The sequence below is a fragment of the Pararhizobium sp. P1_E7 genome (assembly GCF_056405855.1).
On record NZ_JBFUBH010000009.1, the window covers coordinates 1 to 56836 of the forward strand.

General features: G+C 60.1%; 55 protein-coding genes, 2 tRNA genes and 1 riboswitch (1 of these 58 cut by a window edge). Of the genes, 19 read left to right on the top strand and 38 right to left on the bottom strand.

The genetic code is table 11. The features are described from left to right. Together AC1D17_RS12200 and AC1D17_RS12205 are read left to right on the top strand one after the other, a co-directional pair. Positions 1-546: zinc-binding dehydrogenase (locus AC1D17_RS12200; protein WP_477565672.1), on the top strand; the 546-nt coding region annotated here is incomplete at its 5' end. Positions 547-1083: 537 nt separating this feature from the next. Then, positions 1084-2112, top strand: a complete 1029-nt coding sequence (locus tag AC1D17_RS12205; RefSeq protein WP_477565673.1) for a porin — start codon at positions 1084-1086, stop codon at positions 2110-2112. A gap of 530 nt (positions 2113-2642) precedes the next feature. Here the strand turns inward: AC1D17_RS12205 and AC1D17_RS12210 are convergent. The 10 genes from AC1D17_RS12210 to AC1D17_RS12255 all read right to left on the bottom strand — a co-directional run bounded on the left by AC1D17_RS12210 (position 2643) and on the right by AC1D17_RS12255 (position 9101). Then, positions 2643-2718: transfer RNA gene (locus tag AC1D17_RS12210), tRNA-Phe, on the bottom strand. A gap of 189 nt (positions 2719-2907) precedes the next feature. Then, entirely contained in the window at positions 2908-3114 is a 207-nt protein-coding gene (gene yacG / locus AC1D17_RS12215) for a DNA gyrase inhibitor YacG (protein WP_477565674.1), read from the bottom strand. Positions 3115-3118: 4 nt separating this feature from the next. After that, entirely contained in the window at positions 3119-3739 is a 621-nt protein-coding gene (locus AC1D17_RS12220; protein WP_477565675.1) for a Maf-like protein, read from the bottom strand. A 48-nt stretch (positions 3740-3787) separates the two neighbouring features. Further along, complete coding sequence (infA, locus tag AC1D17_RS12225; protein ID WP_037105236.1) at positions 3788-4006, bottom strand: translation initiation factor IF-1; 219 nt, start codon at positions 4004-4006, stop codon at positions 3788-3790. A gap of 414 nt (positions 4007-4420) precedes the next feature. Next, positions 4421-4903, bottom strand: a complete 483-nt coding sequence (locus AC1D17_RS12230; protein ID WP_477565676.1) for an arsenate-mycothiol transferase ArsC — start codon at positions 4901-4903, stop codon at positions 4421-4423. A gap of 2 nt (positions 4904-4905) precedes the next feature. After that, the gene (locus AC1D17_RS12235) at positions 4906-5376 is read right to left on the bottom strand and encodes a UPF0262 family protein (RefSeq protein WP_477565677.1); all 471 of its coding nucleotides are present in this window, start codon (positions 5374-5376) and stop codon (positions 4906-4908) included. Beyond that, positions 5373-6677: a histidinol dehydrogenase gene (gene hisD, locus AC1D17_RS12240; protein WP_477565678.1), complete on the bottom strand. Its 1305-nt coding sequence runs from the start codon at positions 6675-6677 to the stop codon at positions 5373-5375. Before hisD ends, AC1D17_RS12235 begins: the two co-directional genes overlap by 4 nt. A gap of 76 nt (positions 6678-6753) precedes the next feature. Then, positions 6754-7194 carry a DUF2948 family protein gene (locus AC1D17_RS12245; protein ID WP_477565679.1) on the bottom strand — a complete coding sequence of 147 codons (441 nt, stop codon included), beginning with the start codon at positions 7192-7194 and terminating at the stop codon, positions 6754-6756. 107 nt (positions 7195-7301) lie between these two features. After that, positions 7302-8594: a UDP-N-acetylglucosamine 1-carboxyvinyltransferase gene (murA, locus tag AC1D17_RS12250; RefSeq protein ID WP_477565680.1), complete on the bottom strand. Its 1293-nt coding sequence runs from the start codon at positions 8592-8594 to the stop codon at positions 7302-7304. Between the two features lie 279 nt (positions 8595-8873). Then, the gene (locus tag AC1D17_RS12255; protein ID WP_477565681.1) at positions 8874-9101 is read right to left on the bottom strand and encodes a hypothetical protein; all 228 of its coding nucleotides are present in this window, start codon (positions 9099-9101) and stop codon (positions 8874-8876) included. A gap of 157 nt (positions 9102-9258) precedes the next feature. On the opposite strand from AC1D17_RS12255, the gene AC1D17_RS12260 reads away from it, so the two are divergent. Next, a tRNA-Thr gene (locus AC1D17_RS12260) sits at positions 9259-9333 on the top strand. A gap of 362 nt (positions 9334-9695) precedes the next feature. Here AC1D17_RS12260 and AC1D17_RS12265 read toward each other — a convergent pair. Then, a complete protein-coding gene (locus AC1D17_RS12265; protein WP_477565682.1) occupies positions 9696-11240 on the bottom strand; it encodes an autotransporter outer membrane beta-barrel domain-containing protein in 1545 nt (514 codons plus the stop codon). Positions 11241-12136: 896 nt separating this feature from the next. On the opposite strand from AC1D17_RS12265, the gene AC1D17_RS12270 reads away from it, so the two are divergent. Continuing rightward, positions 12137-12649 (top strand): hypothetical protein, encoded by a 513-nt coding sequence (locus tag AC1D17_RS12270; RefSeq protein WP_477565683.1) that lies wholly within the window; start codon positions 12137-12139, stop codon positions 12647-12649. Between the two features lie 69 nt (positions 12650-12718). Here AC1D17_RS12270 and AC1D17_RS12275 read toward each other — a convergent pair whose 3' ends face one another. Next, the gene (locus AC1D17_RS12275; RefSeq protein WP_477565684.1) at positions 12719-13387 is read right to left on the bottom strand and encodes a ThuA domain-containing protein; all 669 of its coding nucleotides are present in this window, start codon (positions 13385-13387) and stop codon (positions 12719-12721) included. 502 nt (positions 13388-13889) lie between these two features. Between AC1D17_RS12275 and AC1D17_RS12280 the strand changes: the two genes are divergently transcribed. Next, on the top strand, positions 13890-14423 hold the full coding sequence (locus tag AC1D17_RS12280; RefSeq protein ID WP_477565685.1) for a DUF992 domain-containing protein: 534 nt from the start codon (positions 13890-13892) through the stop codon (positions 14421-14423). 78 nt (positions 14424-14501) lie between these two features. On the opposite strand, the gene AC1D17_RS12285 is transcribed toward AC1D17_RS12280, so the two are convergent. The 7 genes from AC1D17_RS12285 to thiC form a co-directional block, all read right to left on the bottom strand. Beyond that, the gene (locus tag AC1D17_RS12285) at positions 14502-16331 is read right to left on the bottom strand and encodes an ABC transporter ATP-binding protein/permease (RefSeq protein WP_477565686.1); all 1830 of its coding nucleotides are present in this window, start codon (positions 16329-16331) and stop codon (positions 14502-14504) included. A 131-nt stretch (positions 16332-16462) separates the two neighbouring features. After that, entirely contained in the window at positions 16463-17197 is a 735-nt protein-coding gene (locus AC1D17_RS12290) for a hydroxymethylpyrimidine/phosphomethylpyrimidine kinase (protein WP_477565838.1), read from the bottom strand. A 19-nt stretch (positions 17198-17216) separates the two neighbouring features. Beyond that, the gene (locus tag AC1D17_RS12295; RefSeq protein ID WP_477565687.1) at positions 17217-17822 is read right to left on the bottom strand and encodes a thiamine phosphate synthase; all 606 of its coding nucleotides are present in this window, start codon (positions 17820-17822) and stop codon (positions 17217-17219) included. Further along, positions 17819-18592, bottom strand: coding sequence for a thiazole synthase (locus AC1D17_RS12300; RefSeq protein WP_477565688.1), 774 nt, complete (start codon positions 18590-18592; stop codon positions 17819-17821). The genes AC1D17_RS12295 and AC1D17_RS12300 overlap by 4 nt, the downstream gene beginning before the upstream one ends. A gap of 2 nt (positions 18593-18594) precedes the next feature. Continuing rightward, positions 18595-18792, bottom strand: coding sequence for a sulfur carrier protein ThiS (thiS, locus tag AC1D17_RS12305; protein ID WP_477565689.1), 198 nt, complete (start codon positions 18790-18792; stop codon positions 18595-18597). Continuing rightward, a complete protein-coding gene (thiO, locus tag AC1D17_RS12310) occupies positions 18789-19847 on the bottom strand; it encodes a glycine oxidase ThiO (protein WP_477565690.1) in 1059 nt (352 codons plus the stop codon). Before thiO ends, thiS begins: the two co-directional genes overlap by 4 nt. A 2-nt stretch (positions 19848-19849) precedes the next feature. Then, positions 19850-21685, bottom strand: coding sequence for a phosphomethylpyrimidine synthase ThiC (gene thiC / locus AC1D17_RS12315; RefSeq protein ID WP_477565691.1), 1836 nt, complete (start codon positions 21683-21685; stop codon positions 19850-19852). A gap of 88 nt (positions 21686-21773) precedes the next feature. Further along, positions 21774-21912, bottom strand: a riboswitch (TPP riboswitch). Positions 21913-22064: 152 nt separating this feature from the next. Here thiC and AC1D17_RS12320 point away from each other — a divergent pair. The 8 genes from AC1D17_RS12320 (at position 22065) to AC1D17_RS12355 (ending at position 29200) form a co-directional block, all read left to right on the top strand. After that, positions 22065-22733 carry a GntR family transcriptional regulator gene (locus AC1D17_RS12320; RefSeq protein ID WP_477565692.1) on the top strand — a complete coding sequence of 223 codons (669 nt, stop codon included), beginning with the start codon at positions 22065-22067 and terminating at the stop codon, positions 22731-22733. A 177-nt stretch (positions 22734-22910) separates the two neighbouring features. Next, positions 22911-23942 (top strand): biotin synthase BioB, encoded by a 1032-nt coding sequence (bioB, locus tag AC1D17_RS12325; RefSeq protein WP_477565693.1) that lies wholly within the window; start codon positions 22911-22913, stop codon positions 23940-23942. Beyond that, positions 23942-25087: an 8-amino-7-oxononanoate synthase gene (locus AC1D17_RS12330; protein ID WP_477565839.1), complete on the top strand. Its 1146-nt coding sequence runs from the start codon at positions 23942-23944 to the stop codon at positions 25085-25087. The genes bioB and AC1D17_RS12330 overlap by 1 nt, the downstream gene beginning before the upstream one ends. Beyond that, positions 25084-25719 (top strand): dethiobiotin synthase, encoded by a 636-nt coding sequence (bioD, locus tag AC1D17_RS12335; RefSeq protein ID WP_477565694.1) that lies wholly within the window; start codon positions 25084-25086, stop codon positions 25717-25719. The genes AC1D17_RS12330 and bioD overlap by 4 nt, the downstream gene beginning before the upstream one ends. After that, positions 25716-26981 carry an adenosylmethionine--8-amino-7-oxononanoate transaminase gene (locus AC1D17_RS12340; protein WP_477565695.1) on the top strand — a complete coding sequence of 422 codons (1266 nt, stop codon included), beginning with the start codon at positions 25716-25718 and terminating at the stop codon, positions 26979-26981. The genes bioD and AC1D17_RS12340 overlap by 4 nt, the downstream gene beginning before the upstream one ends. Further along, entirely contained in the window at positions 26981-27967 is a 987-nt protein-coding gene (locus tag AC1D17_RS12345) for a beta-ketoacyl-ACP synthase III (RefSeq protein ID WP_477565696.1), read from the top strand. Before AC1D17_RS12340 ends, AC1D17_RS12345 begins: the two co-directional genes overlap by 1 nt. Before the next feature lie 117 nt (positions 27968-28084). Continuing rightward, positions 28085-28831: a 2OG-Fe(II) oxygenase gene (locus AC1D17_RS12350; protein WP_477565697.1), complete on the top strand. Its 747-nt coding sequence runs from the start codon at positions 28085-28087 to the stop codon at positions 28829-28831. A gap of 180 nt (positions 28832-29011) precedes the next feature. Next, entirely contained in the window at positions 29012-29200 is a 189-nt protein-coding gene (locus AC1D17_RS12355) for a hypothetical protein (RefSeq protein ID WP_477565698.1), read from the top strand. Positions 29201-29203: 3 nt separating this feature from the next. Here AC1D17_RS12355 and AC1D17_RS12360 read toward each other — a convergent pair whose 3' ends face one another. The 9 genes from AC1D17_RS12360 to AC1D17_RS12400 form a co-directional block, all read right to left on the bottom strand. Further along, positions 29204-31546 carry a Wzz/FepE/Etk N-terminal domain-containing protein gene (locus tag AC1D17_RS12360; RefSeq protein ID WP_477565699.1) on the bottom strand — a complete coding sequence of 781 codons (2343 nt, stop codon included), beginning with the start codon at positions 31544-31546 and terminating at the stop codon, positions 29204-29206. A 109-nt stretch (positions 31547-31655) separates the two neighbouring features. Continuing rightward, complete coding sequence (locus AC1D17_RS12365) at positions 31656-32561, bottom strand: UTP--glucose-1-phosphate uridylyltransferase (RefSeq protein WP_477565700.1); 906 nt, start codon at positions 32559-32561, stop codon at positions 31656-31658. Positions 32562-32565: 4 nt separating this feature from the next. Continuing rightward, positions 32566-33579, bottom strand: a complete 1014-nt coding sequence (locus tag AC1D17_RS12370) for a glycosyltransferase family 2 protein (protein ID WP_477565701.1) — start codon at positions 33577-33579, stop codon at positions 32566-32568. Further along, positions 33579-34502, bottom strand: a complete 924-nt coding sequence (locus AC1D17_RS12375) for a glycosyltransferase family 2 protein (protein WP_477565702.1) — start codon at positions 34500-34502, stop codon at positions 33579-33581. The genes AC1D17_RS12370 and AC1D17_RS12375 overlap by 1 nt, the downstream gene beginning before the upstream one ends. Before the next feature lie 8 nt (positions 34503-34510). Continuing rightward, positions 34511-35509, bottom strand: a complete 999-nt coding sequence (locus AC1D17_RS12380) for a glycosyltransferase family 2 protein (protein ID WP_477565703.1) — start codon at positions 35507-35509, stop codon at positions 34511-34513. After that, on the bottom strand, positions 35506-36705 hold the full coding sequence (locus AC1D17_RS12385) for a glycosyl transferase family 1 (RefSeq protein ID WP_477565704.1): 1200 nt from the start codon (positions 36703-36705) through the stop codon (positions 35506-35508). Before AC1D17_RS12385 ends, AC1D17_RS12380 begins: the two co-directional genes overlap by 4 nt. Before the next feature lie 88 nt (positions 36706-36793). After that, complete coding sequence (gene exoK, locus AC1D17_RS12390) at positions 36794-37576, bottom strand: endo-1,3-1,4-beta-glycanase ExoK (RefSeq protein ID WP_477565705.1); 783 nt, start codon at positions 37574-37576, stop codon at positions 36794-36796. Then, positions 37573-38682: an acyltransferase family protein gene (locus tag AC1D17_RS12395; RefSeq protein ID WP_477565706.1), complete on the bottom strand. Its 1110-nt coding sequence runs from the start codon at positions 38680-38682 to the stop codon at positions 37573-37575. The genes exoK and AC1D17_RS12395 overlap by 4 nt, the downstream gene beginning before the upstream one ends. Positions 38683-39148: 466 nt before the next feature. Further along, complete coding sequence (locus tag AC1D17_RS12400; RefSeq protein ID WP_477565707.1) at positions 39149-40606, bottom strand: lipopolysaccharide biosynthesis protein; 1458 nt, start codon at positions 40604-40606, stop codon at positions 39149-39151. Positions 40607-40727: 121 nt separating this feature from the next. On the opposite strand from AC1D17_RS12400, the gene AC1D17_RS12405 reads away from it, so the two are divergent. Both AC1D17_RS12405 and AC1D17_RS12410 read left to right on the top strand, forming a co-directional pair. Further along, positions 40728-41687 (top strand): glycosyltransferase family 2 protein, encoded by a 960-nt coding sequence (locus tag AC1D17_RS12405; protein ID WP_477565708.1) that lies wholly within the window; start codon positions 40728-40730, stop codon positions 41685-41687. A gap of 103 nt (positions 41688-41790) precedes the next feature. Continuing rightward, entirely contained in the window at positions 41791-42741 is a 951-nt protein-coding gene (locus AC1D17_RS12410) for a polysaccharide pyruvyl transferase family protein (protein WP_477565709.1), read from the top strand. A gap of 139 nt (positions 42742-42880) precedes the next feature. Here AC1D17_RS12410 and AC1D17_RS12415 read toward each other — a convergent pair whose 3' ends face one another. Continuing rightward, on the bottom strand, positions 42881-43894 hold the full coding sequence (locus AC1D17_RS12415; protein ID WP_477565710.1) for a glycosyltransferase family 2 protein: 1014 nt from the start codon (positions 43892-43894) through the stop codon (positions 42881-42883). A 153-nt stretch (positions 43895-44047) separates the two neighbouring features. Continuing rightward, a complete protein-coding gene (gene exoX, locus AC1D17_RS12420) occupies positions 44048-44335 on the bottom strand; it encodes an exopolysaccharide production repressor ExoX (protein ID WP_477565711.1) in 288 nt (95 codons plus the stop codon). Between the two features lie 806 nt (positions 44336-45141). On the opposite strand from exoX, the gene AC1D17_RS12425 reads away from it, so the two are divergent. The 3 genes from AC1D17_RS12425 to AC1D17_RS12435 all read left to right on the top strand — a co-directional run bounded on the left by AC1D17_RS12425 (position 45142) and on the right by AC1D17_RS12435 (position 48484). Beyond that, entirely contained in the window at positions 45142-45822 is a 681-nt protein-coding gene (locus AC1D17_RS12425; protein WP_477565712.1) for a sugar transferase, read from the top strand. Positions 45823-45897: 75 nt separating this feature from the next. Next, the gene (locus AC1D17_RS12430; protein ID WP_477565713.1) at positions 45898-47172 is read left to right on the top strand and encodes a polysaccharide biosynthesis/export family protein; all 1275 of its coding nucleotides are present in this window, start codon (positions 45898-45900) and stop codon (positions 47170-47172) included. A gap of 10 nt (positions 47173-47182) precedes the next feature. Next, positions 47183-48484, top strand: coding sequence for an O-antigen ligase family protein (locus tag AC1D17_RS12435; protein ID WP_477565714.1), 1302 nt, complete (start codon positions 47183-47185; stop codon positions 48482-48484). Positions 48485-48499: 15 nt separating this feature from the next. On the opposite strand, the gene AC1D17_RS12440 is transcribed toward AC1D17_RS12435, so the two are convergent. Next, the gene (locus AC1D17_RS12440) at positions 48500-49621 is read right to left on the bottom strand and encodes an adenylate/guanylate cyclase domain-containing protein (protein WP_477565840.1); all 1122 of its coding nucleotides are present in this window, start codon (positions 49619-49621) and stop codon (positions 48500-48502) included. A 496-nt stretch (positions 49622-50117) separates the two neighbouring features. Continuing rightward, positions 50118-51158, bottom strand: a complete 1041-nt coding sequence (locus AC1D17_RS12445; protein WP_477565715.1) for a glutamine synthetase beta-grasp domain-containing protein — start codon at positions 51156-51158, stop codon at positions 50118-50120. A 497-nt stretch (positions 51159-51655) separates the two neighbouring features. Between AC1D17_RS12445 and AC1D17_RS12450 the strand changes: the two genes are divergently transcribed. Then, positions 51656-51847 carry a DUF2735 domain-containing protein gene (locus AC1D17_RS12450; RefSeq protein ID WP_477565716.1) on the top strand — a complete coding sequence of 64 codons (192 nt, stop codon included), beginning with the start codon at positions 51656-51658 and terminating at the stop codon, positions 51845-51847. A gap of 524 nt (positions 51848-52371) precedes the next feature. Here the strand turns inward: AC1D17_RS12450 and AC1D17_RS12455 are convergent. The 6 genes from AC1D17_RS12455 to AC1D17_RS12480 form a co-directional block, all read right to left on the bottom strand. Further along, positions 52372-52761 (bottom strand): DUF930 domain-containing protein, encoded by a 390-nt coding sequence (locus AC1D17_RS12455; RefSeq protein ID WP_477565717.1) that lies wholly within the window; start codon positions 52759-52761, stop codon positions 52372-52374. A gap of 188 nt (positions 52762-52949) precedes the next feature. Continuing rightward, on the bottom strand, positions 52950-53411 hold the full coding sequence (locus tag AC1D17_RS12460) for a YbaK/EbsC family protein (RefSeq protein ID WP_477565718.1): 462 nt from the start codon (positions 53409-53411) through the stop codon (positions 52950-52952). A gap of 67 nt (positions 53412-53478) precedes the next feature. Continuing rightward, positions 53479-53667 carry a hypothetical protein gene (locus AC1D17_RS12465; RefSeq protein WP_477565719.1) on the bottom strand — a complete coding sequence of 63 codons (189 nt, stop codon included), beginning with the start codon at positions 53665-53667 and terminating at the stop codon, positions 53479-53481. 167 nt (positions 53668-53834) lie between these two features. Further along, positions 53835-54089: a GlsB/YeaQ/YmgE family stress response membrane protein gene (locus AC1D17_RS12470; protein WP_477565720.1), complete on the bottom strand. Its 255-nt coding sequence runs from the start codon at positions 54087-54089 to the stop codon at positions 53835-53837. A 210-nt stretch (positions 54090-54299) separates the two neighbouring features. Continuing rightward, positions 54300-55592 (bottom strand): L-rhamnose catabolism isomerase, encoded by a 1293-nt coding sequence (gene rhaI / locus AC1D17_RS12475; RefSeq protein WP_477565721.1) that lies wholly within the window; start codon positions 55590-55592, stop codon positions 54300-54302. 13 nt (positions 55593-55605) lie between these two features. Further along, a protein-coding gene (locus tag AC1D17_RS12480) for a bifunctional rhamnulose-1-phosphate aldolase/short-chain dehydrogenase (RefSeq protein ID WP_477565722.1) crosses the window boundary here: on the bottom strand, positions 55606-56836 show its 3' portion. 869 nt of this gene lie beyond the right edge of the window; only the last 1231 of its 2100 coding nucleotides appear in the window; the start codon falls outside the window, past its right edge; it ends in the stop codon at positions 55606-55608.

The following is a 56836-nucleotide window of genomic DNA, read 5'->3' on the forward strand; positions in this document are numbered from 1 at the left end:
GTGCTGCAGGGCCTGCGCCTTGTGCTGCAGGGCCTGCGCCTTGCCGGCGCCGACATGATCATCGGCGTCGACATCAACAACGACCGCAAGGCCTGGGGGGAAAGGTTCGGCATGACGCATTTCGTCAATCCGAAGGAGGTCGGCGACGATATCGTTCCCTATCTGGTCAACCTGACCAAGCGCAACGGCGATACGATCGGCGGCGCCGATTACACGTTCGACTGCACCGGCAACACCAGGGTGATGCGCCAGGCGCTGGAGAGTTCGCATCGCGGCTGGGGCAAGTCGGTGATCATCGGCGTTGCCGGTGCCGGCCAGGAAATCTCCACCCGTCCGTTCCAGCTGGTGACCGGCCGCAACTGGATGGGCACCGCCTTTGGCGGCGCACGCGGCCGCACCGATGTCCCCAAGATCGTCGAGTGGTACATGCAGGGCAAGATCCAGATCGACCCGATGATCACCCACACGATGCCGCTCGAGGACATCAACAAGGGCTTCGACCTGATGCACGCCGGCGAAAGCATTCGTGGCGTGGTGGTCTACTGAGGCGGGCCTCCACGCGGGGCGACCGGCCCCCGCTTTTTCACGTTCCAAATGCGCCGGGGAAGGGTTCCTCCCGTCCCGACGTTAGCGGCGGTGCGATTTCTCCAAACAACGGTCGCGCCGCCGCGCTCTTCCTTGACCAGTCTGTCATAAAGTAAATTCATAGCGCTCGCTTCCGGCGCTAAATCTCACGGCGTGTCTGCTGGTGCCGCTCGAAGCGCGGGGGACCTGCAACCCTTCGCCTTCATAAGAGCGATCTGGATCAGGTTCCGTATGATCTGGCGGCATTTCCGCGTCATCTCAGCCCTGCGGGTGTAATCCTGGATATGATAAGGCTGCATCCCAGCCATTCCACGATCATCTGGATAAACTATTTCTAATGTACGTCGGGCAGTACGAGAAGCTGTCCGCGAAGTAAGAAATAATAATCTCTAAAACATCCAAAGACTGAAGCTGGTTTGCTTCCAGCAAGACTTTGATCGTGAAAATGAATTCGATTGCCATACGGCTTTCGTACCTATTGTGGTGGGGGAAATAAGCATGATTCGTTCTATATCTAGCGGCTTTGTTTTGTCGTTGCTTGCGTCGAGCGCGTTGGCCGCCGATGAAAGTCAATATGTTGCATCTGAGCCGGGGGAGTTCCTGCGCGTGTGCGACGCATATGGAACGGGCTTCTTCTACATTCCGGGGAGCGAAAACTGCTTGAAGATCGACGGGTATGTTCGTCACGACCTAAAGTTCGGTCTGTTCGGCGCCGACCTCGACGGGGACTTTATCGGTGACACCTACTCGAGCGTGACCCGCGCCGCTCTTCGTCTGGACGCGCGCTCGGAAACCGATCTGGGGACCCTGAGGAGTTACATTCAGATCAACTTCGATGTGGATAGCGCAGCCGACGGAGGGCAGGATGCCCTGATTGAGAATGCCTATATCGAGATCGGCGGTTTGCGGGCCGGATTTACGGACTCTCTGTTCACGACGCTTACCTACTACGCCGGCGGCGTCCTGCGTGACGATATCGTCGGCTACGGTCCTTTTGGCACCAACCAGATTGCCTATACCTTTTCATCTGCGAACGGCTTTTCCGTCTCCGCTGCGTTGGAGCAGGGCTATGGCGCGCAACTTGCCGATGGCGACCTGCCTCACATCGTGGCGGGTGCTTCCTACACGAAGGAATGGGGTTCCCTGACGGCCGTCGCGGCTTATGACTCAGTTTCGGAGGAATGGGCAGGGAAGGCCCGGCTCGATATCACGTTCAGCCCTGTCTACAGCGCCTTTCTGATGGCCGGTCTGAAGTCTGACGACAGCCCGTCCTATTCGCAGTTCTACGGTGTCTGGGGCGGAGAGTGGGCCGCATGGGTCGGCGGCACTGCGAAGGTTTCTGAAACGACCGCGCTCAACGCTCAGCTGTCATTGGATGGCGACGAGAATTTCGCGGCTGTTGCGAATGTTGTCTATGAAATGGTCCCGGGTTTTTCCGTCACGCCCGAAATTGGATACTACGAAAACTTCGATATAGGCGACTCGGATGAATTCGGTGGCATGGTCAGGTTCCGTCGTTCGTTTTAACAGGTTCACGCAGCCGAACGGTAACGGCAAGTCTTGCGATGTGGTCAAAGGGGCAATCGCGGGCGGGAGCATGCATTTCCGCCCGCGGTCCAAAGCCATCCCGTCTATGGAACGCGGCTGGCGCGGTCGTCTCAGAATGTCGCTTGGCATTGGCTCGCCGTTTGGGCTCGGCCCATACGATTCCCATGATTTATCGTAACTACCGAAGCGACCGAATAGTGAAACTAATAACCGATCTCAATCCGAAGGGGGCTGAGGGCGGCTTTAAAAAGGTTGTCCGATAGCAGGAGTGACCTTTCGAAAAGTGAGAGATATCCTTCGGTCGCGTGACACTTTCGCACCGTGCACGATATCCGACTTTCGAGCTGGAATTTCGTGTGTCCAGTCATAGCGGCCGGCCCCTTTCAGCAATATGCCTGAGCGAGCAACGCGGAACGGATAAGCGGTAGGAGATGCTATAGCAGCAAAAAAGATGCCACCRCAAACGGTTCGGCCGCAGCAATAACCATTTGACTTATTTAAGAAAAAAATGGTGCCCGGAGGCGGATTTGAACCACCGACACGCGGATTTTCAATCCGCTGCTCTACCAACTGAGCTATCCGGGCATCCTGCCTTTTAGGGCAATGGTTCCGCTTGAAGAACCGTGGGGCGGTTGGTTGCGCCCCGGAAGCGAGCGGGGTTATAACATCTTGTTCGGCGGTGTCCAGCACCAAATGACGTTTTTTCGACAGGAAAATGTCATTTGGTGCAAATAATTGAAAAATAACGGATATCGCGCGAAAATTAGCGCGCCGTCATTCCTCGTCGTTGGCTTTTGATTCATCGTCGGCCACCGGAATGGCGTAGGAACCGGTAAGCCATCTGTTGAGATCGACATTGCGGCAGCGGTCCGAGCAGAAGGGATAGTGTTCGCGGTGCGACGGGCGCTTGCACTCGGGGCAGGGCACGATTTTGCGCAGCGGCGCCACGTTGGAGGCGCCCTTGGTTTCTTCCGAACTCATGGCTTTAGCCTTTCATCCAGCTGTCATGCACGTCATAGCCCTCGCCTGAAAGCAGGCTCACGGTCTCATAGAGAGGCAAGCCGACGACATTGGTGTAGGAGCCTATTAGCTTGACCACGAAGCTGCCGGCGATGCCCTGGATGCCGTAGGCGCCCGCCTTGCCACGCCACTGGCCGGACGCCAGGTAGCTGTCGATATCGTGACTGGAAAGGCGCTTGAAGCGAACCTTGGTATCGATGACCTTCTGGCGCATCGTCTTGTCGGGCGTGATCAGGCAGACGCCGGTATAGACCCGGTGGCTGCGGCCCGAGAGAAGATGCAGCGTGCTCGAGGCTTCGCTCACCAGTTCCGGTTTGCCGAGGATGCGGCGGCCAACGGAGACGACGGTATCGGCGGCAAGTATATAGCTTCCCTCCCAGCCCGGTTCTCCCTTGATGGCGGCAAGCGCTGCGCGGGCCTTTTCGGCAGACAGTCGCCAGGCGAGCGAGCGCGGATGCTCGGTGCGCTTCGGCGTCTCGTCGAGATCCATCGGCATCAGCCGCGCGGGCTCGATGCCCGCCTGCGCGAGCAGTTCGACACGCCGCGGCGAACCGGAGGCCAGGATCAGCTTATGTGTCAATGCCATCGCAACAGGGCCATCGATCTCGAGTTTGCGGCGCAAGCCGCGCCGCGCTTACTTGAAGCGATAGGTGATACGGCCCTTGGTCAGGTCATACGGCGTCATTTCGACAAGCACCTTGTCGCCGGCGAGAACGCGGATGCGGTTCTTGCGCATGCGGCCAGCCGTATGGGCAATGATTTCATGCTGGTTTTCAAGCTGGACGCGGAACGTTGCATTGGGAAGCAATTCGGTAACGACGCCCGGGAATTCGAGGACTTCTTCTTTCGCCATGTAGGGTATTTCTTTCTGTGCTTCGGTATAGGCGCATGTCGCGCCTTTTAAAAATTTGGCGGAAACTACACAATCGCCGCGGTTTTGTGAACAGCAACGACGTCACTTTTCCGGTTTTGCCGCCTTTTCCGGATTTATCAGGGCGCGAGAGCCTCGTACGATAAATGAAGCGCATTCTGTTGTCTCAAATCGGCCGATCCACAAGAAGGACGGCGCGGAGCGATGCCGCCCCATCGGTCAAGCCATCCGACGCCGTGGGCGGCCGATTTCAGTCAACCCGGAGGGCCGGATGCTTTTTTGTCAGGAAGCGGGCTTTTGTCTCGAACGTACCTGCCGGGTATGCCCTTCGACAAAAGCCCGCTTCCTGACAAAAAATCCTTCCGGCAGAATGCGCCTCATTTATCGTACGGGGCTCTATGCCATCTTGTCCGGCATTTGTCCAAGCAAACGATGCTTGAGCAGGCCTGCAATGTGATTTCGAACCTCGCGATAGGCCGAAACGATCTGTTCGCGCGTGCCGGTCGCGACCGTCGGATCCGGTGTCGGCCAGTAAACCACATCGATTGCCATGGACCGCGTCAGCTCCAGCGCCGCGTGATGTGCCTCGGGCGCAAGCGTGACGATCAGGTCGAAATAGTGGTCTTCCAGCTCGTCCAGCGTATGCGGCTGGTGCCGCCCGGCCGTCAGCCCGATCTCCTCCAGCACCACATCGACGAAGGGGTCGCGCTCTCCCGGCCGGACACCGGCCGAAGCAATGTAGGTGCCGGGCGGCAGCATCGCCTTTGCCAGCACCTCGGCCATCGGCGAGCGGATCGCGTTCATCCCGCACATGAACAGCACCGAACCCGGCGATTTCGCGCTGCGTTCGGACGCCTGTGGGGAAGCCGCGGCCGTCACGCTCACCCCCGCCAGTAGAGCACGCAGACAAGCGTGAACAGACGCCGCGCCGTATCGAAATCGAGCTTGATCTTGCCCGACAGCCTGTCCATCAGCGTCTGCGAGCCTTCATTGTGAATGCCGCGCCGCCCCATGTCGATTGCCTCGATCTGGCTTGGCGTCGAGGACCGGATCGCTTCGTAATAGCTTTCGCAAATCATGAAATAATCCTTCACGATCCGCCGGAACGGCGTTAGCGACAGGATATGGGTCGCAACGCCGGTGCCTGTCTCGGTGGTGATCGCAAAGACGAGCTTGGAATCCACCAAGGACAGCTTGAGCTGATAGGGGCCGCCGATATGGCCGGCCGGCTCGAAAAAATTCTCCTCGATCAGATCGAAGATCGCCACGGCGCGTTCGTGTTCGACGTCGGGCGTCGAGCGGCCAATGGTTTCGTCAAGCACGACATCGCAGAGGCGGTGGCTGGACGTCATCCCTCGCCCCCGAGATTGAGGCGGATGGCGACCGAGCGTGCATGGGCTTCCAGGCCTTCGGACCGGGCAAGGGCGATGGCTGCCGGCCCGAGATCGCGCAGCTGGCCGGCACCGAGCCTGAGGATCGAGGTGCGTTTCATATAGTCGAGCACGCCAAGGCCCGAGGAAAACCGGGCGGAACGCGCCGTCGGCAGCACATGGTTGGAGCCGCCGACATAGTCGCCGATGACTTCCGGCGTGTGGCGGCCAACGAAGATGGCGCCGGCATTGCGGATTTTCGGGATCATCGCATCTGCATCGGCAAGGGCGAGTTCGAGATGTTCGGCAGCGATCCGATTGGCGAGCGGCACGGCCACGTCAAAGTTTGGCACAAGGATCACCGCGCCAAAATCGCGCCAGCTGGCGCTGGCCGTTTCCGCCCGGGGCAGGGTGCGCAGCTGGCGCTCGACCGCCCCTTCGACCGCCGCCGCAAACGGCGCATCGTCGGTGATCAGGATCGACTGGGCGCCGGCATCGTGTTCGGCCTGGGCCAGAAGATCGGCGGCGATCCAGTCCGGATCGTTGTCGCGATCGGCAATGACGAGCACTTCCGAGGGACCGGCAATCATGTCGATGCCGACGGTGCCGAACACCTGGCGCTTGGCGGCGGCGACATAGGCATTGCCCGGCCCCATGATCTTGGCGACCGGGGCGATGGTTGCCGTACCATAGGCAAGGGCGGCGATCGCCTGGGCGCCACCGATGCGGTAGATTTCTTCGACGCCAGCCATGCGCGCGGCAGCCAGAACCGCCGGATTGATGACGCCGCCATTGGCGGGAACGACCATGACGATGCGCTCGACGCCAGCAACCTTGGCCGGCAGCGCGTTCATCAGAACCGAGCTCGGATAGCTTGCCGTGCCGCCCGGCACATAAAGGCCGACAGCATCGATCGCCGTCCAGCGCGAGCCGAGGCCGACGCCCATCGAATCCTCGTAGATGTCGTCCTTCGGCCGCTGGCGGGCGTGATGAGCCTCGATGCGCACGGCGGCAACCTTGAGCGCGCCCAGCACCTCGGACGGCACGGCCTCGATCGCCGCGTCGATCTCGTCAGCCGTGACCGCCATGCCGGTAACGGTAAAATCGAGGCCATCGAATTTCCGGGTATATTCGGCCAGCGCTTCGTCGCCGCGCAGGCGCACATCATCGATGATCGTCTTGACGACGGCGTTGACGTCTTCGGACACTTCCCGCTTGGTCGTCAAAAAGGCCGCGAACTGCTCTTCGAAGCCGGGGGTCAGGTAGTCGAGACGAATAGCCAATGAAAACGTCCTTGTGGGTGGTCGGCACGGGTGGTCGATAGAAACGCGCGGCCGTGGCAGGCCGGCGAACAGGAAATCAGGCGCCGGCGGGATGACGCGGCTTGAAACCGGTTTCCCATGCGCCGCCGGTATCTGCAAGCTGAACCTCGATACATTCCACATCGAGCATGATCGAGGCTTCGCCGGACAGGATGAATTCGACGGTTCCATCCGGCCCATCGCCGTTCTGCTCGAACTGGATGGCCAGCAGCGACAGCACTTTTTCGTTGTCCTTGCGGTTAAAGCCGATGGAACGGACGGCGTTGACGCGCTTGAAGGCGAGCAGGCTGCGGCGGCGCTCGAAAGATTTGCCGCGGCCTTCGGCCGTTTCCCAGACGAAGCGGTTGATCACCAGCGAAACCTGCCGGGAACGCGGCGCGTAGTCGAGGCCGGACACCTTGAAGACCGCGTCCTGCACATGGGCGGACACGATCTCCAGATCTTCCGGATCCAGCGCCATCAGCTTCAAATCACTCATGCCATTCATCCCCTGCCTGGGCGGCCAATGGCCGCCATCATCATGACCAAGGACATAGGACGCCGGCAGCCAATCCGCAACAGCGAGCCCTGATGCGGCGTATCAGATCAGTCGCTGACGCGTTCTACCTGGGCGCCGCATTTGTTGAGCTTCTCTTCCAGACGCTCGAAACCGCGATCGAGGTGATAGACGCGCGACACCATGGTCTCGCCTTCGGCCACCAGTCCGGCGATCACCAGCGATACCGAAGCGCGCAGGTCGGTCGCCATGACCGGTGCACCCTTCAGGCGCTCGACACCCTCGATCTTCGCCGTCTGGCCCGACAGCGTGATCCTGGCGCCAAGACGGGCCAGTTCCTGCACGTGCATGAAACGGTTTTCGAAGATCGTCTCGGTGATGTGCGAGACGCCCGACGACTTGGTCATCAGGCCCATGAACTGTGCTTGCAGGTCGGTCGGGAAACCGGGAAAGGGGTCGGTCACCACATCCACCGGCTTGATGCCGCCGCCATTGCGCACGACGCGAAGGCCGCTTTCGGTCTCGGTAATTTCGGCGCCGGCGCGGCGGATCGCTTCGATTGCGGTGTCGAGCAGCTTGGCATTGGTGCCTTCGAGCACGACATCGCCGCCGGTCATGGCAACCGCCATGGCATAAGTGCCGGTCTCGATCCGGTCGGGCAGAACGCGGTGGCGGGCGCCCGACAGCGAGGTAACGCCCTCGATGGTGATCGTCGCGGTGCCGGCGCCGGTGATCTTCGCACCCATGGCATTCAGGCAGTTGGCCAGATCGACCACTTCCGGCTCGCGGGCGGCGTTGCCGATCGTCGTCGTGCCATTGGCAAGCGTTGCTGCCATCATCATCACATGGGTGGCGCCGACCGAAACCTTCGGGAAGACGTAGCGTGCGCCGATCAGGCCGCCCTTCGGGGCCGTTGCGTTGATATAGCCGCTATCGATCTCGATGTTGGCGCCGAGCGCCGTCAGACCCTCGATGAACAGATCGACCGGCCGCGTGCCGATGGCGCAGCCGCCCGGCAGCGAGACGCGGGCCTTGCCTTCGCGGGCGAGAAGCGGGCCGATGACCCAGAAGCTGGCGCGCATCTTGGAGACCAGCTCGTAAGGCGCGGTCGTATCGACGATGTTGCGCGAGGTGAAATGGATGGTGCGCGAATAACCTTCGCCCTGGCGCTCGCGGCGGCCATTGACGGAAATGTCGGCGCCATGGTTGCCAAGGATGCGGATCAGCTGCTCGACATCGGCCAGATGCGGCACGTTTTCGAGCGTCAGCGTGTCGTCGGTCAGAAGCGACGCGATCATGAGCGGCAGAGCGGCGTTCTTGGCGCCGGAAATCGGGATGATGCCGCGCAGCTCGTTGCCGCCGGTAATTCTGATGCGATCCATAGGGTACCTTACGGGCGCCGCCCGCCTTTCCTGACATTCCGGACTTTAAGAGATTGGCGCCTCCATAAAGGATGCGCCGTGAAATGAGAAGCAAATTGAACGGAGACCGGCAAAGCGCATCCGCAGCGATACGGGAACGATGCCGGGGCAGTCTGCTGATCCCGCCCGCAACCCCATCAGCATCGATGGGGCATTGGGCATAAATACGTCGGGCATGAACAACAAGTCGCCAACCATCGGCGATCCGCCCCCGGACCCGGTCAATGGTGTTGGCAGGGATTATTCAGCCGATTCGTCCGTTTTTGCGGCAGGCAGGCCGGATGTTTCGTCGGCAGCCCCTGCGCGCCGCGCCCGCCCCTGCTGCTTGCGCCTTAAAAGATTGTCGCGCAGCGTCTTGGCGGCCCTTAACCTGCGCGCCTCGGCCTGCCGCTCGGCCTCATGGCCAGGCTCAAGCTTGACGGCCGCGGCCGCCGCATCATTCGGTGTCTGATTGTTCTCATCGTGCATACGCGCTCAAATACCGCAAAACCAAGCACTCCGGAAGAGCGGCCGGCTTTTCGGGCACACCATCCAACGAAAACTTTGATTTGCTGCTTGCGCTCCGCAACAAGCTATGGCAATAGGCCCTCGCTCGCGCCGGACAAACACTGATCCAGCGCACGATGCTGCTATAGCTCAGGGGTAGAGCACTCCCTTGGTAAGGGAGAGGCCGAGAGTTCAAATCTCTCTAGCAGCACCAGTTTCTTTTCCAATCGCGTCAAGAACATAGCATTCTCAATATGTCAGCGGCTCCAAGGATTGTCTCCACAGGGCCTTGTCGTGTCTCTGGCGATCTCACACGCTTGTCTCTATCCCACTATTTGTCGATTTGAACGTTTGATCGTGGAGGGAAGGTATTCCTGGCACGCAGCTTGTGCGCGAACGGCCGGCGTGTCTGCCGGCCGGCTCTCAGGCGCAGCGCTACGGTGTCATATCGACCCTTAGCGCCTCGTTCGTGATAGCGCGGATGCGATCCGAGAGACTTTCCAGACTTTGCTGCGGCGACGCTCGCTGCAGAGAGCCAGGTATTTGCGTTCGTAACTCATCATCGCCGCTCGGATATCAGAAACTCCATGATACGTGGAGCTTGCCTTCCCATACGTCGAGGTCGTCCTGGCCAAAGCTTAAATATCCGCCTGTCGCCTCGATCTGGAGATTGTCGTTCCACAGCATTCTGAATCCGGAGCGGAGTGAAAACGCCCACGGTGACGGCGTTGCCTCGGACAGATCTCCCGTCAGAATCTTTCCATCGTTCGGCCGCTGAAATTCATGCTGCGCGCCGACTTCGGCAAAGACCAGAAATGGTTGACCGTCCGACAAGCGGAAGTACCGACTGACCTCCGTCGATAGGGACAGGACGCCATAATTATAGCTGTCACCCGGAAGGGAAACGCTGACAGGAAGGTTAAGGATGCTACCCGAGAGATCATAATCGTCGTTTTCGACGTGTGAGAACATCACGGACGCCTTGGGACGGAGGAAATACGCTCCGAGCTTATATTGGCCGTGCAGAGAGATGTCGCCGGAAAAACGCTCCGAATCGTAGTCGCCGCTGAGCACGCTCAGGTCTACGTCGTTACTGAAACGACCATAGGTTAGGGATCCGTCGATGGCCCAGTGTTTAGACAGGCGATAGGCCGCATACGGTCCGAAGCTGAACCCGTCGGTATCGATATCCAAAGAACCGTTGAAGGCATCGGTGGAGCTGTCCTCCAATGAAAAGGACATTCCAACGACAAGGTTGTCGGCAATCCGACGGTCGAGACCCAGGTCCAACGAACGGGTAAACGTGTCGCTGTTGCGGTCGTAGCGTTCGTCGGAAATGTCCGCGAACCGCCCATCCCACCAGAAATTCCAAAGCGACGGCGCCGCCAGATCCCGGCCGGGCGTCAATGGCACCTGGGATGACTGGCCCGCACTCTGTGCTACCGCTTCTTCGGCAGCGAGGTCCCGGCAGATTGGCAGGTCGCGCTGTTGCTTGTTGGAATTTATCGACCGAGGGTCGATACAGGTATCCGGCGTCTGGGCTGCGACCACGCGGCCGCCTCTGGTGGCGGTCGGGGTGCGCGGCGTGAACCCCGGAAACACCGGTTGCGGGTCGATGTCCGGTCGGCCATCGGGCCAGTCGAACGCCGGAAACACCGGCTGCGGGTCGATGTCCGGTCGGCCATCGGGCAAGTCGAACGCCGGGAACACCGGTTGCGGGTCGATGTCCGGTCGACCATCGGGCAAGTCGAACCCCGGGAACACCGGTTGCGGGTCGATGTCCGGTCGACCATCGGGCAAGTCGAACCTCGGGAACACCGGTTGCGGGTCAATATCCGGCCGGCCGTCGGGCCAGTCGATGTTCGGAAGGATGCCGCTACGCACCTGGTTCTGCGAGTCGAGCAGGCACGGTTTTCCGCTTGAGATATCATAGAGTTTGTGCGTCCCGCCGTTCCCGTTCGAAACGACCGGCGAAAGCGAGAGGTGGAGGCCACGTTTGTCTTTGTTCCAAGTATCGACGGTTTGATTGCCCTGAGCCGCGTCAAGGCCAAAGGATCCAGGGCTGGTTCCAGAAAGCCAGACGGAACGGCTCCCCCCTTGCGTATTTCCAAGATACGCCAAGCCCCCCCCGTGAACCGCAGTTCGCGGCAAATGCTTCGCCAAAGGTCCCCAACGTGGAGAGGCTGACGATCAGCGTCCCAACAAAAAGGACATTAAACCACGCTTGTCGATAGATACGACTCTTACGCATGTTTCGCCACAACCTATCGCATCGCGCTTCCCCATCTGGTGGCAAGTTCGGCGTCCAACTGCGTCGCGAAGTCGGCACATAAAAACTACTCCGATGTGGCAGGGGCTTACCTCCAGCGTGATTCCGCCTTGTTCCGTAAGACTTGGAGAATTCATTTTGTGCGACGCTGTCATGTCGTTCGGCAAGATGCAGCCCAAAAACATTAAGGCCGGCGCTGCTGGCCTTGGCTAAGTTCTTGTAGCGGGAACCGCCTACTAACCCCCTCTAGGTCCGACATAACAGCAACCTTTAAACTCCTTTTCTGCTGTCTTACGCTCTCCCAGTTTCGATCAATTTGGGAGATGCGAACATGTACGAACATGTTCCTTGAGGTGTTCCGGAAGCTGTTTCGGCAAGATGCCATTCAAGATGAGGACAAGCTTTGCCCCGCATCGACCCGAAACTGATCCCGCCAGCCGGGTAGCGTTGAGCAAGACGTGGTGGATACCATGACAGAGACGATTTCTCAGGAGGCCGGGGCTTCCGCCCGGCAGGCCCCCTCGCGGAACATCGGCGAGTTTCTCTCTTCTTGCGGCGGTCCGTTCTATCGGTTGCAAGGGCAACTTCCGTGAATTGCACGGCTGAACCGTGCAAAAGCCGTGCACTTTGTTCTCGTCTGCTCGCGTAGCAAACCTGGCCAGCAGGAACCTGATGGGACACGAGCGCGATTTTTTAATGTGTCTTACTGTAGAGATTGCCCACAGTGCCCTGATTGAGGAAACCTGCCGTGAAATTGTTCGACTGGCTGATGGGATATAAACCGGCGCCGAAGGGCGTGGACCGCCAATCGACGGCAGCGCTTCGCAAGAATCTTCTCGCCATCAATAGAAAGACTGCGCCGTTCATCATTCGTGACGGCAAGCCGGAAGGCGTCGATCTCGTCGCGGAATGGAAGATCGTTGATGCCCGCTGGTATGAACTATTTGCCAAAGCCGGGCTGCAACGGGTGTTCAAGGTGTTGATGAAATTCGATGCTGCCGCTTGCGAAATCCGCGCGGTCGATCAGGAATGGTCCGTCGAATGGCGCGCCGGCGTGCCCGCGCTTGCATTGAGTGCTAATGCGTTTCGCGGCCGAAAGTGGGAAAAAAGCTTCGACATGGTCTTCGCCTTCAAGGAAGATTTGTCCTACGGCAAGGTTTACGAATATCGCTTCGATACCGCCGAAATAAAGACGCCCCTGATTGACGCCGCTCATCGGGCCGGCTGGAGTTGGAGAAGCGTGGCGTTCGGGAAATTGTAGGCCAGCGTCTAGACCGTGCCATCGCTGCCGGCAATGTGCCGCCGCGGGTATCCTGCGGAAAATACCGGTCTATGCCTTCCCCGATGGCCTTTCGTCTCTTCCTGCCCACAGTGCGCCGCGTTCAAACATCGTCTTCATCTGCGGCACGTCGAATTCGTCAGCCGTATGGCCGAGTGCGCTGTAGAAGACGCGGCCCTTGCCGTAGTGCCGCTTCCAGACGACCGGCATGACGACGCCCTTGATCCCATCGAAATGCGCACCGTCAAACGTGGTTGTTGCCAGCACCTCGTTGCTCGGATCGACATGCAGGTAATATTGCTCGGAACGGTAGGCAAAACTGCCGATGCCGGCGACGATCGGATCATCCGGCTTGGCGATGTCGATCCGGTAGTCGATGATGCCGCCCGGATGGGAAACCCATTGGCCACCGGTCATGAACTGGTATTCCGGCTCGTTGCGGAAGCTGTCGCCCATCGTACCGTGAAAACCGGCAAGGCCCGTGCCGCCACGGACCGCAGCGACGAGGTTTTCCAGTTCCGGCTTTTCGATCGCCGACATGGTGATGACGGGAACGATCAGGTCGAGCCGGGCAATCTGCGGATCGGCAAGGGCTGCTGTTCCCTGTTCCAGCCGCACGTCAAATCCATGGCCGGTCAGGATCTCCTTGACGATATCAGCGCTGCGGGCGGGCGTATGGCCTTCCCAGCCACCCCAGAAGATCAATGCCGTCTTGCTCATGATGCCGGTCCTATTTCGCTGTGCCGAAAGGCAGATCGCTGCGCATCGGTGCCGGCTGAGATCGACGGCGCCGATCATGCCCGTTCCGATTCGTCCGCATGGTCTCCTGCCACGATGCGGCGCCATTGTTGACGTGCCGCAACGCGTTTGTCACCCCCTTCCAGCCAGGAAGCATCATCCCGCCGGAGGCTGGAGACGGAACGTTCCGCGGGTGCGTTCGCTTGGCCATCCTCCTTTCAAAAGAGAGGATGCGATTCTGTGTGATTTTGGTGACTGGTGGCCGAGATGTTGTGGGCGCATGATCCGGGCTGCCGGGCTGCCTTTGAAATGTCCTAATAACAGGTAAACAGTTGAACGTCCGTCATCCGCAACCGGTCCGCGCCTTGGGCTTGACCTGCGTTCATTCCCTCAGCTGGGCTGGGTTGCGAAACATGCGATGACTTTTAACGAATCTATCGACTGAACGGCCGCATTGGCGGTCACGGTTTGAGAAGGAAAAATGATGAAGAGAACTCTCGCTTTGGCGTTGACCACCGCGACCCTGGCTGTGGCGGGCGGGTTTGCCGCTAAGGCCGCCGATCTGGCAGCCGGCGCGCCTGCTCCGAGCTATGAAGAGAGCGATACGCGCGGCGGCGTCAAGATCGGTTACCTTGAATGCGATGTCGGCGGCGGCGCTGGTTACGTTCTTGGCTCGGCCAAGGACATCGATTGCACGTTCCATTCGTCCATCGGCGGGGAGCGCACGGATCATTACACCGGTGCTGTCAGGAAGATGGGTGTCGATCTGGGCTTTACGACGCGCAGCAAGCTCGTCTGGGCGGTGCTGGCGCCGACGGCCGGGTACCATCAGGGTTCGCTCAGCGGTCTCTATCAGGGCGCGAGTGCGGAAGCGACCGTTGGAGCCGGCATCGGCGCCAACATCCTGGTCGGCGGCACCTCGGGCTCCATTCACCTCCAGACGATCAGCGTGACGGGGCAGCTTGGCCTCAATCTTGCTGCCGGCGGCACATCGGTGACGCTCACAGCCGTCAACTAAAACGTCTCGCTTTCCCCCTCCGTCACTTCGGAGGGGGAAAGCTCAAAAGCTGGCTGTGCGTAAACATGCCGCCTCAATTCAGTCTGCCAGTTCGGGATTGTCCGTGCGCAAGCTTTTGGGCCTGAGCAAGCGGATGGCTTTGCCCGCCGGGCTGCTCTGGAGCTGCAGTGTGCGCGTAAAGAAACGATTGCCGGAAGCCACCCTGCCGATATTCACGATTGCCGCATGACCCAGTTCCTGCTCCATAAAGGTCAGGACTTGCTGGTAGGCATCGCGATCCAGGGTGTCGAGTGCCTCGTCAATGATGATCCAGTTTGGTTTGTGCAGTCCGAGCCGCGCAATGGCCAGAAGCCTGATTTCGACTTCGTTGAGCTTCAGCCTCGTCCGCATGTCCTGATCGAAGCTGTTTTGTAACTTGCTGAGACCAACCCTGGACAAGACCGATACCAAATCGGCTTTTTTGAAACGGCCTGGATTTTCCGGATAACTGAGGACGTCTTCCAGCGTGCCGGGCGGGAAATAGGGCGTTCGCGGCACAAAGGCGATGTCTTCGCCGCGGGGTAGGGCAATGCGCCCGTGTCCCCAGGGCCAAAGACCGGCCAGAGACCGGAAGAACGGCGCTTTTTCAACATCTGAGTCACTGGTCACGAGAACGCGGTCGCCGGGCCGGATTTCGACATGCTGATCGGCGAGCTTGATGCAGCCCGAGGGCAGCGCAATTTCCAGGCGGTCGATGGTCAGGCGGTCGCCGTCAGCCTTGGCAAATTCGATGCGCTTGTCGTTTTCGTGCCGTTCGTCGGTCATCAGGATGGCAGACCGGAAGGCGGCGACGCGAAGCAGTGTCGCCCGCCAGTCGGCGATGCTGTCGATATTATCGACAAACCAGCGCAACGACGCGTTCACCTGGTTGAACGCGCCGACAGCCATCATCAGGCCACCGAAACTGAGACCGCCGTTGAAATAGACCGGGGCTGCGATGACGATCGGCGCGACGACAGTCACCCAGCCATAGCCGGACGTGACCCACGTCAGCCGTGTCAGCGCCATCATCAGCTTGTTGCTGATTTCCAGAACCGAGGCGAGATCGCGCTGCAGACGGCGCTTTTCGTTGCCTTCGCCGGAGGACAGCGAAACCGCCTCTATATGCTCATTGACGCGCATCAGCGAGAAGCGCAGGGCAGCTTCCCGCGCGTAGTGTTCGCCGTTGATCTTCACCAGAGGACGTCCGACGAACCAGCTGAGCGCCGCCGCTGTTCCGGCGTAAAGAAAGGCCGCCCAGACCATGTAGCCGGGGATGTTGAGATCGTAGCTGCCGATATGAAAGATAAATCCGGCCGAGAGCGACCACAGGACGCCGACGAAGCTGGCAAGCAGAATGCCTGACTGGAACAGCCCGACGGTCAGGCCAGCCGTCAGGTCGGCGAGATGGCGGGCGTCCTCATGCACACGCTGGTCGGGGTTGATGCCGATGGAGCCGGCATTGGCAAGACGAAAGGCGCGCGCGGGCTTCATCCACTCGCCGATGAGATCGAGCGTCAGGCCTTCTCTCAGCTTGATGCGGACCCACTGGTTGAGCCAGGTCTGCAGCACATTGAGGATCAACAGCGTCCCGGCAATCTGGCCAAAGGTGACGAATTGCAACAGGAACGCCGACAGATCGCGCCGCTCCAGCGTATCGTAGAAGGGCTTATACCATCGGTTCAGCAGGATCTGCCCGAATGCGGTCGCCAGGATGACGGTGACGATCCCGATGGCGAGCCATATGATGGTCTTGCGGACAGGCGAGGCGATGAAAGCTCGCTGCATCATGCGGAGCTGCTCGAAAAATGGCTGCTCGTCGTCTGTCTCTACACGCTGGTTACTCTTACCGTTCATGTCATGCGGCATCGGCGCGAATCTCTCCACCACGGTCTTCACCTCCGAAATATAGCGCGTCTGAAGCGCTACCCCTAAGAAAGAATAGCAGGGGAGCATGGTGCGAAGCAGTCCAAAGGACTCGATTGCCGGCTATCATCGCAAATTGACGGGGAGATTGCTGTTCACATTTCGCGGAGCATGCGGTGCACAAAGGCTTTGCCTTCCGCGACTGCGACGCAAAGCGTGTCGCCGAGGGCCAGACGGGCGGCGATTGCGCTGGCCAGCATGCAGCCGGTGCCGCGCATTGTCGCGGCAAGGCGCGGCGAGGCGAAGGATTGACCGGCATGGTCCGCCCGGAAGAGGATATCGATGGATTCCGCCCCATCGCCATGCCCGCCCTTCACCAGAATTGCCTTTGCCCCCGCCGCCAAAAGGCTTCTGGCCTGATCGTCCACGCTGGCCGAAGATGGGGTTCCTGCCGATGCTGCCAGCACCGAAAGCTCCGGCAGATTGGGCGTGATGAGGGTGCACGACCGGAAAAGCCGACGCAGGCTGTCCGTTGCGTCCGGGGTCAACAGGGCGCGGCCGGATGTCGACACCAGAACCGGATCGAGAACCACTGGAATGCCGGGATAGTCCACAAGCACCGCCGTAACGGCGGCAATCGTTGCTGCGGTCGCCAGCATGCCGATCTTGATGGCTGCGACAGGATTGGCTGACAACGCGGCGCGCATCTGCTGCGCGACACGCTCTGGCGCCACGGCATCGACATGCTGGACATGATCATGCGTCTGGACGGTCACGGCTGTTATCGCCACCGACGCCTTCACACCAAGGGCCGCCAGCGTCTCGATATCGCGAACGATACCGGCGCCGCCGGAGGAATCCGAGCCCGCGACCGCAAGCACATGCGGCATGCGCTTCAAGCGAGCCACCTCATCGAAAGCGGGCCGTGCGCGCGATCCACTCCCGCACGCGTGCTTCAGGATCGGCATTGAGGGTGATGTCGGTGACGACGGCGGCGCTGTCGGCGCCTTGGGCAAAAACGCTGTCGATACGACCGATTTTGATGCCGCCGATTGCCACCAGCGGCAGGGAGCCGATGCGGTTCTTCCAGCCGCGCAATTTCTCCACCCCCTGTGGCGCCCATTTCATCTTCTTTAGGATTGTCGGCCAGACCGGCCCAAGCGCCACATAGTCTGGTGCTGCCGCAAGCGCCGTCTCCAGCTCGGTCTCGTCATGGGTCGAGACCCCGAGTTTGAGTCCGGCAGCGCGAATCGCGGCGATATCGGCCTCCACGAGATCTTCCTGGCCGAGATGGACGAAATCGCAGCCTTCCTCGATCGCCAGCTGCCAATAGTCGTTGACAATCAGCTGACAGCCATGTGCCGCGCAAATGGTCTTCGCATGGCGAATCGTCTCGCGCAGCTGAACCTCGCTGCAATCCTTCATGCGCAGTTGCACCAGTTTCACACCGAGCGGCACGAGGCGGTCGATCCATTCGGCGCTATCGACGATCAGATAAAACGGATCGAGCTTCATGAAAACACCGCCTTGCCTATAACCGGGGTTGAGGGCACCGCCATGTCGCGCGGCTCCAGCATGCCGGCGTGAAATGCCGTTCGTCCCGCCTCGATGGCGCCGGCGAAGGCCGCGGCCATGGCGGCGGGATCCCCGGCACCCGCAACGGCGGTATTGAGCAGCACGGCATCGAAGCCCAGTTCCATGACCGTCGCCGCATGCGACGGCCGGCCGATACCGGCATCGACGATCAGCGGCACATCGGGGAAGCTTGCCCGCATGCTGCGCAGCCCCGGCAGGTTAACCGGCCCCATGGCCGAGCCGATCGGCGCACACCAGGGCATCAGCACCTGGCAGCCCGCTTCCAGCAGCCGTTCCGCCACGACAAGATCGTCGGTGGTGTAGGGGAAGACCTTGAAACCTTCATCGCTGAGAATACGCGCCGCCTCGACCAGCGCGAAGACGTCGGGCTGCAAGGTGTCGTGGTTGCCGATCACTTCGAGCTTGATCCAATCGGTGGCAAAGACCTCGCGGGCCATCTTCGCCGTCAGCACGGCTTCCGAAACCGTGTGGCAGCCCGCAGTGTTGGGCAAAACCCTGACACCGAGCGTGCGGATGAGCTCGAAGAAGGCGCCGCCGGCGCGGCTGCCAGCGGTTTCCCGGCGCAGCGATACGGTGACGATACCGGTTTTCGAGGCGCGGACCGCATCGGCAAGGATGGCGGGCGAGGGGTAGCGCGCGGTGCCGAGCAGCAAGCGCGAAGAAACGGAGGTTCCGTAGAGCGTCAGCATCGTCATCCTCCCTGCATCGGCGAAAGGATTTCGACACGGTCACGGTCAGACAGTGCGAAATTTGGTCTGTCCTCGCGGTGCACCAGTTCGCCATTGACGGCGGTCGCCAGCCAGTCGCCCTCGAAATCCAGAGAGACCAGAAGGTCGGAAAGGACGGAAATATCGGTTTGATGGTCTTCGCCGTTGATCGTCAGTTTCATCTGCCTGCTCCGATCTGAAGGGGATTGATGTGGGGTGGATTGGCAAGCGGGATACCTTGGGAAGAACGGGGGGCTCGTTGCCAAGTTTGCGAATCGTGCGAGGCGGCGATATGGGCGGCGACCTCCATGGCAATCGACGGCGCCAGCAGAAAACCGTGCCGATAGAATCCGTTGACCCGGATGGTCTCGCCATTGCTTTCGAGGCGCGGCAGGTTATCGGGGAACGCGGGCCGTACACCGGCGCCGGTTTCGATCACGCGCGCCTCACCGAATGCGGGGTGCAGCGCATAGGCTGCGTTCAGAAGTTCCATCAGCGAACGCGCGCTGACCGGGCCGCGATCCTCGCTTTCAATCATTGTTGCGCCGACCATGAAGACACCATTGCCGCGTGGCACGATGTAGAGCGGAATGCGCGGATGCAAGAGGCGGAGGGGGCGGGACAACGTCACATCCGGCGTCTCCAGCATCAGCATTTCCCCCCGAACGCCCCGCAAATCTGCCGTTTGACCTATGCAATGGGCTCCGGTGCAATCGACGATATGGTCGAACCCCGCGCCTGAAAAATCCGGAGCCACATTGAAATGAAACCGCACGCCCATCGCCGCCAGCTTGCCGAAAAGGCCGGTTATCGCGCGCCTGGGATCGAGATGCGCTTCTTCGCGGAAGAAAAGCGCCTTGCGGAACCTGCCGGCAAGGTCCGGTTCCAGGGCGGAGATGTTATCATTGCCCAGCCAGTCGAAGGTGGACGTGCGGGTGGCGAAACGGGATAGTTCGGCCGCATCGCGTGGTGGCGCGACCACCAGCGTGCCGTTGCGGACGACATGGCCGGGCAGGGCGCCGTCCCACCAGTCTGCAGCACGGCAGCCGAGCGTTACCACCGCTTCAGGCGCGCTTTCCCGCTCGCACCAGGGCGCCAGCATGCCGCCGGCAAACCAGGAGGCGCCGCCGCCGGGCCGGGCCGCAATCTCGGCAACCGCGACCTCGATGCCTTTGATGGCAAGTTCATGGGCAACCGTGAGGCCGGCAACGCCGGCCCCCCTGATCAGGACGCGCATGGTCACTCTCCGGCCGGCGCAACCGTTCCATCGGGCCCAAGCGGCATATAGAGCGCGCCACCCGCCTGGAATTTCGCCGCCATCGCCTCCAGCCCTTCCTTCTGTGCCTCGGCACGGATGTCGTGGGATATCCGCATGGAGCAGAATTTCGGTCCGCACATCGAGCAGAAGTGCGCCACCTTGTGCGCTTCCTTCGGCAAGGTCTCGTCGTGGAAGGAGCGGGCTGTCTCCGGATCGAGAGACAGGTTGAACTGGTCCTCCCAGCGGAACTCGAAGCGGGCACGTGACAGCGCATCGTCGCGCAACTGGGCTGCCGGATGCCCCTTGGCGAGATCGGCGGCGTGGGCGGCGATCTTGTAGGTGATGACGCCGACCTTGACGTCGTTGCGGTCGGGCAGGCCCAGATGCTCCTTCGGCGTGACATAGCAGAGCATCGCCGTACCGAACCAGCCGATCATCGCAGCGCCGATACCCGACGTGATGTGATCGTAGCCGGGAGCGATATCGGTCGTCAGCGGCCCCAGCGTGTAGAAGGGTGCCTCGCCGCAGACTTCCAGCTGCTTGTCCATGTTTTCCTTGATCTTGTGCATCGGCACATGGCCGGGACCTTCGATCATCACCTGGCAGTCCTTCGCCCAGGCGATCTGGGTGAGTTCGCCGAGCGTTTCGAGTTCGGCAAACTGCGCGGCGTCGTTGGCATCGGCGATCGAGCCGGGACGCAGGCCGTCACCGAGCGAGAACGTCACGTCATAGGCGCGGGCAATGTCGCAGATCTCGTCGAAATGCTCGTAGAGAAAGCTTTCCTTGTGGTGATGAAGACACCACTTGGCCATGATCGAGCCGCCGCGCGAGACGATGCCGGTAACGCGGTTGACGGTGAGCGGGATGTAGGAGAGCCGCACGCCGGCATGGATGGTGAAATAATCGACGCCCTGCTCGGCCTGCTCGATCAGGGTGTCGCGATAGACCTCCCAGTTGAGGTCTTCGGCGATGCCGCCCACCTTTTCCAAGGCCTGGTAGAGCGGCACAGTGCCGATTGGAACCGGCGCGTTGCGGATGATCCACTCGCGGATATTGTGAATGTTGCGGCCCGTCGACAGATCCATGACGGTATCGGCGCCCCAGCGTGTCGCCCAGACCATTTTCTCGACCTCTTCCGCCATCGACGAGGTGACAGCGGAGTTGCCGATATTGGCATTGATCTTCACCAGAAAGTTCCGGCCGATGATCATCGGTTCGGATTCCGGATGGTTGATGTTGGCCGGAATGACGGCCCGTCCGCGGGCAATCTCCTGGCGAACGAACTCGGCCGTAACGTGATCCGGAATGCGCGCGCCGAAACTCTCGCCGTCGCGGATGAGCGCTTCCTTCGCTGCCTTGCGGCCGAGGTTTTCGCGAATGGCGATATATTCCATTTCCGGCGTGATGATGCCGGCGCGGGCATAGGCGATCTGGGTGACGGCCTTGCCGTCCTTGGCTTTCAATGGATGGTTGCGGATTGGAAATTCCGGCGTCAGCCGTTCGCCGGTGGCAAAGCCGTTGTCTTCTGGCTTGACGTGCCGGCCGTCATAGGCCTCGACATCGCCGCGTGCGACAACCCAGGCCTGACGCTGCCGGGGCAGGCCCGCGTCGATCGAGACGATATGCGCCGGGTCCGTGTAGGGGCCGGAGGGATCATAGACGGTGACGGGCGGTTCGCCCGATGTCGGATGCACGGAAATTTCGCGCATCGGGACACGAATGTCCGGGTACAGTTCACCCGGGATATGCACCTTGCGCGAGGCCGGCAGAGGGCCGGTCGTGACGGTCGGGGTAATGTTCTTTGCGGCAATAGTCATGGTTGAGGCTCCAAAGGTTGGAGACCCAGTCATCAGAGCCGGAATGATGAAAAGACGCTGACAGGAATCCGCACGCAGAGTCCCAGTCGCTACAGCGCTTGCACCGTCCCTACGCCAGTATGAACTGGATCAGGTTCAACGGGTCACTGCGCTGCTTGAAGGTGGCAAAGCCACCTGTCACGCCAGCAGAATCTCAGCCCCTTGTCGGGACCCCCCTGGTGAATGCGCCAAGTTAGGCATAGTTTTGGACAGAGCGTCAAGGGCCGTCCGGCGCGTCGATCTCCACTCTTCTTCCGGTTCCAGCTCGAAGACTGTGAAGATGTCCAATGATTTCAATCGCGGTCTCGACAGCGCCGTCACGGCAAATTATCTATAAAAAATGACCTCAGCGAGCGAAGACACGATTGCCAGCCGCATCAGCCGCATCCTTGCCGATAGGATCGTGACTGGACAACTGGATCCGGGCACGAAGCTGCGGCAGGACCATATCGCCGAGGAATTCGGAACCAGCCACGTGCCCGTGCGCGAGGCCTTCCGCCGGCTTGAAGCGCAGGGTCTTGCCGTCAGCGAACCGCGCCGCGGCGTGCGGGTCGCGTCCTTCGATTTGAAGGAGGTTCGCGAGGTCGCGCAAATGCGGGCAGCACTTGAAGTGCTGGCGCTTCGCCATGCGGCGCCGCATCTGACGCCCGCCATTCTGGATCAGGCCGAGGAGGCGACGGTCGCAGGCGACAATTCCCGTGATGTCCGCTCGTGGGAGGAGGCCAACCGCCGCTTTCACACGCTGATTCTGACGCCGTGCGGCATGCCGCGCCTTTTGGCTGCCATCAGCGATCTGCATGCCGCCAGCGCCCGTTTCCTGTTCGCCAGCTGGCGGTCGGAATGGGAAGTCCGCACCGACCACGACCACCGCGCCATCCTGGCGTTTCTGCGTCAGGGCAATATCGAAAACGCCGCTCCCGTTCTCGAGCGGCACGTGCAATGGATCGGGCAAAAGCCGGTCCGCAATGCCTCCGGCACCACGCGCGACGCCTTCGCCATCGTCGGCTGAAGCCATTTTCCATTTTCTTTTCCCATGATTTTTGCCGCTCCCGGCGCATCCGGCAGGTTTTGAAAGCCCGTATTGCGTGAAATTAATGGCTGCGCACCAAAAAGTTGGTTGCGATTTTATGGCCTCCGCTAAATTATAGATAATATTATTCTTTAATCTATCATGTGGGGTGCTTTGATGCTGAGAGAAGAAAACCGATCCGACATCTCGGTTGAACAGGGCGGGATAGGCGGCAGATCCTGGCAGGATGGCACCGAACCCACAGGGGTTTCTCTCGATCAGGCAAGAATTATCTATAATTCTCCCTTCAACGATTTGCTTTTCCAGGCGCAGACCGTCCACAGAGCGCATTTCGATCCGAACGCGGTGCAGATCAGCCGGCTTTTATCGATCAAAACAGGCGGTTGTGCCGAAGACTGCGGTTACTGCAGCCAGTCGGCACATGCCCCGACCGGCCTCAAGGCCTCCAGGCTGATGATGGTCGAAAAGGTTCTCGCCGAAGCGCGCAAGGCAAAGGATGAAGGCGCCAGCCGTTATTGCATGGGGGCCGCCTGGCGCAGCCCCAAGGATCGCGACATGGAAACGCTGGTGGCGATGGTCGCAGGCGTCAAGGCGCTTGGGTTGGAGACCTGCATGACGCTCGGCATGCTGTCGCCCGAGCAGGCGGGGACGCTGGCGGATGCCGGCCTCGATTATTACAACCACAACATCGATACGTCCGAAGAGTTCTATCCACAGATCATTACCACGCGCACCTTCGCCGACCGGCTGGAAACGCTCGCCAATGTTCGCGAGGCCGGCATGAAGGTTTGCGCTGGCGGTATCCTGGGCATGGGCGAAACGACGGACGACCGCATTTCCATGCTGGTGACGCTCGCCAACCTCCCGGAGCCGCCGGAAAGCGTGCCGGTCAACATGCTGATCCCGATCCCCGGCTCAAGGCTTTCCAATGCCGAACCGGTCGATCCGGTTGAATTCGTCAGGACCATCGCGCTCGCCCGCATTCTGATGCCGCGCTCGCATGTCCGCCTCTCGGCCGGGCGCACCCAGATGAGCGATGAGATGCAGGCGCTCTGTTTCTTCGCCGGCGCCAATTCGATCTTTGCCGGCGACACGCTGCTGACGGCTGAAAATCCGGGCGAGGACCACGACACGGCCTTGTTCCGCCGCCTTGGTCTGAAGCCGATGGAATTGGAGCCTGCCGAATGATGTCCGCGCAAGGTCTTGCCCGCTACGAAACCACGCTGGCGGGGCTGGAGCGCAAGGGCAGGCGGCGCACATTGGTGGCGCAGACCGGTGCCGATTTCAGCTCGAACGACTATCTGGCCTTCGCCGGCTCAGCGCGGCTGGCGGCAGCGATTGCGTCTGCGCTTAAGCGCGGCGTACCGGCCGGTGCCGGCGGCTCTCGGCTGCTGCGCGGCAATCACCCGGAGCACGAGGCCCTGGAGGCAGAAGCGGCGACCTTTTTCGGAACCGGGCGCGTCCTTTATTTCGGCAGCGGCTATGCTGCCAATACCGCGCTCTTCTCGACCCTGCCGCAGCGTGGCGACCTCATCGTGTACGACGCATTGGTGCATGCCAGCGTCCATGAGGGAATTCAGGCGAGCCGGGCGCAGGCCGTGGCCGCCGCCCACAACGATGTCGAAGCTTTTGCGCAGGCGATCGAACGCTGGCGCGGCACCGGCGGAACCGGCCATCCCTGGATTGCCGTTGAAAGCCTCTATTCGATGGATGGCGATCGCGCGCCGCTGACGGAGCTTGCCGCCCTTGCCGAAAAGCATGGCGGTTTCCTGGTGATCGACGAAGCCCATGCGACCGGCGTCTTCGGTCCCGATGGCCGCGGTTTTGCCGCCGGCCTGGAAAACCGTGCCAACGTCATCGTGCTGCATACCTGCGGCAAGGCGCTTGGCGTGTCCGGTGCGCTGCTCGGCGCAAGTGCGGTGCTCTGCGATTATCTCGTCAACCGGGCGCGGGGGTTCATCTATTCGACCGCGCCCTCGCCATTGATGGCGGCGGCGGTTCGCGAAGCCTTGCGCATGCTGGTGGACGAACCGCAGCGCCGCGCCGATTTCGATGCCTTGCGCAGCTTCGCCAATGCCGAGTTGACCACGAAACTCGGCGTCTCAAGCAGCGGATCGCAGATCCTGCCGGTGCTGATCGGCGACAATGGCCGGGCGGTGCGGGTTGCCGCGCGCATGCGGGCGGAAGGATACGATATCCGCGCCATTCGCCCGCCGACAGTTCCGGAAGGTACCGCCAGACTGCGGATCGCAATCACGCTGAATGTCGATCACGCAACGATAACCCGCATGTTTTCCCGGCTGGCAGTCATTATGGCGGAGGAAAAACCATGATGCGCTTGGTGGTGACGGGCACCGATACCGGCATCGGCAAGACGGTGTTTTCAGCAGGGCTGGCGACAGCGCTTGGCGGCTACTACTGGAAACCGGTGCAATCGGGGCTGGACGAGGAAACCGACAGCCAGGTTGTCAGCCGGCTCGGCCGCCTGCCTGAGAATCGCATCCTGCCGGAGGCCTACAGGTTGCGGACGCCGGCCTCGCCGCATCTCGCGGCCCGGCTCGATCATGTCGGGATCGAACCCGGGCAACTGACGCCGCCGGTGACGGACGCCCCACTGGTCATCGAGGGTGCCGGAGGATTGCTGGTGCCGCTCACCGAAACGGAGGTGTTCGCCGATGTCTTTGCGCGCTGGCAAATCCCCGTCATCCTCTGCGCCCGCACCGGGCTCGGCACGATCAATCACACGCTGCTATCGCTGGAAGCCTTGCGCTCCCGCTCCATTCCGGTCTTAGGCGTCGCCTTCATCGGTGACGAACAGGCCGAAACGCAGCGGATCATCGCCGCGATGGGGCAGGTCCGCATCCTCGGGCGCTTGCCCAGGCTCGATCCGTTGACGCCGGATATCCTGCAGCAGGTGTTCCGCCAGAATTTTCCTTTATCCTCGTTCCACGAGAGGGCGGCATGAGCTCACCTGTCTGGCATCCCTTTACCCAGCATGCGCTGGAACCGGCCATGAAGCGCATCGTCCAGACGGACGGTGCCTGTCTGATCGACAGCAGCGGATCGCGCATTCTCGATGCCATCTCCTCCTGGTGGGTGATTACGCATGGCCATCGCCATCCGGCGATCATGGCGGCCATCCAGGCGGCATGCGAAAACTACGACCAGATCATTTTCGCCGAATATACCCATGAACCGGCGGAAGAGCTGGCGCGGGGCCTGCTTCGGATCGCCCCCCGTGGGCTTGCGCATGTTTTCTATTCCGACAGCGGATCGACCTGTGTCGAGGTCGCGCTGAAAATGGCCCTCGGTTTCTTCCACAATTCCGGCGCACCGCGCCGCCGCATCTGCGTTCTGGAACATGGCTATCACGGCGATACCATCGGCACGATGTCGGCGGGGGAACGCGGTGTCTTCAACGCGGCCTATGAGCCGATGCTGTTCGGCGTCGATCGCCTGCCGTTTCCCGCACTCGGCCATGAGCAGAATACGCTGGATGCCTTCGAGTGCTTCTGTTCGGCGGGAGATGTCGCGGCTTTGCTGGTCGAGCCGCTCATCCTGGGGGCCGGCGGCATGCTCACCTATCCTGCGTCCGTGCTGACCGAACTGAAGCGGATTGCCGAACGGCATGGCACCCTGCTGATCGCCGACGAGGTGATGACCGGCTGGGGCCGGACCGGCAGCATCTTTGCCTGCGAACAGGCCGGTGTGGCGCCCGATATCCTGTGCACCTCCAAGGGGCTGACCGGCGGCGCTCTGCCGCTTGCCGCCACTTTATGCACCGCCGAAATTTTCGAGGCGCATCTGTCGAGCGATCGCCGAAAGACATTCTTTCATTCCAGTTCCTATACCGCCAATCCGATTGCMTGCGCTGCCGCGGTCGCCAATCTGGCTGTATGGGAAAACGAGCCGGTGCGTGAGCGCATCGGCTCGCTTAAGGCGATGCAGGCGGAGAGGCTGTCTCGCTTTAAGGCCGATCCGCGCTTTGGCAATGTCCGCCAGACCGGCACGATCACCGCGCTTGATCTCACGGTTCCGGCCGGGGGATATCTTTCAGAGGTTGGCCCGAAGCTGAGGGCCTTCTTTCGCGAGCGGAAACTGCTGATCCGGCCGCTCGGCAATGTGATCTATCTGATGCCACCCTATTGTGTCACCGCCACGGAACTCGACCGGGCCTATGATGCGATCGACGAGGCGGCGGCATGGTTTGCGGCGGGACGCTTATAATGAGCGTCCGCTCGTCCCGCCTTGCAGGCTTTGGTCATAGCGTGCCGGCCCGCTGTGTCGAAAACGCCGAAATCGAGGCAAGCCTTAGCCTCGAGCCGGGCTGGATCGAGCGCCGGACCGGGATCAGGAGACGCTATTGGGCCGAACCCGGCGACACGCTCTCCGGGCTTGCGGCAAGGGCAGGGGAGGCGGCGATCGAAGACGCCGGTATCGCCCGGCAAGACGTCGCCCTGACGCTGCTCGCCACCTCGACACCCGATCATCTGTTGCCGCCGTCGGCGCCGCTGCTTGCCCATCGCCTCGGGTTGGTGAATTCCGGCGCCATCGATCTTGCCGGAGCATGCTCCGGTTTTCTCTATGCGTTGACGCTCGCCGATGGCTTCGTTCGCGCGCATGGCCGGCCGGTCCTGGTGGTTGCCGCCAATATTCTGAGCCGCCGTATCAACCCGGCGGAGCGGGCAAGCTCTGTCCTGTTCGCCGACGCCGCCGGCGCGGTGGTTCTGATGCCCTCGCACGATGCGGACGCGGGGTTGCTCGGTGTCGATCTCGCCTCGGACGGCAGCCGCTATGACCTGATCTCTATTCCAGCGGGTGGAAGCAATCGTCCCTTTGCAGCGGATATGGCAGCGCAGGACTGCCTGATGACGATGCGCGATGGACGCGAAATGTTTACGCAGGCAGTGGGGATGATGAGCGATTGCGCACGCCGGGCGCTTGAACATGCCAGGCTCGGTGCGGCGGATATTCACCGGTTCATTCCGCATCAGGCCAATGCGCGCATTTTCGATGCCGTCTGCAGCGATCTCGGTATCGCGCCCGAGAAAACCGTTCGCACGATCGCGGATTATGGAAATTCTTCCGCCGCCACCATTCCGCTTTCCCTGTCGCTCTCCCATCAGGAAAAACCCTTCGTACCGGGCGAACGGTTGCTGCTGACCGCTGCCGGTGCCGGGCTGACAGGTGGGGCTTGTGTTTTTGTAGTGTAAGTAAATGCTTACTGATATCCTTGGCGCATCAATGAAACAGGACAGGAAACGGGTGGCGATCCGTCGGTAAAACCGTCACGCAGGAAGCCTCGCCATCGCGGCCCTGGAGGTTTTGACATGAATACGCATCCTACCACTCAGGCGGTTTCCGCATCGCTTTCCGCTGAAGCACGTATCGCGCAGTATGATTGGAATGCTCTTTCGGAAGAACTTAACGGCTTCGGCTGTGTGGTCATCGAAAAGCTGCTGTCGCCCGAGGAATGCCGGCACATCGCCGGGCTCTATCAAGAGGAAAAACACTTCCGCAGCCACATCCACATGGCCCGTCACGGTTTTGGCAAGGGCGAATACCGATATTTCAAATATCCGCTGCCAGACCTTATCGGGGCGTTGCGGGTAGCACTTTATCCGCGCCTTGCGACGGTCGCCAACGCGTGGAACGAACGCATGGGCATCGATGAACGCTATCCGGCCGGGCATGCTGCCTTTCTCGAACAATGCCACGATGCCGGCCAGACCCGGCCGACACCACTGTTGCTGCAATATGTCCCGGGCGATTTCAATTGCCTGCACCAGGATCTCTACGGCGACCTCGCATTTCCCATTCAGGTGGCGATCCTTCTCTCCGAGCCGGATAAGGATTTTACCGGCGGCGAATTCGTCCTGACGGAACAGCGCCCGCGCATGCAGAGCCGCGCAGAGGTCGTGTCATTGGGTCAGGGTGATGCCGTCGCTTTCGCGGTTCACAATCGGCCGGTTCAGGGCACGAAGGGCAATTACCGGGTCAATCTGCGCCACGGCGTCAGCCGTATTCGCTCTGGCATGCGCCATGCGCTCGGCATCATTTTTCACGACGCCAGATAGGGCCGCGAAGCGCACTGAAATGCGGAAAAAGCGTTGGCTCCTGCCAGATTTAAAGGCCGCGCATCGGTTGCGCGGCCCCATCATCCTTGGTAAATTTTCTCTAAAGGTTGACCGAACTGCTGGAGCGATCTCCGCATGACAAGCATCTCACATCGTTTCGAAAACTATATGAGAAATGGCATGCGCGGCTGGGCGCGGTCGAAGCCCGCATTTGTCCGGGCCCTGCTCTTTATCCCCTGCCTTCTCGAATATCTCGCCGCCTGCGCGGTATGCACCATCGCGATTTTCGCGGTGGTTTTTCTGATGGGGCTGGTGGCAGTCTTCGGGCTGGATGCGGAGCGCCAGCCCGGCCTAGGCTCAAGAGGATAACCCTCAGCGCGCGGCCTTGAACGGCTGTTCGATATAATAGCTCTCATAGTTCTTGCGATATTTTTCCGCCGCGCCGAAATCGCTGTACTTCCCAAGCTCGTCCATATCCGTCTTGTTGAGCATAACGCCAAGGATCTTGGCGTTGAATTGCGGATCGGAATGCAGCACGTCCCGGACCAGGCGGGACGGCGTCTTGCCCCATTCGATCACCATCAGGAAGCCATCGGCAAAAGGCGAGAAGGCCTTGGCGTCGATGACGGGCGCAAGCGGCGCGAGATCGACGATGACATAGTCGAAGCTCTTGCGGGCATTGGCAATCAGGGCCTCCATGCCCGGCGAGGCAAGCAGTTCGTTGGTATGGTAGAGATGTTCGCGTGGCGCGATCGGCAGGATCGCAAGCCGGGTCTGCGGGTCGACCCTGAGACCTGCCGTCCATTCTTCCTCGCCCAGAACGGCTTCCACCAGTCCTGTTTTCGGGGCCGGCGAAATCATCCTGCTGATCGCCGGATTCCGGATATCGGCGTCGATCAGCAGCGTCCGTTTGCCGCTGGCGGCCAGCAGCCCGGCAAAATTCGCGGCAATGGTTGACTTCCCTTCGCCCGGCAGCGCCGAGACGACGCCGATTACCCGGTTGGGGCAGCCCTGCAAGATGACATCACTGGCAAGCTTGGCATTGCGCAGCGTTTCGGCAAAGGCCGATCGCGGCGCATCGGCGGCAATCCGTGTCATGCGCGTCAGCGGCATGTCGGCATCGACCGGCGCGTCGGCTCTAGCCAGTTCCGGCTTGGAAAAACGTTCCCGCGTCTTGCTCCACATGCTGACGGTCTTCTTGCCGATCAGCGGCAGGTAGCCGAGCGACTTGTGCCCAAGGACGGAGCGAACGTCCTCTTCCAGCCGGAAGAACCGCTCGCGGAACTCCTGAAGGCCGGCGATGACGGCACCCAGCATGATGCCAAGCACGATGGAGAGGGCAAGCACCATCGTCCTCTTCGGGCTGGAGGGCGAGGTTGGAACACCGGCGTCCGAAATGATCCGGGCCTTTGCAATCGGGAATGACCTCTGCTGAGCTGCTTCCTCGTAGCGGCCGAGATAGGATTCGTAGAGCGTCTTCAATGCCGTCGCCCGCTGTTCAAGCTCGCGCAGCTGAACCAGCGACCGGTTGGCCTGCGAGTTGTTGCCGACCACGCCTTCGATGCTCTTGCGCAACGATGCCTCGCGGGACTTGGCGACTTCGAATTCGTTGCGATAGCTGGCTGTGATCTGCTGCAATTCCCGGAAGATCTGCCCGGCAAGTTCGGTCTTTTCCGCGCGCAGGCTGACCGCCTGAGGATGATCGGCGCTGAAATTCTGCGTTACGGCCTGCTCGCGCTTGCTGACGGCGAGGTAGCGCGTCCGCAGATCCTGAATGACCGAATTGTCGGTCTGGTTTGACGAGATCGTCGCATTGTCCACGGCGTTTTCCGCGCCCTGGTCGATGATCGATTTGAACTGGTTGTAGCGGGCGGACGCACTGGCGCTGTCTGCCTGCGCAACGATCAGCTGGCTGTTGAGATCGGACAGCTGCTGCTCCGACATCAGCTCGCCGCGCGTCGAGGTCAGGCCGTTTTCCGCCTTGAATTTTTCTGCGTCGAGAGACGCTGCCTGCGCGCGCTGGCGAAGGTCGGTCAGGCGCTCCTGCAGCCAGACGGAAGCGCGCTCGGTGGCGTCGAAATTCGCATTCAACTGGTCGGTCAGATAGGCATTGGCATAGGCGCGGGTGACCGTTGCGGCAAGCTTCGGATCGGTCGATTTATAGGACAGCGCCACGACCGAGCTTCGCGCCACCCGCTCGACCGTCACAGCCTGCTGGATATAGGCTGCTGCCGTTGCCCGCCTGCCGTTGCGTGCTGCCGCTTCGGAAATCTCGGGTCCCGCACCGAAGGTGCCGGTGACGGATTTGACCGCCGATTTCACCATCGACATCAGCGATTGCGGCGGATTGAGAACAGTTTCGTTTTCGCCGAGGTTTTCCGCGTCGGTGACGCGCAACGCCAGTTCGCCGGATTTCAGAATTTCCACCGCGCTGGAAAGCTGCGTGTCGGCCTGCTGGGCGCTTTGGGGCGACGGAACTTCTTCGGCATATTTGGACAGATTGTCATCGAGCAGAATCTGCGTTTGCGATGTGTAGACCGGCGTCGCCAACAGTAGATACAGTGCGCCGAGCAGGAAGCACAGGATAACGCAGGCGGCCACGACCCTTGAACGGCGAAGCGCGATCGCGGTCAGCCGGTTCAGATCGATGAACGTGTCGGACTCATCGCTTTTCAGCGACGGGACTGTGTTCAACGGAAGAGGTCTTTGATTCATGGGCCGTCTGGTCTCCGGGGCTTTTTACGTGGACGGTTCTCACCCCAAAACACGGCAGGGGTGAGACCAGGTTTTTCGGCGGCACCAAGCCACTGAAAAATAAGTATTTTCAGGCGGCTCGCATTGCCTGTTCGTGCGACAGGACCATCTCGCGAACGGATTCGAACACAAGGTTGCCGATATCTGCACGCGCCAGCGCAAAGGCCACATTCGCCTCGATGAAGCCCTGCTTGGAGCCGCAATCGAAGGTCCGGCCTTCATAAGGGTGGGCGTGGAACGATTGTTCTGCCGACAGGCGCAGCATGCCGTCGGTCAACTGAATCTCGTTGCCCGCGCCGCGCTGCTGATGTGCGAGAATGGAGAATATTTCTGGCTGAAGGATATAGCGGCCGTTGAGATAATAGGTGGACGGCGCCTCGCTGACGGCCGGCTTTTCCACCATCTCGGTCACTTCAAACCCATGCCGGGTTTTATCGCCCATGCCGACAATGCCGTATTTCGACGTGTCCTCAATGGCGCACTGCTCGACGGCGACGACATTGCCGCCGACATCGTTATAGAGGTCCATCAGGCCGGCCATGCAGCCGCGGGCGCCGAAGGAAATCATATCCGGCAAAAGCAGGGCAAACGGTTCGTCGCCGATCAGGTCGCGGGCACACCAGACCGCGTGGCCAAGACCAAGCGGCGCCTGCTGGCGGGTGAAGCTGACGGAGCCGGCGGCCGGAAGCATGCGCGCCAGCTCGGAAAGCTGGGCATCCTTGCCCGATCGCGTCAGCGACGAGATCAGTTCCGGCACGTCGTCAAAATGGTCTTCAATGGCCTGCTTGTTGCGTCCGGTGACGAACACGATGTGCTCGATGCCGGCCTGCATCGCTTCCTCGACGGCATATTGCACGACAGGACGGTCGACGATGGTCAGCATTTCCTTCGGCATCGCCTTGGTTGCGGGCAGAAACCGGGTGCCGTTTCCGGCAACGGGAATGACGGCTTTGCGAACGGGTCTGATAGGTGCCACAGGACTATCCTTTGCTTTTGTGCGGGCGGTTGCCCGGGGTGGTTCTATTCATCGTTTCCGGACCGAAACGGCGAATTGCAGTGAACGGCGCCATCAGGCGCCGCAATCTGACGGCGATGGGCATCCGCAGATGCCGGACTGCCGCCGGGTTTCTCCACGCGGTTTTGACCGCGCCGGAAAGGGATCGTGCCTTGATCTGATCGACCAGGATGATGAAGGATCGCGCATCCTGAATGCTGCGGTGACGCCGGAGCTGGGCCGCCATGGAGGCCGCATCCAGCCGGTGGTTTTTCAAAAACTCGGCATCCGCGGCCAGCATCGCATCCACCTGATGCAGCTTCAGCACCCGGGAAATCGATCCGCTTCGGATGTAATAGGTATAGCCTGCGGCCGGCTCTACGGCGCAGCGGCCGCCCTTTGCCAGGGCCGATGCCAAAAGCAGATAATCCTCGCCGATCGGCAGGCTCTCGTCGAAGCGCAAACCATGCTCTTCGAGGAAACCGCGCTCGAAGACCGGTTTCATATATCCGTAATTGTGCTCGGCCTGAAACAGCACGTTCGAGCCGATGAAGGCCGGAAGCGTCAGGGTTTCGAGTGCAGAAAGTTGACCTTCCTCGAACATCCGTTTGATCGGGCCGTCCAACGGAACAACATCGACATTGTCGACGGCGATCTGAGCCTTGGCGGCCCTGGCCCGCGCGATCATCCGTGCGGTGCGATCCGGCGAAACCGCATCGTCGGAATCCAGAATGACGATCCAGTCGCCCCGCGCGGCGGCAAGGCCTGCATTGCGGGCGCCGCCGGGACCGCGGTTCTTCTCGAGCCGGATTAGCCGGACGCGGGGATCGGTATAGGCATCGACGATTTCCGCCGTGTCATCCGGCGAACAATCGTCGATGACGATGACCTCGACGCTGACGCCGGTCTGTGCCAGCGCGCTGTCGATGGCGCGCTCGATCGTATCCGCAGCCTTAAAGGCGGCGATGATGAATGTGGCCTGGGGACGATACTGTTCCATCAGGACGGCCTCGCCTCGGCTGTGCCGTACTGCTCGATTTCCCTGACACCGAGAAGCCCGACAACGACCCCTGCATGCATCGCGGCGCGCAGGGCGTACCGGTTGCGGCGAACGGGCGAGAAAAACAAAATGGCGCCGGCGAGCGCGCAGAAACCGCTTTTGGCTGCAGCAAGCGCCAATTCGCGGATTTTGCCGGCAGCACCTGTGCCTGCCTCGATCAGCCGCCCATGCGTCTGGCCGAAGCGGAACTTTCGCCTGGCAAGCCAGGAAAAGGCCGCGCGCTTGGCCGGTACCGGCTCCTCCACCCAGGCCGCCGGTGCATAGGCAATTTTGCCGCCCATCCGGTGCATATGGGTAAAGAACTCCGTGTCCTCGCCACCGCTGCGGCCGAGCGCCAGATTGAAGCGGCGTCCGGCAAGCGATGGTGCCGCGAGGCGAAGAAGGACATTGCAGGTGTAGCCGGTGATGATCCGGCCGCCGACCCAGACCGGAAATGTCGAATGAAAGTCGCCCCGTTGCATCCAGCCCGGCGCGTCCGTGCCGTAGGTGGCTTTCACCGGGCCGAGCACCGCATCCGCACCAGCGGCCTTTGCCGTTTCGATCAACCGGGCGATCCAGCTTTCGCTTGCCGTCTCGTCGTCGTCGATGAAGGCGAGGAAATCGCCCGTTGCATTGTCGAGGCAGGCATTGCGGGCAATCGAGATGTTGGAGGACGGGCAGTGGACGTAGACGATCTCGTGCGAAATGACGGCGCGCAAGGCATCGACCCGTTCCTTCGCACTGGGTGTGGCGTCATTATCAGCCACGATGATCCGGATATGCACGTCATCGGGAACGGCAATCGCGCCCAGCGAGCGCAGCGTCTGTTCGAGTTCCGGGCGCCGATAGGTGCAAACGCCGATATCGATGCGGATGTGGTCCATCTCTGTTCTCATGAGGCGACCCGGCGTTTGCGGAAGTCGAGAAGTTCGCGCCAGAAGCCGGCTGACCACGCAAGATGCATCACCATGGCGGAAATGGCGGCGAGCGGTCCGTATGGGTTCTTTTGGCCAAGCGCCATCCACACGCCGTAGCCAAGGCAGGCGACGGCCCACAGGCCGAAGGGAATGACGGCGGCCCAGCTGACGACCGCGAGCAAGGCGCCGGCCGCGACCGGCGCGACAGCAAGTGGCAGCATCTGCCGGATGCTCGGCATGGCGCGGTGTTTCATGAAATTCTTTGCGCGGCCACGGCCGTAGCCGAAGTACTGGCGAAACAGTGTGCTCGCCGTGCTGCGCGGATAGTAGATCATGCTGGTCTTGTCGGTCATCCAGATGCGGTAGCCGGCCCTGTTGAGGCGGTAGTCGAATTCGGCGTCCTCGTTATGGCTGAACATCTCGTCATAGCCGCCGACGGCCTGGAATGCGGAAATCCGCATCAGCGCGTGGTGGCCGTGATCGGCCCAGTGGCCAACAGACCCTGTCCGGTGCTTGGAGCCACCGTTGCCGAGCTTGGAATTCTGCGCATAGGCCGTCGCCTTCTGGAACGTGCTGAAGCCGACCGTCTGCATCGCCACGACAACGGAATCCGCCCCGGTTGAGATGGCATCCTCCATCAGGCGCTGGCAATAATCCGCCGGATATTCGCCGTGTGCATCGATGCGGATCATGTATTCGTAATCCGCGCCGAGCATGCCGACAGCGAGATTGACGGCGGCGCTCTGGATCTTCTTCGGATTGTCGAGCAGCCTGACTTTCGAATTGACGATGGCAATCTGTTGGACGATCTCGCGCGTGCCGTCGGTGCTGCCGCCGTCGACCACGACCAGGTCTGCGTTCAGATCCTGCATGGCGCCATTCAGCTTGACGATCAGGGCTTCGATATGTTTGGCCTCGTTGAGGCAGGGGATAACGATCAGGCTGCGGCCATGCTTCAAATCATCGGCGTTCATAGCAGTCCACCCTTGTTGCTGCGCGTTTGGGAGAGCTCATGGATCGATGCGGTCTGGGCGCTGTTGGCGTGAAGTGCCTGGAGCCGGCTGACCAGCCGCTGGCAATCGGCACGGTTAAAGACCCATGTCTGCGCGCCGGTGGCCGCGACCTTGCCGAATTCGGCGAGATAGCGCTCGGCCGTCATGCCGGCAAAGAGGGTCGCAAGCGCTGCGCTGTCGGCGCGGTCGAGGAGGAGGCCAATGTGTTTTGCGCTGATGAAACGTGCCGTTTCCGTGCCACGCATGGCAATCGGGACCGCGTTGTAGCGGCATCCCTCGTATAGCCGGTTCGGAAGGAGCCAGCTGGAGTTCAAGCCTTCCTCGAAGAAGTCGATGCCCCAGGAAAACTGGACGTCGTCGTAAATCCGGGCGAGGTCCTCGGGGTTGTTGTAGGCGCCGTGGAAATGCAGGAAGGGCTCGTTCTCGACGAAGCCGTTAAAATCGTCGAACTCCGAATAGGCGGGACGCCCGCGCAGCACGACTTCAAACCGTCCGTTCATGGCACGGGTGAATTCTGCGAGCAGTTGCAGCGATTTTTTGCACCGCAAGGCGCCGAACCAGCCGATCTTCCACGGTTCGCCGGGGTGCGGCGGGCGGGGGCGGGCGGTTTGCATCTGCGCGCTGTCTTCCAGGTCGATGACCTGATTTTCCAGAAGCAGCGCCGGCGCTTTCAGGCGGGATACCGGCCTGAAATAGTTCTCGATAAAGGCCGGCGAGCTGGTGATGAGAAGGCTGACATTGCGCCCGAGATACTGCTCGGCAGCGCGCAAGGTGCGGCCGGCAAGATCGTTGCGCAACAGAAGGCGATGGATGTCCAGGCATTCGTAGACGATCGGCACATCGCCACCGAAAATCGCATTCGCCCTGTTGGCAAGCGCCAGCATTTCGAGGTTGCGGGCAACGATGATACCGGGTTTTCCAGCGCCGCGAAGCTTGCCGCCAAGCGCCATCGCCGCCTTGACAACGGCAGCAATTCTCTGGCCGAACCGGCCGTCCCTGGTGATGCCGAGCTCGATATGGCCATCGACCACAGGCGTGTCCGCGCCGCGCCGGAAGCCCGCTACCGTTACCTTGGCGCCACCCGCTTCGAGCATCAGGGTTCTGCGCCTGATCGCCGGGTCCGCCACATCATGGGCCAGGTACAATACGTCCAGCATGAAACTTCCCGTTTCCCGCTCAGCTACCGCCGAGCCTAGTTCAGTTTTTTGTGCACCGCAACATTTCCGTTGCATATGCGAACAATCTTTAGTCGAGAGTGCAAACAATGGACTCGGGGAACTGGCATTTTTCGCCAGGTGCCGTGAAGGCGACGCGGTCGATCTGCATTTTTGCCGGACCCTGATAGTCGAACTTGCCCATCCAATCGCTCAGGGTGTCGGTACCCCAGAGGCTGAAGAAGATTTTCTGGTCATTGACCGGAATCTTCTGGGGATCGGTAACCTCCTGCACCAGAGCGCCGTTGAGGTAGTAGCGCAGCCGGTCCTTTTCCCAGACGAAGGCGTAGTTGTTGAAATCGGTATTGGCGCCGCCCTCGATATCGACCAGTTTCTCGTTGCCGCCCTTCGCCGAAATGTACTGGTTGACCTGAACCTTGCCGGGATCCTTGCCGAGCACCTCGAAATCGATCTCGTCATGCGGCTTCTTGTCGGTCGGTCCGATATAGGTGAAGAAGGCGGAGTTCAGGCCGGAGCCATCGGCCGTCTTGATGCGCGCCTCATAAGTGCCGTAGCCAAAGCGTTTGCGGGTCTGGATCTCGCCGCAGGCATAGTCGCGCTTGCCGGCCTTGCGCTGCTCGAAGGTCAGCTCAAGCACGCCGTTTTCAACCGCGGCCTGATCTTTCGACCAGGTGCAGTTCTGATGCGCGCCGTTGTCCCAGCCGTCCGAAACGTACCAGATCTTGCTGTCGATCCTGTCGAAATTCTCGACGAAGGAGGTGCCGGCTTTTGCGCCTTGCGCAAAGGCCGGCGCCGGAATGGCGGCAGAAAACGCAGAGAGGACGAGAAGCAGTCTTGAGATTGATTGGGTCATCGTGTCGCTTTCTCCTTTGGGGAATAGGGGCAGGTGGCCCAGCTCTCCCGGCTCGACCTGTTTTCCGGCATGCGTTTTGTTGCGGAACGGCCCGCGCGGCTGCCGGTCAAAACGGCGTGCAGCTTGGGTGTCAGGCGCTTTGCGGCATTGTGCGAAGCGGCCAGAATGAGGAGGGCGAGGACGGGTGTCGAGAAATAGAACAGCGGATAGAGGCCTGGATGCGCCGCGCGGTTCCAGAGCATCCAAAACGCAACGAGCAAGGGGTAATGGGCACAGAATATCCAGAAGCTCAGGCCTTCCGACTGCGAAAGGCGCTGGCCGAGGCGTGGGCGGATCAGGATCGCAGAGATTGCCCAGGAGCCGGCAATGCCGCAGATTGCCGTCAGGCTGCGCAGCATGTCGATCCACACCGGATAGTCAGGCCCAGTCCAATAGAGGCCAGTCGCCAGGATGGCCGCCGCCGCCAGAAACAGCGTGGATATCACTGCAGCATGACGGTCGAGCGACCGGATATTGACCTGATGAAGGCTCGCATAGATGCCGCAGCTGAAGCCGAACAGGATCGATTTCTTCAGGAAGATGCCGTTCGGGACTGGCAGTACGGCATAGACGAAAAAGATCGCAAGGGTTGTCAGCGGGTAGCGCTTGATCAGGATGCCAAGGACCGGCGCAAGAGCGATGCACAAAAGCAGGTCCCGCAGGAAATAGAGCGGGACGTTGATCGGCAGGCCCTCGACCGCAAAAGCGAGCGTCGCCAATTCGCGTGGGCCCGCATTGATCGCATCGGGGAGATAGCCAAAGCCGATACCGCTTTTCTGCCCGAGCAGAACGAGCGCCAGAAAGGACAAATTCCAGATCAGGAACGGCAAAAGAACCGTGCGCGCCTTGGAGCGGATCGTCTTGCCGTAGTCGAAGGCATCAAGCCCGCGGCGAAACATGAGGTAGCCGGAAATCGCGCTCAGGCATGGCACGCCAACCCTGAAAAGGCTGTCGCCGAGAAAGACCCTGACCCAGTCGATGAAGCCATTGGCACCGAGGAAAGGGCTGGTCTGCGGATCAAAGGGAACGTGTACGAAGACAATTCCCGAGATGAGCACGATGCGCATCAGATTGATCCGCGATGATATATTCGCGTCGATAACCAAGGCGGCATCCCCTGTTGGGCCACTCCCCCCGAAGCGGCGTTTCAACCAGAGCAGACTTGAACCTGCATCTCGAAGATAGGGCAGTGCGTCTCGAAAAATATGGCGTTGCAGCAGAAAAAATCACGTTGATGCTGCGATGCACGCGGTTTTGGCGAACAAAAATCGGCCGCGAAAAACGCCGGGGGTCTGCCTGGAAGCTTGGAAAAATGCGTGGGGATAGGGTGTTGCGGAATATCAGAATATGATCACGTAAATGCCTTTTCAGGGGTTGCCGGACGTAAAAATAAGTTTCGGAAATGCGCAATTCTACACGTCTAGGTTCGTAAACTTCGTCGAGTGTCCGCGTGGATGTTCCGAAATAAGGCGCGATCGCAACCATTGCGGTATATCTCAGACTAATTCCCGCCAAGGTGTTTTTCCCCTTGCCTCAAGCCCGCCTGTTTTTGACGAGCTGATGGATTTTCGCCAGCAGCGGGCGCTCCGACAGAAGCACGAACAGGACATAGATCAGGCCGCCGATGGCGGCGCCGGCGATGATCTGCAGGATCGGGTTCGGAACCAGAAAACCGAAAGTCTGAAGCAGATAGCGAACCGTAAGCGCCATCACCAGGGCCATCAGCATCGGGCGGCTGCTGATATACAGACCCTTGAAGAACGGCGTTCCGTCCGCCCTAAAGACCGCCCAGGAGTAGCCGATCAGCGTCACGGCGTTGACGATGCACAGCCAGATCATCGCGTCGATCAGCGTACCCGTGCTCGCGCCATAGGCAACGGCGGCGCAGGTTACGACCGCGCGAATGATCGCCGACCAGAACAGCGCCCGGCCATGTCCCACACCCTTGAGATAGGGAATGAAGGTGCTGCAGGGGGTGAGGATACCCTTGGACAACGCCAGCAATCCCAGCACCGGCCAGGCATAGGCCCATTGCGGACCGAACAGGACGCGCATGGCCGGTTCGGCCAGAGCCCAGAGGCCGAACATCATCGGCGCCAGGAGCACCGTCGTCACCTGCGTGCTGAACATCAGCGCCTGTGAACGGCGTTCCTTGTCATCCATCATGCCGCTGAAAGCCGGGAAGAGAACGCCCATGACAGCGGAAAGCACGACCTGGTTGGGAATGCTGGCAAAGCGGTTGGCGGCCGAATAGGCGCCGGCATCGGCAAGGCCGAGATAGCGCGAAATGATCACCATCGGTGACTGAAAGGTGATGAAGTTGGCGACTTCCGAGCCCATCATGCCCAGGCTGAAGCGGCTCAGTCCCAGAACCCGGCTGGGGCGGAAGACGAAGCGCGGCATATAATGCGACACGGCATAGAGGCCGCTGAGACGCACCAGCGCCGAGACGAAAAGCTGTGCCATCAGCGCCCAGACACCCCATCCGAAAAGCGCCAGCACGACGGCGACGATGGCGCCGAGCGATTCGGAAATCATGCTCCAGACGGCGTCCTTGCTGAAATTCATCCGCCTTGCGAGCAGCGAATAGGCAACGTCGCCCCCGAGCTGGATCGGAATGAGGAAACTCATGATTTTCAACAGGTAGGCGGCCTCAGGGGCGCCCAGAAGGGCTGCAAAGAAGTCCGCCCAGATGAACAGGCCAAGGGCCATGAGGCAGGAAATCGCAAGATTTGCCCAGAAGACGGAGTGGACCGTTTCCATCTCCTCCTCGCGCTGGATCACCAGTGCCGAGGTCAATCCGGCCCCGCCGATCATCGCCAGAAACTGCACCACGGTGAGCGCCACGGCGACGGCGCCGAACTCCTGCGGGGTGAGGATACGGGCCAAAATCGGCACCGTGACAAACTTAAGCCCGAATGTACTTGTCTTGGATAAAATGCTCCAGCCGACATTGCTCGTGACGGATTTGACGTTAACTGTAGGAGGCATGGCGTAAATCCTGTGTGGCGATGGGGAGGATCAAGGGCAGAGGAGACGCGCTAGACACGCAGCCGCAACCTGATGGGAGGAACCAGGAAGCACCTTCTAGGAAAACCGCAGGGGCAAAAAGATGGCGAAGTTTACAGTTGTTATTCCGTACTACCAGAAACAGGCTGGGATTCTGCAGCGGGCCCTGGGCTCCGTTTTCGCCCAGACCTACCAGGATTTCGATGTCATCATCGTCGATGACCAGTCGCCGTTCCCGATCGAAACCGATCTTGAAACCCTGAGCCTCGAGCAGCGGGCGCGCATCCGCGTCGTCAAGCAGCCGAATGCCGGTCCGGGCGGTGCGCGCAATACCGGCCTTAACAATGTCACGGCGCAAACGGATTTTGTCGCCTTCCTCGATTCCGACGATCTGTGGACACATGACCATCTGCAGAATGCACAGGAGGCGATGACCCGCTTCGGGGCCGATTGCTACTGGGCATCGATTACCGGCGGCGATGCCTTCTACTATCATTTCGACATGGCCGAACTGGAAAAGACCGAAAAGGTCGCGCGGCTTTCCGAGAAACCGCTGGTTCTGGAAGTGCCCGAGTTTTCGCAGGTCATGCTGCGCAACTGGAGCTTCCTGCACCTGTCGTGCATGGTGATCGGACGAAAACTGATCGAGACCGTTCGTTTCGAAGCCGAGCTTCGGCTGGCGGCAGAAGACGTGCTGTTCTTTTGCGATTGCGCCATTGCAGCCGAGCGCATCATCCTGTGCAATGAGCCGGGCGCTGTGCGGGGCGAGGGGATCAACATCTTCCACAGCATCGATAGCGATTCTCCGCAGTTCCTGTCGCAGCAGTTCAACACCTGGGTTGCGCTCGACACATTGGAAGGGCGCTTTTCCCGCAAGCCGGCGGAAATCGCTTCCATCCATTCCTACAAGCATACCGCGCGCCGGCAGGCGCTCTGGAGCCAGGCCCGACTGATCAAGCGGCGAAAGATGCCGCAGCTCAATCTGCTTGCCCGTTGGGTCTGGCGTGATCCGAAGCTGCTACAAAGCGCGCTTCAGCTTGCCGTCGGCAAGTTATCACGGTAGCCTTCGCAGGTGCAGCATTTTTTGCCGCGCCCATTCACACGCGTGATTGCCATTGCATGTCACGCGCCAGCCTTTCCTTGCGCAATGCATGAAGGAGACAGTCATGGACCCTTATTACTGGGAATCCGCACACGGAAATTTCGGCGACGACCTCAATCTTTGGCTCTGGGATTTCCTGATCCCGGGATTTCGCGACGTTCATCCAGAAACCCTTCTCGTCGGGGTCGGCACGGTGCTGAACCGCGCGCTCCTGCCGGAAGGCCGGCATAAGCTGGTGCTCGGCAGCGGTTTTGGTTACGGCACCTTGCCCGATATGAGCGGCAGCCGGGAATGGGATATTCGCTGTGTCCGCGGACCTTTGACGGCGCAGAAGGTGGGGGTGGACCCCAAGCTCGGCATCATCGATCCAGCGGTCATGGTCGCCGAAATGCCCGAGTTCAAAGACCTGCCCAAGAAGTACAAGAAGAGCTTCGTGCCGCATTGGGAATCGGCGATTGCCGGCATATGGCCGGTTGTCTGCCAGACCGTCGGCCTGCATTATATCGATCCGCGCGGCGACGCGAAGGATGTCATTCGCAAGATCGCCCAGTCGGAAATGATCGTTGCGGAATCGATGCATGGCGCCATCCTCGCCGACGCTTTCCGCGTGCCGTGGGTGGCGGTGTCGACCTCCAACAGCATCAACAGTTTCAAGTGGAACGATTGGGCCCAGACCGTTGGCGTCACCTACCGCCCGCGCCATGTTCCCGTTTCCACCAGGGCGGAAGCCATCGCCAAGGGCGCGCGGTTCTGGGGCGTCGATTTCGATGCGCATCAGCCGGCGCTTGATGACCCGAACAAGCGCCAGATCGACGAAAGCGTCATGGTCGCGGCCCGTGCTCCCAAGCAGACCTCATTGCGGGTTGCTGCCAAGCAATTGCTGGCTGCCCCCTCGGCCCTGTCCCTCTGGCAGGCGGCACGCGCCACGCAGCAACTGAGCGCCGACCATGCCCTGGCGGAGCGCAAAGAGCGCTTTCTCGACGTCATCGCAGGCGTGCGCCGCGACTATTTCTAAAGCATGTCGCGCAAAAGTGTGCAGCAGTTTTGCGATAACGACATGCGTAAAATCAAAGACCTAAAGCGCGACAAGCGAATCTGAAAAATCGCGGCGCGCTTTAGGTCGCAGCCACTTTCCGTCCGCCATCAAGCCTGCCTTACGAGGCAGTTGATGGCGGCTGCAGGAGATAGCGCACTCCCCCCGATCCGCCCAGCGCCACCGGCGCCGCATCCGGCTGCCGGCGAAAACGTTCCGTCTTGTCGGCGAGGATCCCACCGGCGATCGCCGGAATGGCGAATGGCTTGCCAAGCGCATGAAGGAGCGCGGCTTTCGAGCCGGACTTGCGCTTGATGTCGAGGAATTCCCTGAGCTCGTACCGGCCCCGAATGTGGTGTTCATGCCGGGCGATCAGCACCCTTGCCTGGGGCGGAAGATCGCTCTCGGCAAGAATTGCCCGGTCGGCCTCATAGAGCCGCTTCAGGTCGATCGTGCGGTGACTGCTGCTGAGTGAATCACCGCGAACAACGGCGCCGTAGCCGGCGCTATGGATGATCTTGTAGCGGGCGCCTTTGGTCAGCGCGCGGGCGTAAAGATCGTAATCCTCGCCCAGCCGCAGGCTTTCCTGGTAGCGGAGCTGGTGGGCATTCAGAAAATCGCGCCGCATCAGGGGTTTCAGAAATCCGATCTCTCCGCGCCGGACGCCGCGCTTGGAAATATTGCCCTCGATGAATTCGCCAAGGTCGAGGATACGGGGCGCTGCCGGGAAGCTCTCAAGCGCCAGATGCGCATCCTCAGCCGTCTCCTCATCGACAAAGGCGACGTTGTCGGCGATGAAATCCCAATCCGTTTGCGACAAAAGGTTGTTCAGCCGTCCAGGAAAGAAGAAATCATCCGCATCGAGGATCGCCAGCACCGGCGCTTTCGATATCGAAATGGCATGGTTGCGGGCTGCTGCCGGTCCCCTGTTGACCCCGAACCGGGCAACGGTAAGCCGCCCGGTGCCATCATCAGCCATTCGGGAAACCTCGGCGGTGCGGTCACTCGATCCATCGTCAACGACAACGACTTCTGCCGTTTCAGGTTCTTTCAGTGCCGAGATGATGGCACGCCCAATCGTTTCGGCCGCGTTTTTCGCGGCGATAATGACGCAGACGTCAGCATTCGGTTTCATGATCGCATTCCTTCATCACTGTCGCGCCGAACCTAGGTCGGCTTTGGACAGGCGGCAAGGCGCGATATTGCAGATGCGAACAGCTGAAGGTGTATTCGAGCAAGAAAAGAGGGCGGCGGGAGGCCAAAAAGGGGGAGGCGGTTCAGGCGCTTCTCAGGAATTTAAATGGCCGGGATTGTTCGGCACACGAAGCGTCTTTGGCTCCTTGTCGTCACTGGCCGATGTCGACACCGGCGACTGGCGTTGCGCGGCGCTGCGGCGGTCTCTGCCTTCCTTTGCCACCAAAACCAGTACTGCAATGAAGTATCCGGCCTGTACAAGCACCGCGCAGACCAGAGTCTGCCAGGCCGTCGTCCACGCAGAACCTGTCAGGATGAAGGTCACGATGGCAAAAATGCTGAGCGCCCCGATCATGCTGATGAAAACACGCGGTGCAAACATCAGAGCGTCCTCAATATTATGTCTTGATTTGCAGACATCATTGAAAAATCCACCTTATCCTCTTAGGCGATTATTAACATATCGAACATGCATTGCGGTTTCAATCGCGCGGAAGCACTCTGCTTCATTACATTTAGGTCATTTACCGCGTGAATTCTTAGCCTCCATTTAAAAACATCTATCGATTCCGCAGAAATCGTAACATTTTTGGTGAAATGCCGCGGGAATTTGGCCTCAAGGCACCGGATTGAGAGGCCACAACAGCGGGCGACAGGGTTCGGCCACATTTCGAGATGCAACGCCTTATGGTGCGCAACCTGAGGGGGCATTCGTGGACGTTCTATCCTCTGGTGGTGAAGAAGTCCCGTTTTGCAATCAACTTTTGTTACAAATTTAGCGAGATTGAATAAAAGAGGGTGCAATGCAAAAAGAATGCTGCATTGCAATATTTTTACCAAACAGAAAACAGGTTGCGTATTTCACTTCGAAAAGTAAGCTTTTTTAAATATCAAACTAAAGAGGCTCAGGTCAAGAAATGGTTTAAATGCCAATATTAACTTGTGGTTATCAAGAAGAATTCAAAATTATGGAGATTTGCATTTGATATGATCGCCCATTGGCGGCGTGTGGACGCAATTGAAAATGTGTCCGTAACTTTGATCTTGGCTGCAGTTGCCCTGGACAGCCGCATTGAGGCGAAGGCTGCCTTTAAAAATCAAAATCTCCCTCTACACTCTCATATGTAATTGACACCCAGTGCCCTCAGGGGACCCGACCAATCGCCAACCCGAATGGAGTTTTCTCCCATGAAGTCTGCGACGCAATCGGCAAGCTCGCCGTATTTTACGAACATCGAAGCCGGGGGACACCGGCCGATAGGGGGAATATCAAAAAGGGGTTTCGATATCTTCGCCGCGTCATTGGCGCTCCTCTTCTTCAGCCCGCTCTTTCTGTTGCTCATGGCGCTGGTGAAGTTCTCCGATGGCGGCAAGGTGTTTTATGGACATCGCCGTGTCGGCCACAATGGCCGCTTCTTTCATTGCCTCAAGTTCCGGACGATGGCGCCGGACGCCGACAGGATATTGCAGGATCATCTGCGTAAAAATCCGAAGGCCTACGAGGAATGGCAGGCGACCCGCAAGCTTCAGGACGATCCGCGCGTCACTGCCGTCGGCAATGTCCTGCGCAAACTGAGCCTCGACGAACTGCCGCAGCTGCTCAACATCATCCGTGGTGAAATGAGTGTCGTCGGTCCACGTCCCGTCGTGGAGGACGAACTCGAGCTTTATGAGCATTCTGCCGTCTTCTATCTGAAGTCACGCCCCGGTCTGACCGGGCTTTGGCAGGTGAGTGGCCGTAACGACGTCTCCTATGCCGCGCGTATCGCCTTCGATACGCATTATGTGACCAACTGGTCGTTGCTGCGCGATGTGGTCATCGTTGCCAAGACAATTCCTGCTGTCTGCCTGTCCCGGGGCAGTTACTGATCACAGTCACCAGCGTGGATATGCCGCTTCCGTCGTAACGCCGGGATCGGCTTTGTTGTTAAGTGAGGAATTTGTATGAAAAGAAGTCTTTACAAAGGACTTCCAGCCCTTGGACAGCAAGTTCGGGGTGCTGTGCGCGTTTCCGCGCTGGCTATCGCCATCAGCGTCACAGGCATCCATGTGGTTATTGCCGGTGACTATACGCTCGGCGCCATGGACAAGCTGAAAATACGCGTCGCGGAATGGCAGACGGCTGAGGGAACCGTCCGTGACTGGTCTGCCATCAGTGGCGACTACACGGTCGGCGCTTCCGGCGGCATTTCCCTGCCTTTTCTCGGCACTGTGCCGGCATCCGGCAAGACCACCGCGGAAATTGCCGACGAAGTCGGCCTGCAATTGCAGAAGCTATTCGGCTTGCCCGATCGTCCGTCCGCCTCCGTCGAGCTTGCCCAGTACAGGCCGATCTATCTGGCTGGTGAAATCCAGTCGCCCGGCGAATATCCCTTCGCACCCGAGATGACGGTCCTGAAAGCCGTCAGCCTGGGGGGAGGCTTGCGCCGGGCCGAAAACGGCCAGCGGTTTGCGCGTGATTTCATCAACGCGCAGGGAGACTCGTCGGTGCAGGTCAGCGAGCGGAACCGGCTTCTGGTTCGCCGCGCCCGGTTGCAGGCCGAGATCGCCGAGAGTAAAGACATTGCCGTGCCCGCCGAGTTGAAGGGGGCCGCGGATGCCGCGGACCTTCTCGAAAGCGAGAAGGCCCTGATGGTTTCGCGCGACAAGCGGCAGAAGCTGCAGTTGACCGCGCTGGCCGAACTCAAGGCGCTTCTGCAAAACGAAATCGAAGCGCTCGGCAAGAAATCCGTCACGCAGACCCGGCAACTGGAGCTCGTTGTCGAAGACAAGGGGCGCGTCGATGTTCTGGCGGAAAAGGGGCTGGCCCTCAGTGCCCGCAAGCTTGCCATCGAACAGCGTGTGGCCGATCTTCAGGCTGCCCTGCTCGATATCGATACCGCCTCGCTGAAGGCAAAGCAGGATGTCAGCAAGGCCAGCCAGGACGAAACCAACCTGCGCAACGACTGGGATGCGCAGCTTGCCCAGGAACTGCAGAATACCGAAGCCGAGCTGGATACGCTTTCCCTGAAGCTGATCACCAGCCGCGGCCTGATGACGGAGGCGCTGGTACAATCGGCCGATGCCGCGCAGACGCCGAAGCCGGGCCAAAGCGTCGATATCAGCTATTCCATCATCCGCCAGAAGGATGGAAAGTCTACCAGGATCGCGGCGGACGAAGGAACACCCGTGCAGCCCGGCGATGTCGTGAAGGTCGAACCCACGCTCAACACGCAATGAGGTGGTGCGGATGAAGATCGCCAAGGCCAGTCTGGTAACGCCGGGCGAAAACCTCCTCTACGGGGTTTTCGCCCTCGTGGTCTCCTATTTCGTCTTCGCCTATTCCGGACGTTTCGGCCAGGTTTCGATCCTGCTTTATTATGCCGTCTGGCTGCCTCTGGTCCTGGTTGACTATCGCCGGGTCCTGGGAAACTACGTCAGGTATGGCTGGATCTTTGCCTTTGTGATCTTTGCCTGCCTCTCGGTATTCTGGTCGGCAGCTCCCGGCACGACCGCAAGAGCCGGCGTGCAGTATCTTTCCCATGTCATCTGCGCGCTGATTGCCATGCGGGTTCTCGACATCAAAACGCTGGCGCTGGGCTCGATCGCCGGGGCAGGCGTCGTGCTGCTCTATTCCCTGCTGTTCGGCGTCTACCACTTCGACCCGCTGGATGGGACCGTCAGCTTCGTCGGTGCGTTTGCCTCCAAGAACCAGCTTGGCTTCTATGCGTCGCTGGCCGTGGTCTTCAGTTTTGCAGCCGTTGTCATCCTTGGCCAGCGCGGGCTCTGGCTTGCCGTTTGCGGTGTGGTGGGCATTCTTGCGGCCTATTGCCTGCATGCGTCCCAGTCGGCGACGTCGGTGCTGACCACGGCCGCCGTCATCGGCCTCACCATCGGCATGCGGATATTTTCGCTGTTGCCGCCCAAAAACCGCAAGCTGCTGTTCGCCGCCGCCGCAGTCTTCGGCGTCATCGCCGTGATCGGGGCCGTCTATGGCGGCGCAATCGATAGTATTCTCGGTGTCTTCGGCAAGGATTCGACCCTGACCGGGCGAACCTATCTCTGGCAGCAGGGCATCGAGGCCGCGATGGCATCGCCGGTGATCGGCGTCGGCTATCAGGCCTATTGGGTGCAGGGGTTTTCCGAACCGGAACGGCTGTGGGAAGAGTTCTTCATCGGCTCACGCAGCGGTTTTCATTTCCACAACACGTTTATCGAGACGATGGTGGAGACCGGCGGGATCGGGCTGTTTCTCCTGACCGGACTTCTGCTGGCCGGCCTTTCCGGCCACCTGAAAAGGGTGCTGAGCGAGCGTGAGAGCTCCGAGCCGCTGGTGCTGTTCGGTATTTCCGCCCTGCTGTTCGTGCGCGCCTTTGCCGAAATCGATGTGATCTTTCCCTATCAGATCGGCTCGTTTCTGCTGTATGTTTGCGTTGGCAAGTTGACCATTCCGGCTCCCCGGGTGGCTTCATTCCAGCCGTTGAACGTTGGCGGCACTCTCTCGACCATCGTCAATCCAATGGCCGCGGGTTCCGCTTATCTGAACAGATAGGCGCCTTCTGTTCTCTCAAAACCCGAAGACGTCGATCGGCTCGCTCAGGCCCCTTAACAGATGGGAGCCGAGATTTTCCAGTTTTGCCTCGCATCCGGCCAATTCCACGAACGCCCGTGACAACAGGACCGGGCGCTTGATCTCCTTGGTCAGGCTCTCGAGCCGCGAGGCGATGTTGACGGTCGGGCCGATGACGGTGAAGTCGAGGCGGCTGCTGGAACCGATATTACCGTACATCACATCGCCCACGTGGACGCCGATGCCGTAACCGAGGGCCTTGTGGCCCTTTTTCAGGTTCTCTTCGTTCAGGGCCGCCATGGCGGCTTGCGCCTCGCGGATGGCGCTGAGAAGACACCGGCAGGCATTGTCCTTGCTCAGCGGGAAAATCGCCAGAAGCCCGTCGCCCATGAACTTCAGGATTTCGCCGCCATGCCTCTCGATCGGTTCGGCCATGGCATCGAAATAGCCGTTCAGCAGTTCGATGACATCATCGCGCGGCCACATGTCTGAAATGCCGGTAAAGTCGCGCAGGTCGCAGATCAGGATGGCGGCACCGACGGTAACCCCGCTGCCGCGCGTCGTGGCGCCGGCGAGAATCTGCTCGCTGGCATGCGGGCCGACATAGGTTTCGAGCAGCGTCCGGGCGAGGCGGTTCTTCAGGCGGATTTCGCTGACCAGCGCAAAGGCCGGCAGCAGATCGGCGAGTGCTGCGACGTCGTCATCGCTGAACCCGCCGGGCCTGTCGCTCGCAAAGGTGATGATGTGGTGTTTGCCCAATGTGTGCTTCAGCGGCCAGGCAATGTAATCGGTATGCCCTTCGGCACGCAGCTCGTCATAGAGCGGATAGGGCCCGGCGGCGGCAGGTTCGAGACGTTGCCGAACCACGTTTGCGCCGCTGTGGAGATCGTTTACCGGGCTGTTGCGATATCGGGCGGAATCTTCGACATCATACCCGAAGGTCTGGATATCAGCCTCTTTCAAACCCCGCCGCCACAGGATCCGGGCACCCAGCCATTGCGGATGAAGGATACGGAAGTGAAGCGTGCCACGGGAGACCGGTATACCCGCCTGGTTGAGCCTTTCGCACATGTCGACGAAGATATTGTCGATGAAGCGCTCGTCGCGCGTCTCGGTCATCAGCCAGTCGACAATAGAGCCGCTGTCGCTCGTTGGGACGTCGGCGCTGTCGTGGAGCAGGCTGGAAGTGGCGCTGGATGGAACTTGCATGGATACACCCCGTCATGGTCTTCGGCGCTCTAATACCAAGTCTTGATGATAGAGACCCGTGGGCCATCTTCGCCAGGCTTCTCGGCCTTTCTGGCGGCGTCGAGGTCCTTGACCGATGCATGGGCATCGCTCCGCGGACCTCTCTTAGCCAGAAAATCCGATCGAGCCTGTCCTGTCGGTCTCTATCATCGAGACTTGGTATAAGCCGTACACTTAGTTATGGCGCGAGGGGAATACCAGTGCGGGAATTTGCCTATCGTATCTGAGACAATGGCATGCCGGCCTTGGCCGGCTGACTGGTTGCCGTCGTCCCGGGCCGTCTGCAAACAATCGGCCACCAGATACAGTCATGGCGCTGGCCTTGGAGGGCAGCGCCATGAACATTCGTATCGAAAGGGCTCTAAGCTTAGGCCGCTGCGGAAACGCTGCCAGCCGTCGGAACTTCGRCAATGGTCTTCAGGATCTGAGAAGCGATCTGGTAGGGGCAGCCCTGCGAGTTCGGGCGGCGGTCTTCCAGGTAACCCTTGTAACCGTTGTTGACGAAGGAGTGCGGAACGCGGATCGACGCACCGCGGTCAGCAACGCCGTAGGAGAACTTGTTCCACGGTGCCGTTTCGTGCTTGCCGGTCAGGCGCTTGTCGTTGTCCGGGCCGTAGACGGCGATGTGGTCCATCAGGTTCTTTTCGAAAGCCGCCATCAGCGCTTCGAAATATTCCTTGCCGCCGACTTCGCGCATGTACTTGGTCGAGAAGTTGGCGTGCATGCCCGAGCCGTTCCAGTCGGTGTCGCCAAGTGGCTTGCAATGGAATTCGATGTCGATGCCATACTTTTCCGTCAGGCGCTGCAAGAGGTAGCGGGCCATCCAGATTTCGTCGGCGGCGCGCTTGGAGCCCTTGCCGAAGATCTGGAATTCCCACTGGCCCTTGGCCACTTCGGCATTGATGCCTTCATGGTTGATGCCGGCTGCCAGGCAGAGGTCGAGATGCTCTTCGACGATCGTGCGGGCGATATCGCCGACGCTCGAATAGCCGACGCCGGTGTAGTACGGACCCTGCGGAGCCGGGTAGCCGGTTTCCGGGAAGCCGAGCGGGCGGCCATTCTTGTAGAAGAAATATTCCTGCTCGAAGCCGAACCATGTGCCTTCGTCGTCAAGGATGGTGGCGCGGCTGTTGGAGGCGTGCGGGGTAACGCCATCGGGCATCATCACTTCGCACATGACCAGCGCGCCATTGGTGCGGGCCGGATCCGGATAGATCGCAACCGGCTTCAAGACGCAATCCGAGCTGCGGCCTTCGGCCTGCATGGTCGAGGAACCATCGAAGCCCCAGAGCGGCAGCTGCTCCAGCGCCGGAAATGCGTCAAATTCCTTGATCTGGGTCTTGCCGCGAAGGTTCGGGACCGGTGTATATCCGTCGAGCCAGATATACTCGAGCTTAAATTTCGTCATTTCTAACCTCTCATGGGTTGATGATGCACAGCACCCGGATCGTTTCAGTCATGCTGCGCCGCCAACGGCTGACAACCTATATGCACGGGCCATGCCAGTTTTGGGCCGGAAGTGATTTTTAGCGCGGTTTTGCCTCTGTAGGGTGCACGGCGACCAGCGGCGGGGCAGAAACGCCGATATTGTGAGCGGCGGTGAAGTCACTGGCAAAATTGAGCTTTTTTGATCTGCTTTCCGTGATTTAGGCTCAGATTTCTTGCCGTTTTCGAGAAGAACGGGACCTCTTGCGCAAAAAGTACGCAGAACTTGCGACAATTTGACCTGAGTGCACACGCACAAAATTTATCTCAAAAACCCAGCGGAAAACGCGATGCCTAAAAAATAGCCTATTTTTTAGGCGGATTGATTTTTTTTTAATCAATCCGCGCAAAACCCACGCAAGTCTGCTAAGGTGACCGCAAGCAGCACCGTTGAGGTCTGTGAGCACAGGAAAAGGCACTATGGCAATGATGTCTCCGGCCGATACGGCCAAGATTTATGAGTTCCCCGCCGGTGGGCGGAAATTGGGCGGCCGCCGCTTCGAGCAGCCGGCCACGGTCGCAGATTTTCGGCCGAAGCAGGCACTCACGGTTGATTACAGCAGCTGGTATCACGACGAGGCGGTCCGCGAGGAACAGAAGCCAAAGTCCTGATCATACCGTCCGGTCTGAGAATTCCTGTAGCCGCAGTTACGGTTGCAGTTGCGCCATGCGGGCGCCGATCTTGCGCGTTGGAACGATTTCCGCGCTGATCCCTGCGGGTGATTGAACCCGCCGATTTTTTAAACATCGCGTATTCGGAATGATCGCCGCAGATCCGCGTCGCGGCGCGGTCTCATGGTTAACATATACACGCTGCGGCCCGGGCCGACGTGACGCTATTTTAAGGTTTATGGCGCAAATTTGAGCGAAATCACCTGTTCGGATGGATCAAAGTCTGCGCCGATCCGTTGTGCGACAGGAGATTAGGCGTCATTGGCAACGGTGTTGCCAGGCGCGCGAAGATCACCGCAGGCCGGAAGCCATGGGCTCTCCCGTTTGTCTGCGGAGCAAAGGATGCTCGGCATGACGGATCACATCATGAAGACACTTCTGAACATCATGGCGGCCCTTTCGCTGGGCTCGGCCATGGTCCTGTTTATCGTTCTGTAGAGGACGCGAAAAACCGGCGTCGTGGTTCACGGGTAGAGATAGTGCGCGTCCCACTCGTCATGCGGGATGAGATCGCCGATCTTGTAGTTGAACGACAGGATCTGGATATGGTCCGGTCCGGTGCTGCATTTGTATTTCAGCTTGTACCATTCGCCCTTGCTGCGAAACACCGCACCGGGCGCCTTCAGATTGTCTGCATCGACGATCGGGTCGGCGAATGTGTAGGCGATCACCTTGTCGGGCTTGAACGATGTCTGGTCGGCGCTGATCTTCCACATCGCCTCGGTGTCGCATCGCTGCTCCAGGCGGGTCTGCGGATCGAGCTTTTCGAATTGCCTGACCAGCGATTGATCCATGGCTGCCGCCGGCGCCGCAATGGCTGCGGCCAGCAGTGGCAAACAAACAAGCCTGTTCATTGCGTATTCAACTCCTTCGTCACGCCAGAAAAATTGGCGCCATGCCGGAAAGCGGGATCGGCAAACAGTGACTGCAGGGCGAAGGAATGCCGGTTCCAGGCGTTAACTTCAAGGAAACATTTGTGTTCATTCGAAGGCAGGCTGACTGCTGGCCAGCGGCCTTTGCGCGTCACGAAAGGCGCGGCGCTCTAGCTCTCGGAGACGTCGATCCACTCCGCAGAGGCGAGTTTGGCCATCCTGTCGGGGTTGATCCGCACCGCCGCATGCGGCGCGCCGGCCGCCGGAACGACCTCATCGAAAGCCTTGAGCGAAATGTCGCAATAGACCTTGTGCGGCCTTGCAAGGCCGAAGGGGCAGACGCCGCCGACGGGATGGCCGGTCTCATCCTCGACTTCGTCGAACCCCAGCATGCGTGCCTTTGTTGCGAAGCGGGCCTTGTATTTCTTGTTGTCCAGGCGGGCATCGCCGCGCGTGACGATCAGGATCACCTCGTCGGCGACCCGCAGGGCGAGGGTCTTGGCAATCTGCGCCGGTTCGACCCCATGTCCTTCCGCTGCGAGCGCCACGGTCGCGGTGCTCTGCTCAAGTTCGATAACGGAAATATCGGGAGCGTGTTCGGCAAAGAAGGTCTTGACGGAAGAAAGGCTCATTTTGTGCACATGACTTTTCTGATCGCATTGCGCCCGGCGTATGTCGTCAGGCAATCCGGCGATCCTTTCAGTCGTCGTTCGACGCGTCAAGATTTTCCGGGCGCGTGCCTTCCTGATCATGCGGCAGATAACCATGGTTGGTGAACCAGTTGATCAGGATCGCCGCGATCGCCTGGTCGCGCGTGTGCATGCCGGGATGATCGGAAATGAAGGATTGAATGGCTTGTTCGATCCGCGGATCGTAGAGGTCGGACATGATGTCTCCAGAAAGCTGGGTGTGCCGGTTGCCCGGGGGCAAACCGGCACGATGTTACTGCATAATTCCATAAATCGGACCCGATTTAAGGGAAAATTATGCAGAAGATTTAAAGTGCTACAGCGACCTTTGCGCGTCATGAATGACGCGCGGCGCTGTAGGGCGCGTCAAGCTTGCTTGACGACACGGATGAGCACGAGAAGGATGACGGCGCCAATCGTCGAATGGATAATGGCGGCAAGAATGCCGCTGCCGATGCTGACGCCGAGATAGGGAAACAAGACGCCGGCGATGAAGGCGCCGATAATGCCGACGACGATATTACCGATCAGGCCGAAGCCGAAGCCGGAAACGATCAGGCCTGCAAGCCAGCCGGCAATGGCGCCGACAATAAGAAAGACAACAATGCTCTCGATACCCATGGATGGTTCCTTTCCGTTGTATCCGCAAGAAGCAAGATAGAGCGAAAAGTGCTTTGCGTTAGTGGGGAAATGCGATCCTGCGCGCTTTTTTGCAGCAAAAAGGCCGGAACGGGTAACGACAAAGCCTTTTCAGCGCAAAAAGCATGAAACGCCTGCCCTGAAACAGAAAAAGGCCCGCGGGAGCGGGCCTTTCTGAACAATGAATGATTCTCAGACGATGCCGCCACCGCCGCTCTTTGCCGCCGGCCGTTCGCGCGAAACCTTGGCGCGGTAGCCACTCGCCCGGTAGGCAGCGACCGGAGAAATGGCGCCGCCAGCCTCGAAACGGGACATGGCCAGAATAGGCTCGACATGGGTTCGGAACGCTGCCTTTAGCGTTTCGGTTGCCATCAGCGCATCATTGCCGTCCTGATAGCCTTCCAGCGCCTTGCGATCGACGAGCAGCGCCTGCGCATAGGCGCGGCTGACTTCGGTCGCCGAGTTCATCAGGCTTTCGATCGGGTCGGTGACATTGTGGCTCTGGTCGAGCATATGCATCGGCGCAAAGCCTTCGGCCTTGCGCGCTTCGGCATCGACCAGTTCGTTGAAGACGAGGAACAGGCGGTAGGGATCGATCGAGCCCGTATCCAGATCGTCGTCGCCATATTTCGAATCGTTGAAATGAAAGCCGCCGAGCTTCTTGAACTGGATCAGCCGGGCGACGATCATCTCGATATTGACGTTCGGCGCATGGTGGCCGAGGTCGACCAGGCAATACGCCTTGGGGCCGAGTTCCTGGGCGATCAGATAGTTGGTGCCCCAGTCCTGAACGACGGTCGAATAGAAGGCCGGCTCGAACATCTTGTGTTCGGAGAAGATCTTCCAATCATCAGGCAGCCCCTTGTAGATCGCCTTCATTGCCTCGAGGTAGCGCTCGAAGCTTTTGGTGAAATTGCTCTGGCCGGGAAAATTCGAGCCGTCGCCGACCCAGACCGTCAGCGCCCTGGAACCGAGCGCCTTGCCGATCTCGATGCATTCCAGATTGTGATCGACAGCCTGCTGACGGGTCGCTGCATCGGTATGGCTGAGTGAGCCGAACTTATAGGAATGGGCCTGATCGGCCGCGTCGGAAAAGGTATTGGAGTTCATCGCGTCAAAGCCGAGACCCAGCGCGTTGCCCTTTTCCTTCAGTTCCTTAAGGTCATCGACCTTGTCCCAGGGAATATGCAAAGAGACCGTCGGCGTTGCCTTGGTCAGCTGCTGGATAACCGCGCAATCCTCGATCTTGTCGAAGATGTTGCGTGGCTCGCCGGTGCCGGGAAAGCGGGCAAAGCGGGTGCCGCCGGTGCCGACGCCCCAGGACGGGACGGCAACTCCGTAAGCCGATACTTTCGCTTTGATGGCGCCGATATCGATGCCCCGGCGCGCCAGCTGCGTGCCGAGATGGTCGTAATCTGCCGTCAGATCGGCAATGCGCGCAGCATTGTCGGCGTCGATGACGTCCCTGTTGATCATCTGTGTCATGCCATTCTCCGGATCAGCGCGTGAACGACTGGGCGTTGCCCGCGTCGACATTGATGATGTTGCCGGTCGATTTGGCCGACATGTCGGAGGCGAGGAAGTAGATCGCCTCGGCAATGTCTTCCGGGAAGACGCTGAGCTTCAGCATCGAGCGGTCGCGATACATTGCTTCCAGCCCTTCCATATCCGTCTTGTAGACGGCGGCGCGCTGTTCCTTCCATTCGCCGGACCAGATTTTCGAGCCGCGCAAAACGGCATCCGGATTGACGACATTGACGCGAATTTGCGCGGATGCGCCTTCAAGCGCCAGGCAGCGGGCAAGATGGATTTCGGCCGCCTTGGCCGTGCAATAGGCCGCCGCGCCCGGCGAGGCGGCAAGGCCGTTCTTGGAGGCGACGAAGACGACGTTGCCGCCGGCCTTCTGGTTGCGGAAGATGCGGAAGGCTTCGCGCGACACCAGGAAATATCCGGTCGCAAGAATATCCATGTTCTTGTTCCACAGCGCCAGCGTCGTGTCTTCGATCGCAGCGGAGGAGGCGAGACCGGCATTGGAAACGAGAATATCGAGACCGCCGAATTCCAGCAGCGTGTCGGCAAAGCTCTTTGCAACAGCGGCTTCGTCGGTAACGTTCATCGTGACGGCGCGAACGAAATCCTTGCCGTAGCGGCCGCCGAGTTCGGTCAATGCCGAGGCAAGTGCCCCCTCATCGATATCGGCAAGAACGACACAGGCGCCTTCCTGCATCAGGCGGTGGGCGGTTGCCTTGCCGATGCCGCCGGCGCCGCCGGTAACGAGCGCGATCTTGCCTGCCAGCATCTTCGGCTTGGGCATGCGCTGGAGCTTGGCTTCCTCAAGCAGCCAGTATTCGATATCGAAGGCTTCCTGTTCCGGCAGGCCGACATAGGTCGAGACGCCGGATGCGCCGCGCATGACATTGATGGCGTTGACGTAGAATTCGCCGGAAATGCGGGCGGTTGCCTTGTCCTTGGCAAAGGTGATCATGCCGACGCCGGGAATGAGATAGACGACGGCATTCGGATCGCGCATGGCCGGGCTGTTGTCGCGCTTGCAACGCGCGTAATAGGCGGCATAACCGGCGCGGTATTCCGCAATGGCGGCTTCGAGACCGGCCAGCGTCTTGTCGATGTCGGGGTTGGCCGGATCGAAATCGATCACCAGCGGGCAGATTTTGGTGCGCAGGAAATGGTCGGGGCAGGAGGTGCCGAGCGCTGCCAGCGGCGCCAGA

Bases quoted from the DNA above. Each gene is read 5' to 3' on its own strand.
- AC1D17_RS12400 (WP_477565707.1), bottom strand. From the start codon at position 40,606: ATGCCTCCTACAGTTAACGTCAAATCCGTCACGAGCAATGTCGGCTGG.
- AC1D17_RS12330 (WP_477565839.1), top strand. From the start codon at position 23,942: ATGTCCGCGCAAGGTCTTGCCCGCTACGAAACCACGCTGGCGGGGCTG.
- AC1D17_RS12425 (WP_477565712.1), top strand. From the start codon at position 45,142: ATGAAGTCTGCGACGCAATCGGCAAGCTCGCCGTATTTTACGAACATC.
- exoX (WP_477565711.1), bottom strand. From the start codon at position 44,335: ATGTTTGCACCGCGTGTTTTCATCAGCATGATCGGGGCGCTCAGCATT.
- thiO (WP_477565690.1), bottom strand. From the start codon at position 19,847: ATGCGCGTCCTGATCAGGGGGGCCGGCGTTGCCGGCCTCACGGTTGCC.
- AC1D17_RS12245 (WP_477565679.1), bottom strand. From the start codon at position 7,194: ATGAGTGATTTGAAGCTGATGGCGCTGGATCCGGAAGATCTGGAGATC.
- AC1D17_RS12235 (WP_477565677.1), bottom strand. From the start codon at position 5,376: ATGACGTCCAGCCACCGCCTCTGCGATGTCGTGCTTGACGAAACCATT.
- AC1D17_RS12290 (WP_477565838.1), bottom strand. From the start codon at position 17,197: ATGCCGCATGTGCTTGCGGTCGCGGGCTCGGATTCCTCCGGCGGCGCC.
- AC1D17_RS12455 (WP_477565717.1), bottom strand. From the start codon at position 52,761: ATGAACAGGCTTGTTTGTTTGCCACTGCTGGCCGCAGCCATTGCGGCG.
- AC1D17_RS12370 (WP_477565701.1), bottom strand. From the start codon at position 33,579: ATGGAACAGTATCGTCCCCAGGCCACATTCATCATCGCCGCCTTTAAG.
- AC1D17_RS12410 (WP_477565709.1), top strand. From the start codon at position 41,791: ATGGACCCTTATTACTGGGAATCCGCACACGGAAATTTCGGCGACGAC.
- rhaI (WP_477565721.1), bottom strand. From the start codon at position 55,592: ATGACACAGATGATCAACAGGGACGTCATCGACGCCGACAATGCTGCG.
- AC1D17_RS12355 (WP_477565698.1), top strand. From the start codon at position 29,012: ATGCGCGGCTGGGCGCGGTCGAAGCCCGCATTTGTCCGGGCCCTGCTC.
- AC1D17_RS12450 (WP_477565716.1), top strand. From the start codon at position 51,656: ATGGCAATGATGTCTCCGGCCGATACGGCCAAGATTTATGAGTTCCCC.
- bioB (WP_477565693.1), top strand. From the start codon at position 22,911: ATGCTGAGAGAAGAAAACCGATCCGACATCTCGGTTGAACAGGGCGGG.
- AC1D17_RS12385 (WP_477565704.1), bottom strand. From the start codon at position 36,705: ATGCTGGACGTATTGTACCTGGCCCATGATGTGGCGGACCCGGCGATC.
- AC1D17_RS12375 (WP_477565702.1), bottom strand. From the start codon at position 34,502: ATGGACCACATCCGCATCGATATCGGCGTTTGCACCTATCGGCGCCCG.
- thiS (WP_477565689.1), bottom strand. From the start codon at position 18,792: ATGAAACTGACGATCAACGGCGAAGACCATCAAACCGATATTTCCGTC.
- AC1D17_RS12415 (WP_477565710.1), bottom strand. From the start codon at position 43,894: ATGAAACCGAATGCTGACGTCTGCGTCATTATCGCCGCGAAAAACGCG.
- murA (WP_477565680.1), bottom strand. From the start codon at position 8,594: ATGGATCGCATCAGAATTACCGGCGGCAACGAGCTGCGCGGCATCATC.
- exoK (WP_477565705.1), bottom strand. From the start codon at position 37,576: ATGACCCAATCAATCTCAAGACTGCTTCTCGTCCTCTCTGCGTTTTCT.
- AC1D17_RS12435 (WP_477565714.1), top strand. From the start codon at position 47,183: ATGAAGATCGCCAAGGCCAGTCTGGTAACGCCGGGCGAAAACCTCCTC.
- AC1D17_RS12395 (WP_477565706.1), bottom strand. From the start codon at position 38,682: ATGCGCATCGTGCTCATCTCGGGAATTGTCTTCGTACACGTTCCCTTT.
- AC1D17_RS12460 (WP_477565718.1), bottom strand. From the start codon at position 53,411: ATGAGCCTTTCTTCCGTCAAGACCTTCTTTGCCGAACACGCTCCCGAT.
- AC1D17_RS12465 (WP_477565719.1), bottom strand. From the start codon at position 53,667: ATGTCCGACCTCTACGATCCGCGGATCGAACAAGCCATTCAATCCTTC.
- AC1D17_RS12440 (WP_477565840.1), bottom strand. From the start codon at position 49,621: ATGACCGAGACGCGCGACGAGCGCTTCATCGACAATATCTTCGTCGAC.
- AC1D17_RS12380 (WP_477565703.1), bottom strand. From the start codon at position 35,509: ATGAACGCCGATGATTTGAAGCATGGCCGCAGCCTGATCGTTATCCCC.
- AC1D17_RS12350 (WP_477565697.1), top strand. From the start codon at position 28,085: ATGAATACGCATCCTACCACTCAGGCGGTTTCCGCATCGCTTTCCGCT.
- AC1D17_RS12360 (WP_477565699.1), bottom strand. From the start codon at position 31,546: ATGAATCAAAGACCTCTTCCGTTGAACACAGTCCCGTCGCTGAAAAGC.
- yacG (WP_477565674.1), bottom strand. From the start codon at position 3,114: ATGAGTTCGGAAGAAACCAAGGGCGCCTCCAACGTGGCGCCGCTGCGC.
- AC1D17_RS12470 (WP_477565720.1), bottom strand. From the start codon at position 54,089: ATGGGTATCGAGAGCATTGTTGTCTTTCTTATTGTCGGCGCCATTGCC.
- AC1D17_RS12405 (WP_477565708.1), top strand. From the start codon at position 40,728: ATGGCGAAGTTTACAGTTGTTATTCCGTACTACCAGAAACAGGCTGGG.
- infA (WP_037105236.1), bottom strand. From the start codon at position 4,006: ATGGCGAAAGAAGAAGTCCTCGAATTCCCGGGCGTCGTTACCGAATTG.
- AC1D17_RS12280 (WP_477565685.1), top strand. From the start codon at position 13,890: ATGAAGAGAACTCTCGCTTTGGCGTTGACCACCGCGACCCTGGCTGTG.
- AC1D17_RS12345 (WP_477565696.1), top strand. From the start codon at position 26,981: ATGAGCGTCCGCTCGTCCCGCCTTGCAGGCTTTGGTCATAGCGTGCCG.
- AC1D17_RS12205 (WP_477565673.1), top strand. From the start codon at position 1,084: ATGATTCGTTCTATATCTAGCGGCTTTGTTTTGTCGTTGCTTGCGTCG.
- AC1D17_RS12320 (WP_477565692.1), top strand. From the start codon at position 22,065: ATGACCTCAGCGAGCGAAGACACGATTGCCAGCCGCATCAGCCGCATC.
- thiC (WP_477565691.1), bottom strand. From the start codon at position 21,685: ATGACTATTGCCGCAAAGAACATTACCCCGACCGTCACGACCGGCCCT.
- AC1D17_RS12275 (WP_477565684.1), bottom strand. From the start codon at position 13,387: ATGAGCAAGACGGCATTGATCTTCTGGGGTGGCTGGGAAGGCCATACG.
- AC1D17_RS12220 (WP_477565675.1), bottom strand. From the start codon at position 3,739: ATGGCATTGACACATAAGCTGATCCTGGCCTCCGGTTCGCCGCGGCGT.
- AC1D17_RS12430 (WP_477565713.1), top strand. From the start codon at position 45,898: ATGAAAAGAAGTCTTTACAAAGGACTTCCAGCCCTTGGACAGCAAGTT.
- AC1D17_RS12295 (WP_477565687.1), bottom strand. From the start codon at position 17,822: ATGAAGCTCGATCCGTTTTATCTGATCGTCGATAGCGCCGAATGGATC.
- bioD (WP_477565694.1), top strand. From the start codon at position 25,084: ATGATGCGCTTGGTGGTGACGGGCACCGATACCGGCATCGGCAAGACG.
- AC1D17_RS12255 (WP_477565681.1), bottom strand. From the start codon at position 9,101: ATGCACGATGAGAACAATCAGACACCGAATGATGCGGCGGCCGCGGCC.
- AC1D17_RS12300 (WP_477565688.1), bottom strand. From the start codon at position 18,592: ATGCTGACGCTCTACGGAACCTCCGTTTCTTCGCGCTTGCTGCTCGGC.